The sequence below is a fragment of the Bacteroidales bacterium genome (assembly GCA_014860585.1).
Taxonomy (GTDB): Bacteria; Bacteroidota; Bacteroidia; order Bacteroidales; family 4484-276; genus RZYY01.
Genome location: JACZJL010000171.1, coordinates 1 through 57,671 on the forward strand (window position 1 = coordinate 1; position 57,671 = coordinate 57,671).

Consider the following 57,671-nt stretch of genomic DNA (forward strand, 5'->3'; position numbering starts at 1 on the left):
CGCGAAAGGCTATCGGAGGAATAAAGATGTTCGCTTACCATCGTTTGAACGGCGCCCGCATTATTGATGATGAAATTTCCCCATGAGCCATCAGCTCCGGCAATTTGGATCCCCATGTCAGGCGTAAAAAGATAAGCAATAATCCTGCACGAAGTTGATGCAGCATCTGCCGGAATCAACCAATTGTAAAGGCCATCGTTTTCGGTTCCTGCTACAATAACATCAAAATTATGTCCTCCATCAGTTGAGTATAGCAAATCAACCGAACTGCCTGGTGCATAACCCGAAAGCCATGTGATTTCGGCATAATTTCCTGCGCTGTAGACTTCTCCATTGCCATTGTCGTTGTATCGTGGATCTCCAAACGGACAAGTTAACTGAATAGCCGACCCTTTTTGTCCGCCTGATGATACCCGTGTAATCATGTCAATATCCCAACGGCTTACCCAAACCAAATGATCGGGTGGATCATGGGTATAATGCGTAATGGCCATGTCGGTGCTTCCGTTATAGCCTACTCCCGCAGTAGAATGTCCCGGAATGCTTACCAGTAAAGGTTTTCCGGCATCAATATCATCTGTAAGTCTTGTCCATAATAAGGTGTATCTGTTGACACAATCAAAATTGTATCCCCGTTGGCTGTTTGCAACATGATTCATCCCGTTGTCAATGTTGTATGATTGAGTACTTCCGGTAAGTGTATCTGTTGACATAGCAAGTGCCAGGTCATACTGAAGGTTACATACGTTGTAATCGGTTTCATCTTCGACATCATCATATCTTTGAAAATGCCAACTTACAAAACCTGAATATTTTGATGAAACAAACAACGACCTGTAATCATACCAGGCAAAAATCATAGCAGCAGCAGTGGGACTGCAACCGTAACTCCAGTCATAATAAGGCATACATTCGTGGTAGTCTATATATTTGTCGCAATCGGTTAAGGCCACAAAGCCGTTTTGGTATGAATTCCAAAGTTCTTTAAAATCACCTGTTTCGCAAAAAAGTCCGGTTTTGGCCTTTTTTTTCAATAATTCTGTTTCACTGATAATTCCACCGGTTGGCGATGTGCAGACATACTTTTTTTGGCCGTTGGCGCTCCGCTCATGCCAGGTATTAAAATGGTTAAGGTAAAAAATCCTTCCCTGTTCTACTTTTTCATTTCCGAAAGCCTGATCACTTAAAGTGTTCAATTTTCCGGCCAGGGCAAACTCAGCCGATAAACACTGCGAATACTCCAGCAGCACCGGCATGTTGCTCCGGGCTGAAATCAATATCCGACCAAAATTGTCGCCGCCCCATTGGTTGGTTTGATCTCCATTTGTTCTGAAATATTCGATTTGATTAAACAATTCATCTTTTTGTGGAAATGGTTTCCCAATGGAATAGTTAAACCTCCAGGCTACTATCTCATCGTCAAAACCATAGTAAGGAATGGGTTCGGCGGGATACACTTCGCCCCACAAGGCCTGCGCATTGCGGTCGGCAATTTCTTTGATGGTTTTAAAAGGGATGAGCTCGTAGGCTTGAGCCGCTATCCACATTGGCATTGCGATCATGATGATCAGCGAGAGAAGTTTTGTTTTCATTGTAAAGCTCCTTTTATTAATTAATTATAGGCTGAATAGAATTAAATACGCGACAGTTGCTGCGGTACAAAGCCAACTCAAAAAGGCGAACATCAGATTGGTGCGCCGGCTCAGTTCACCCATCCAGTTGCTTAAGACCAATATCAGCAGTAAAATGATCACTCCGGCAATCCAGGAGAAGTTTGCCTGGAATATGGCTGCAAGGATGAAAATGATCAGCAGTCCGGAAATACAAGAGCCGTCGGTGAGTGGATTTTGCATGCGACAAAACTACTTTGCCGCAGGGCAAATGGCTTGGACGATTGCGATTATTGTTGGGAAAATTGCGACAAAAGCGCTTTTAAACCTGATTTTCCGGGTTGGTGTCGCTTTTCTCCAGGTATTCGTTTGGCGTCATTCCGGATACTATCGCTGCTAGAATCCGAAAGCATCGCTCTCAGCGATCCCATCGTTAAAAGCAATAATCTGGAATTTGCAATACTATCACTCCAAGTGATGCCATCGCATTCTAAAAATGTTGCTTATTTTTGCTAAAAATTATTTGCCATGATCAATATAACTGAAAATAGTTTTTTTAAAGACCCAACCAAAGCTATTGAGCGACTCTTAAAAGAGCATCAAATGATAAAAGTGGTTTCAGATAATAGATCTTTTATCGTGATGGACGAAGATGAGTATAACAATATTTACGAAACTTTGTACCTCAACAGCATTAAGGGCTATCCTGAGTCCGTAATTGAAGCATCGCAGGAGGATATCAAAGACGCCACTGCTTTAAAAGATATAGACTGGTGAATTACAATGTTGTATTTTCAAGGCTGGCTGCAAAGGATGCGAAAAAAATTGCACAGGCAGGACTGAAAGACAAAACAATTTTCCTGTTGGAAATTTTGCAGGAAAATCCCTTCAAAACGCCTCCACCCTTTGAAAAATTGGTTGGAAATCTTTCCGGCTTTTACTCCCGTCGCATAAACATCCGTCATCGTTTGGTTTACGAAGTATTTGAAGATATAAAAACTGTCAGGGTGCTACGCATGTGGACACATTATGATTAGTAACCTGCCCAATTTCGCCTAAAATTTTTCAATGTGGTGGACATTTAAACAATAGTTTACCGAACACTATCACTGCCAGATTCCGATAGTATCACTTGGAGTGATCCTATCTGTAAAAGCAACAATCAGGATTTAGCTATAGCATCACCTGGAGTGTTACTATCGCTTCATGGGTTTGTTGTTCTGGTCCAGGTATTCGTTTGGCGTCAATCCGAAATGTCGTTTGAAAAGTTTGGAGAAATATCCCGGATCGGAAAAACCGAACTCATAAGCTGTTTCTGAAATATTGCCTTTGCGCGATTTGAGGAAATCGGTGGCAAGATTGAGTTTTATCAGGTAAATAAAGTTGGTGGGGGTGGTTTGCAATTCCTCCTGTGTCACGCGCTGAAGTTTGCGGATGGTTACGCCAATCTCATGGGCGAGTTTTTCCGAATGGATATTTTCTGAATAATTATTGGTGATAAAATCTGCAGCTTTTTTCAGCAGGATCTCGTTTGCAGACAATCCTTGTTTGCTGTCTGCTTCCTGCTTTTCGATCAAAATGATCTTTGGTTCTGGAATTTCCTGCCTCGTGGGTAATCGTCGGATTTTTCTCAACCTGAAGATGAGTGATGCAATGATGATCAATGTCAAAACCAGAGCTGTTATGTAAAAAGTTAACCACCGCCGCATTTCAGTACCGGAAATTTTATCCAGCCAGCCAGGCGCCCCTGCAAGTTGCACTTCAAGCCAGGTTTCAGGGTAACCAAAGTCGCTGATGCCAATCCAGTTGAACGCCCAGTAACGCTTCGATTTTTCATCATAAGTAAGGGCATCGTCGAGTGGATAGTCGATATCGTTGCAGCCAATATCCAATCTCATTTTCATTCCTGTAAAAGGTTTAAGCCCAACAGCAGCAAAAGGGATGGCCACTTCAACCTGATAGCCTTTATCTTCAGAAGAATCGCTCAAAGAGCCTTTGTAAATTGCAGCATACTCGAAATAGATGTTTTGTCCTGTAGCTTTTGGGGTAACAATCGTATCCTTCTCCATCAGTTCACGGTCGCCCCGGAAAACAAGACTGTTCCCAGCGACATCTATCACAAACTGGTAATCATTAATATCCATCTTTGCATCGCTGTCAGCTTTGGCATCGAGATAAATCTCAACGCCGTCATTCATGTGGATATATGGGATTTTCCCAACAGGCTCAATCTGAGCAAACAAATGCCGGTCGTCAACCTTGAAAGCAAAATAGAGGTTCGTCAGGTTCCAACAAATCATTACTTCAACAACGTTTTTTGAAAGAGGCGGCCAAACCTTATCATAATCATAGTGTGTATCAAAAAAGGCCATCATTTGACGCCCCGGTGCATTTTGCAGATGGCTGAGGGTGTCTGAAAAAGCTGTATTGTAAGATTTATCCCAATCTTCAAATTGTCCGTCAATTGATATGACCGAGCGCGTAAAGGGAATTGGAATACCTTGTCCTGCAGCAAATGCATGAGTGACAAGTAAAATGACCATAAGAAGACTGAAACGATTGATTCCTGACATGCTGATCTTTTCATCCGGGTGTGCCGGTTCACTTTTTTGAGGTCAAAGATAAAATTATTCCATCAAATCTTAAGTCTTTGCAAATACGAAAGGACAAACAGTTCTTAGTTTTCGGTTATAGCAGCGTTTGGTTTGAAAGGCTAAAAATTTGCCCTCCTGTCCACTTCAAATCAATATTCAGTATATTTGCCGTTGAATTTTAATGAGCTAAAATTTTGTTTCATGCAACAACAAAAGATTTACAAGCCAAAGCATAAGGTGAGGATCGTTACGGCGGCTTCACTTTTTGATGGACACGATGCAGCCATCAACATCATGCGCAGGATCATCCAGGCCAGTGGCGCCGAGGTCATTCACCTGGGGCACGACCGCTCGGTGCAGGAAATTGTGGATTGCGCTATCCAGGAGGACTCGCAGGCCATTGCCATCACCTCTTACCAGGGTGGTCATATTGAGTTTTTCAAATACATGTATGACCTCCTGCACGAAAAAGGCGCCGGGCACATTCAGATTTTCGGTGGCGGCGGAGGGGTCATCCTCCCTGAAGAGGTTAAGGAGTTGCATGAATATGGCATCAATCGTATCTATTCACCTGATGACGGGAGGACAATGGGCTTGCAGGGTATGATCAATGATTTGATGGAAAAATCCGACCATCCCACCGGAAAAGATGTTCATCCTGATCTCGAGAGAGTGAAGTCAAAAGATGTGGTGCACATTGCGCAGGTGATTTCGGCCATCGAGAATTTTCCGGAGAGAGTGCAGGAATTCATGGATCAGGTGAAAAGCAGTTGCGAAAGCTACACAATTCCTGTCCTTGGAATTACCGGAACCGGAGGAAGCGGCAAATCGTCGTTGGTGGATGAGATGATCCGCCGTTTTCTCGAAGAATTTACCGACAAAACTATTGGGATTATTTCTGTAGATCCTTCCAAACGCAAGACCGGAGGTGCGCTTTTAGGAGATCGCATCAGGATGAATTCCATCAACAGTCCGCGGGTATTCATGCGTTCGCTGGCTACACGCCAGGCCAACCTCTCGCTTTCGCGCTATGTGAAAGATGCTGTGTGTTTGCTGAAGATTGCCGGCTTCGACCTGATTATCCTCGAAACCTCCGGCATAGGCCAGAGCGACACCGAGATCATTGACCACAGCGACGTTTCGATGTATGTGATGACACCGGAATACGGCGCTGCAACACAGCTCGAGAAGATTGACATGCTCGACTTCGCCGATATCATTGCCCTGAACAAGTTCGACAAACGCGGCGCCCTCGACGCCCTGCGCGATGTGAAAAAGCAATACCAGCGCAACCACCGGCTTTTTGACCAATCACCCGAGCAAATGCCGGTTTACGGTTCTGTAGCTTCGCAGTTCAACGACCCGGGAACCAACCAGCTATACCAGGCATTGATGAACAAGATCGTCGAGAAGACTGGCGCTCCGCTGAAATCCAAAATTGTGCTTTCCGAAGGAATGTCAGAGAAAATCTACATCATCCCGCCACACAGGGTCAGGTATTTGTCCGAAATTTCCGAAACAGTCAGAAGCTACAATAAATGGGTGTCGCAGCAAAGCAGCGTTGCCCAGAAACTCTTCAGCCTCCGGGAGTCAATCCAAATGGCCAAAGAACAGGAAAGTACAGAACTTGCAGGCCAATTACAGGAGATGTATGATAAAATGTTGCTCAAGCTTGATCCGAAAAACAAAAAAGTGATCGAAGAATGGGCGACTAAAAAGCAGTCATTCAAGGAGGAGATGTTTGTTTACAAGGTTCGTGGTCACGAGATTTGTGTTGAGACCACAACAGAATCACTTTCTCACCTGAAAATCCCAAAGATTTCTTTGCCGAAATATACCGCCTGGGGCGACATCCTGAAATGGAACCTCAGCGAAAATGTGCCGGGTGAATTTCCTTACGCTGCCGGGGTTTTCCCTTTCAAGCGGGAGAACGAAGACCCCACCCGCATGTTTGCCGGCGAAGGTGGACCGGAACGCACCAACAAGCGTTTCCATTATGTTTCTTACGGAATGCCTGCCAAAAGGCTTTCAACAGCATTTGATTCAGTAACGCTTTATGGGAACGACCCCGCCCGCCGTCCCGATATTTACGGGAAAATTGGCAACTCCGGCGTTTCCATCTGCTGCCTCGATGATGCCAAAAAGCTTTATTCCGGCTTCAACCTTGCCGACTCCAAAACATCAGTTTCCATGACCATCAACGGCCCGGCGCCATCGCTTGTGGGCTATTTTATGAACGCCGCCATTGACCAGCAATGCGAAATTTACATCAAAAATAATGGCCTTGAGGAAGAGGTTGAAAAAAAGATATCTGATTTTTACAAGAAAAAAGGAACCATCCGGCCATCTTACCAGGGACAACTTCCGAAGGGAAATGATGGTCTTGGACTGATGCTGCTTGGCATAACCGGAGATAAAGTCTTGCCGACAGAGGTGTATGAGAAAATTAAAAAGGATACCATCTCCAAAGTCCGCGGTACGGTACAGGCCGACATCCTGAAAGAAGACCAGGCGCAGAATACCTGCATTTTCTCCACCGATTTCTCCATCAAAGTAATGGGCGATGTGCAGGAATATTTTATCAAAAACAAAGTCCAGAACTTCTACTCTGTTTCCATATCAGGTTATCATATTGCCGAAGCAGGCGCCAACCCCATTTCACAGCTTGCCTTCACCCTGGCCAATGGTTTCACTTACGTGGAATATTACGTCAGCCGCGGGATGGACATCAACAAGTTTGCTCCTAACCTTTCCTTCTTTTTCTCCAATGGCATTGATCCGGAGTATTCAGTGATGGGACGCGTGGCCCGCCTGATCTGGTCCAAAGCGATGAAACTGAAGTATGGCGCCGACGACCGTTCACAAAAACTGAAATACCATATCCAGACTTCAGGCCGTTCGTTGCACGCGCAGGAGATTGATTTTAACGATATCCGCACTACCCTGCAGGCGCTTTATGCTATATACGACAATTGTAATTCACTTCACACCAACGCTTACGACGAAGCCATCACCACTCCCACCGAAGAATCGGTTCGCCGCGCCATTGCCATCCAGATGATCATCAACCACGAGTTGGGGCTGGCCAAAAACCAGAACCCGCTGCAAGGATCGTTCATCATCGAAGAGCTGACTGAACTGGTTGAAGAGGCCGTCTTGTCAGAGTTTGATCGGATTACTGAACGCGGCGGCGTGCTCGGCGCCATGGAAACCATGTACCAGCGCAACAAGATCCAGGAGGAGTCGCTGCACTATGAATACATGAAGCACACCGGCAAGCTTCCGATTATGGGAGTAAATACATTTCTGTCATCCAAAGGCTCGCCCACCATCATCCCGGGCGAAGTGATCCGTGCAACTCCGGAAGAAAAAGAGTACCAGATCGCCATGCTTGAGCAGTTGCATAAAACATACGGAAAGGAAGTTGCTGAGCACCTGGAAAAAATGAAACTCGACGCCGTTCACAACAAAAACATCTTCGAAAGCCTGATGGAAGTGGCGAAATACGCCTCGCTCGGCCAGATTACCGATGCGCTGTTTAAAGTGGGCGGGCAGTACCGGAGAAATATGTGATTTGAGCTTTTTTTTACTTTTGACAATTCAAAATTTTGAAATGATTTTTAAACTTGAGCCTATATGCTGACAAAAAAGATTTTAGTGATTTATCCACAGGTCAACGATACAAAGATTGCGATTTTTCAGAACACGAGCTGGGTTTTCTTCAAAACCATAAAATTCAGCAGGGATGACCAGGAACGAAAATGTATGTCAATTCTTGAACAGGAGATTCCCCGTACAGAGCAAATTTTGAAGGAGCTGAAAGAGAATGATATCGAGTTGAGTGAAATTTCAATTATAATGGGTCGTGGCGGTTTGGTAAAACCCATCAGGTCGGGTACATACGAAATCAACGAAGCCCTGAAGGATGACCTTAAGAAGTGTCATCACATGCATGAAACCAATCTCGGTGGTTTGATTGCCGACCGCATTGCAAAAATGATCCCCGGCGCCAGGGCTTTAATGGCCGATCCGGTGGCTGTGGATGAGCTGGACGACCTTGCCAGGGTAGCCGGCCATCCGATGTTCCAGCGCAGGTCCATCTTCCACGCACTCAATCATAAGTTCGCAGGAAGAAGCTATGCCAAATCCATTAACAGGAATTATGAAGATCTGAACCTGGTAATTGCTCATGTCGGCGAAGGGGGCATTTCCATCGGCGCCCATAAAAAAGGCCGCGTTGTGGATGTTAACCAGGCTTATGACGGGGATGGACCTTTTTCGATGTCGCGCTCCGGGGAATTGCCCTATGGCGATCTGATCGAAATCTGCTACAGTAATAAATACGAAAAAAATGAACTCCGCCGGATGCTGATAGAGAATGGCGGCCTAAAAGCACACCTTGGCACCAATAATGTCAACCTGGTTGAAAGCATGATTAAAGAAGGCGACTATAAATCCGAATTGGTTTTCAGGGCAATGGCTTACCAGGTCGCAAAAGCTATTGGCGCCATGTTCGTGGTGATTGATGAAGAAGTTGATGCGATAATTTTATCAGGAAATATTTTCCAATCCAAGCTGTTTACCGACGAGGTTAAAAAACGCATTATCAAGCTTGGCCACGTGGTCATCTCTCCTTTTGTTTCGGATATGGATGCCCTTGCTGACAATGCCATGATGATCCTTAAAGAAGAAGTACAAGTGTTACATTACGAATAAATCGAACAATATGGCACATTGGTTAGAAGAAGCGGAACGGGACGAAATCAGGAAAAAACAGAAAACGTCCAAAGAAAGCGCTAAAATTCAGGACAAGATTTTTAATATTGAGCAGAATTATATATCCAATAAGGAGAAATACGAGCAGTTTATCGAAATGGTAAACGATCTGTGCGAGCGGGCCAATTCGCTACCTGCCGAGAAGCGTGAACCCTGGAAAATAATCGAATTCAAGGCTAAGGAATCAAAGTTAAACAATCACCTTTATCATGCCTCTACTAGTGAGGGATTTGATAAGACAGTCGCAGTAAAATCCTTCCCTTTTATTAAAAACCAGCATTACAAGCATGTGCACAGCATCTTTTTCAGTGTTTCTAAAGAATTGGGGATGATCGAAATTGAGGTGAAGGATGATTACCTGGCCAAATCGCGGATGAGATCAGATGACAGCAAAGATACTGCTTTGCTGGTTGATGACGGACTAAAACGCGTTGACATCGTTTTCAAATACGAAATGGATAAACTGGACAAAGACCTGGCCTTCAAAATCCTCGATTTCCTGGTGTTCAAATCAGACTTCAAAGCATTGCCTTTTGGCGAGGAACATTTTAAGTATGATAAATACAGGTAGATTTCTAAAAATATACCTGCAATTAATCCCTTGACTATAAAACAAAAAGCAGTCAGCAATAAAGAGAATCTTGATTTAATAGTCTCTATTGCCCACTGCTTTTTGTTGACAGCAAACTGCCTTTTTTTTTACTTTCTTCCCGACAACTCCTTAGGTATTCTTCCTGACTTGATGGATTCAGACCTCAGCCGTCGCCCGACAATCCGCTCCAGTACGTTTCCGATTTGCAGCACCTTGTCAATGTCCAATCCTGTTTTAATTCCCATTTCATCCATCATCACCACCATGTCTTCGGTGGATACAAGGCCTGCCAGTGACGGGTCTTTGTAATAATAATCACCGGTGCCGGCAACAGGCACACCATCCACAAAGTTAGCAGGCTGACCACCAAGACCACCTAACGACGCTTCGTAGTTGGTCATTCCGGCCTGAAGTGCTGCCAGTACGTTGGCCAAGCCCCAGCCGCGTGTAGTGTGGAAATGTGCGATTTGTTTGTGTGGATTGTCCACCGAGTCGAGCAACATCGAGAAATACTGATACACACGGTCAGGGGACGCAGAGCCATCGTGATCGGCATGTTCAACATCTGTGGCGCCGATATCGAACCAGCGTTTGGTAAATTCGATGGCTTTTTTCATTTCGGTTGGACCTTCAATCGGGCAACCCCAGATCGTGCTGACCGTACCATTAACTTTCAGGCCGGCATCCACTGCTTTCTTCACCCACTCTTCGCTCATCTTCCAGTACTCTGCAAGATTTAGACCCGAGTTTTTCTTTTGATGCGACTCGCTGGTTGACACCATCAGCAAAATACGATCAGGCCCCCAGCCTTCCTGTTTTGAAATAATCGCGCGCTCCACAGCCCGTTCACGAATGGTAATGGCGGTGAGCATCACGTCATTAATCAGGTGTTTTACTACTTTGCTTTTCCTGATCAGTTTGAAAAGTTCGTCAGCATCCCTGAATTGAGGCATACCTTTCGGATTGCCGAGGTTGGTGACTTCGAGGTGCTTGAAACCCGCAAGGATCAATTGTTCCAGCATCCAAAGCTTTGCTTCGGTGGGGATAAATTTTTCCTCATGCTGGAAACCATCTCTAACTGTAATGTCGCCAATAACGACTTTTTTTGGATAATTCATAGGATTTATGTTTTTATTAGTAACTATTTCTTTATGTAAAATACAGCTATTTAATTCGTTAATCCAAAATTCCGATATACTGGTCGAGTGATTCGGGATTTTTCAGCGCATCGCGGTTGAGCACCTCCTCGCCGTGAATAATCTTTTTTACGGCCACTTCCACCTTTTTGCCATTCAATGTGTATGGGACATCATTCACCTGTTTTATGATTGCCGGCACATGGCGCGGACTGCAACTGCTTCTGATGTTGTTTTTTATCTTTCCGATCAGTAGATCGTTAAGCAAAGCGCCCGGATGAAGTTTCACAAATAATACAACCCGTTCATCGCCCTGCCAATGCTGCCCGATAATCACCGAATCGGCGATCTCCTCCAGGTTTTCGACAACACTGTAAATTTCCGCAGTTCCAATCCTAACTCCACCCGGATTGAGGGTAGCATCCGACCGGCCATACATCGTCACGCCGCCGTGCTCGCTGATCACAACGTAATCTCCGTGATGCCAGATGTTATCATAGACCTCGAAATAGGCTTTATGGTACTTCCTGCCATCCGGATCATTCCAGAAATACACCGGCATGGATGGAAATGCAGTTTTACAAACCAACTCTCCTTTTTGACCCACCAGCGATTTGCCAAAATCATCAAAACAATCTACATCCATTCCCAATCCTTTGCATTGTATTTCTCCGCGATAAACAGGTAACAAGGGATTTCCAAGGACGAAACAGGAGATGATATCCGTGCCGCCGGCAATTGACGAAAGCTGAACCTCTTTCTTCCACTCGCGGTAAACATATTCAAAACTCTCGTTAGTAAGTGGTGAGCCCGTGCTGGTTATGGCTTTTAGCTTTGGGAATGAAGAAATTTCTTTGGGTTTTACGCCGGCATCTTCAAGGGATGCAATATATTTTGCACTGGTGCCAAAAATGGAAATTCCCAGCTCATCAGCCATTCTCAGGAGCGCATCCGGTGCAGGATAAAAAGGATTGCCATCAAAAAGTACAAGTGTTGAACCAACCGCAAGGCTTGAGACGACCCAGTTCCACATCATCCAGCCGCAGGTGGTGAAATAAAAAATGGTGTCTTCGGGTTTCAGGTCGCAATGCAACCGAAGCTCTTTCAGATGCTGGATCAGCGTGCCACCGGCAGAATGCACGATGCTTTTGGGCAGTCCGGTGGTTCCCGACGAGTACATAATGTAAAGGGGATGGTCGAACGTAAGTTGTTCAAAATGCAACCCGCCATTTTCCATCGCTCCAAATTCTTCCCATTTCACCGCATTTTCGATCGCTTCAGTTTTGCGATTCCCTGTGAAATCAATAAGAACCACCTTTTCAACCGAAGGCAATTTTTCAAGGATCCCTTTCAGTTTTTCCTGAGAGTCAAACAATTTTCCGTTATAAAAATAGCCATCAGCAGCGAAAATGACTTTAGGTTCGATCTGGGTAAAACGGTCAAGCACTCCTTTGATCCCAAAATCGGGAGAAGAGGACGACCATACAGCTCCGATGGAAGCTACGGCCAGCATGGCGATGATGGTTTCAGGGATATTCGGCATAAAACCGGCTACGCGATCGCCAACACCAACGCCCAGCTTTTTTAAACCATCAGCGATTCGGGCAGCCTGGAGGTAGAGTTCCTTTTGGGAAATTTTCCGGTCGGCGCCGGCTTCCCCTCTGAAAATAATCGCTGTTTTGTCGCTGCGATACCGGAGAAGATTTTCGGCGAAATTCAATCTTGCACCTTCGAACCACCTTGCACCGGGCATTTTGTGCGGGTCATCCACCACGCTTGTGAATTTTTCAGAATAAAGAATTCCAGAAAATTCCCAGAAGGTACCCCAAAATGCTGCCGGTTGCTCCACGCTCCATTTGTGAAGGGTCGGGTAATCAGCTTTTTCCAGATCGTATTTTTTAAATACTAACTGGAGAAACTCATCCATCTGCGATTGCTTCAGGGTTTCGGGGTGAGGCTGCCAGAGGAGGTGATGGTTCATAGTAACCTAGTTTTATGAATTGAATTGGGTATTTAATCCTTCTTTTTGAAATAAAACATTTAAGAAGTCATCATGGGTAAGAAACACGTCAACTCTATTTTTTGCTGAGAGACACGATGCAAGTTGCAGTGCATCCAAAGTTCTCAAGGTTGTTAATCCATACTTAGAAAATAGATTTTGCGCCATTTCTATAAGACCTGTGTCAGTTTTAATCCAACTGAATTGCATTTTATCACTCTCGAAACATTTTATCACTTCTTTGGCAATTTGCTCGTCTAAATTCTTCATGCGTACTTTTTTCCAAACGGCTGAAACGAATTCAACTTTGGCTATTTCTGATAAAAATATTTCAGAAACATTTTCAGAGATCAACCGAGAAAGCTTTTCACTTTCAACTTCATAATGGTAAAGTTTTACAAGGGTTGAAGTATCGAGGAAAGCTACCATCGGTCAGTTCTCCTTTCATCAATCACCAATTCGCTCAAGGATCCTTTACAATTCTTAGTTAACTCAAGAGACCTTTGAAAGGAAAACTTGCGTTCGGGGTGTCTTTTTGTTTGATATTCATCATAAAACACCACCAAAACCTTCATTGGCTCGGTAAACTTAACATTGTCCGGAACCTCAATAAATCCGTTGCGATAAACTGTTTCAATCGTTAATGGTTTCATGTTCGATGATAATTAGTTTAAAAAAATCTATTTAATTAAATAACGCTGTTAAATTCCAATAATTGGAAACCACTGATAGGGTTTGAAACCCTGTCAGGGTGATTTTTATTCTTTCCAGCCAACGGTTCGGTGCGAGCCATCACAGTAAGGCTTATTCCTGGAATGGCCACAACGGCAAAGGAAAGTAGGATCTGTGACGCTCAACTCTTTGCCATTTGCATCAAGCAGTTTGAATTTTCCTTTCACCATGTAAGACCCGTTTGGGGAAAGCTTTACTTCAACATTACTTTTGTCTTCCATCGTTCAATTTTTTAAAAGATTATTTTAAAGTGATAAAAACCAATTATTTATGAGGTTTACTGACTTAATTATTTTTCCACAATGCTCTTGCAGGAATTTTTCGGAAATGGGTTTATCCGCCGGATACTCCATTGCAGCTTTCATTACTGCTCTTCCATCGAAGTCAACGTAGGCAATCCTCACCGTAAGTTCATCGGGTTGACGGCCAAAATCCTTTCCCGAAAGCATCGCTACTCCGGTAGCTTTCAGAATAGCATCACACATCTCAACCGAGGTATAAATGTCGTTTTTGATAAGTTTCTCGCGGTAATATTCAAAATTAGGAAAAAGGTAAAAACCCCCTTCCGGTTCGGGAAGTGTGATGTTGTTTTTTTTGAGCAAATGTGCCAGGTGTCTGCCAAGGGCGCCTAAAATTTTGCGGGCATAAACAAGATAATGCTCTATCTCCGGCCCCATCTGAAAAGCTGTGATGGCGGCATATTGGATGGGCGCCGAGGTGGCGGTGTAGGTTTCGCTGGCTACCGAACTCATTGCGTTGAGCAGCCACCGCAGCGATGTTGGGAAGGTGAACGTTCCGAGCCTCCAGCCGCCTGCGCCGCACCACTTGCTCAATCCGCTGCTGATGATTGTGCCTTCCGGGTAAAACCTTGAAATTGAAACATGTTGACCGCGATGATGCAGCAATCCGTAAATCTCGTCGGAAATCAGGATAACTTTGTGTTTACGGGCAACGTGTGCAATTTCCCTGAGCTCTGCAAGGGTATAAGTTGCACCGGTAGGGTTGTTTGGATAATTAAGAATGACAACTCTCGGACGGTCGGGGTCGGCACGACAAATAATCTCCAGTTTCTCGGGAGTGAGCATCCATTTGTCTTTTTCAAGCGTAGGGACCCACGAAACGGGTCTTCCGATGATTTGTGCCTGTGGCGAATAAGAAACCCAGCTTGGTGTTGGAATCACGAGATCGCCATAGTAAACCAGTTGCAGCAGAAAGATCAGCTCTTTTGACCCCGGTCCAATAATCACATCATCAGCCGTACATTCCAAACCATGAGCTTTCCAGTTAAATTTAGCGATCGTTTCGCGAAGCGGGTAAAGTCCCTGAACAGGCAAATAGTCTTTTTGAAAAGCGTTATCCTGCAAAGATTTAACAACCGAATCCGGCACCGGAAAAGGGGATTGACCCAATCCCAGTTTGAAAACCTCTTTCCCTTCGCTGATCAGTTGCCGGCTCAGTTCATTAATCGCCAGAGTAGCTGACGTTTTCAAACCCCTGACGTTCAGGTTTAAACTTGTTGGTAAGATACCGTTGTTATTGCTCTTTGACATGAAAGTTATTTTTAGCTACAATCCCAGGTGTCGCGAAATGACCAAACGCTGGATTTCTGAAGTTCCCTCACCGATTTGCAACAGTCGCTGATCACGGTAGATCCTTTCGACATCGTAATCCTTCATCAGGCCGTAACCACCGTGGATTTGAACGGCTTCGTCAGCCACTTCTTTCGCAATTTCGGAGCAGTAAAGTTTGGCCATTGCAGCTTCTTTTCCGAAAGGCTTGTTATTGTCCTTGAGCCAGCAGGTGCGATAAAGGAACCATCGGGCATGTTCGGTTTTCATGGCCATGTCGGCCAGTTTGAAAGCATTGATTTGAAATTTGGAGATTGCTTTTCCAAACTGTTTTCTTTCCTGGGCATATTGCATGGCCAGTTCGAAAGCGCCTTGTGCAGCTCCAAGCCCCAATGCAGCAATAGAAAGCCTTCCATTGTCGAGAGTTGAGAGCATGATCTTTGAGCCCTCTCCTACTTTTCCGAGCAGATTTTCCTTAGGTACGCGGCAATCGTCGAAAAACAACTGGGCGGTGTCCGAAGCGCGCCACATCATCTTTCCATGCATTGGTGTGCGGGTGAACCCGGGAGTTCCTTTTTCGACAATAATGGTAGAGTATTCTTTTTTCCCATCCTCGAACACTTTGGTAACGGCCTGAACGGCAGAGCCAACAGAAATATCTGCTGAACCATTGGTAATAAATATTTTTGAACCGTTGATTACCCAATCATCACCATCCAACACAGCAGTAGTTTTTGTTCCGCGTGAATCGGAGCCGGCATCGGGCTCGGTAAGACCAAAACCCCATAGCGCTTCACCTGTGCACAATTGCGGAAGGTATTTCATTTTCTGTTCTTCGGTGCCATAGTAATAAAGTGGCCCTATCCCAAGTGAATTATGTGCTGCAAGGGTAGCGCCCTGGCTGCCGTCAACCCGCGCTATTTCTTCAACGGCAATGATGTAGGACAACGTATCCAGCCCTTGTCCGCCGTACTTTTCGGGCAAATACATACCAAACAGGCCGAGGTCGCCCATTTTTTTGGTTAGATCAACCGAAAACTGGGCTTTCTCGTCCAGCTCTTTTGCCACCGGCCTGATCTCGCGCTCTGCAAAATCATGCACGGTTTCGCGGATCATCTTGTGTTCGTCTGATAATTCAAAATTCATTTTCCCTAATTTTTTGTTTAAAACTGAAAACTATTCCATTTCAACCAATGTGGTGGAGGAGTCAACCATATCGTGAACTGCTACCAGCACTTTTTTGACTTTGGCATCTTTTTTAGCAACGATGTTGTTTTCCATTTTCATGGCTTCAACCACTACAACAATATCCCCTTTAGCAATCATGTCGCCTTCTTTAACATTGATTTTGAATACCCTGCCAGGCAACGGTGAAAACAATTTATTTCCGGCGCCTGCAACGTTATCATCTTCGCTGGCAATTTCCAGTTTTGAATCCAGCAGGTCGTTGCGAACCATCAGGAAATCCTGCTTGTTGATGGTAACTTTAGCCATCCCGTGCTCGCCTCCCGAAATTGAGGCTGCGTAGGTTTCATTGCCGATTTTGAAGTCCACTTCCGTTTTGTCAAGTTGCAACAATTTGGTTGTAGCCTCAAATCCATTGACTCCGAAACGATAATCGCCATTGAAAGCTTTATTGACTGTTACCGGGTAATTCTTGTTGTCATAGTTAATGCTGACCGTTTTCATCGCTCTCCAGTAACCAATTGTTGACCAGATGTTGTTTTTCTCCTGTTTTTCTGTCTGCTCTGTAATGGATTGATCGTTTAAGCTGAAAAGCAGGTAGGCAATCATGGCAACAGGGTAATCCACCTGGTCTTTGCTATAGGAGGTTCTGTTGATACTTGGTTTTTCGTTCACGGCAATGGTTGTTTTTGTTGATGCTTTGGATTTTGCTTTTTCAATTTCATCCTCAAACCTTTTTTTGGCAAGGCCGGATTTGTAGTCCCGGTATTGGGTTTCGTGCATGGCAAACTCAAAAAGCTCCTCGTCATTTTCGCCAAATTCCCATCCGTTTTCGATCATTTCCCTGCGGTATTTATCCAGCACGTCCGGATATAAATCCTGTGGAACGCCGGTGTAGAACTCCCGTTTCTGTTGCCTGGCCATCTCGATGATTTCGGGCGCCAGGGGGCCGGGCAATTTTCCAGCCCGCCCGAGAATCATAGCCCAGGTATTGTCGTCCATCATCGAATACCGTTCCTCGCCTTTGGTCAATTGAACAATATTGAGCAACGCCACATTTTTTACATACTGGCTGAATGGCGTGACCAAAGGCGGGTAACCCAGCATTGGCCATACATAAGCTACCTCGTCAAAAAGCTTAACGAGCAGTTCATCTTCGGTGAGTTCGGATTGCCCTTCAGCTTTCAGCGACATGTTGATCCCCTGGTGAACGCCTTTCAGGTCGGCCATCAAACTACCCATCATCCCGCCGGGGAGGCCTGACTGAACAAGCAATGAAGATAAGTACCTGTTTTTTGGGTCAATGAAAAACCCCAGGAAATCATCCATAAAACTTTGTGTCAGCGCCCTGGCTTCCATGTAGGCTTTCATGTTAATTTCGGGTACATCAAAGCCGGCGTCCTGCAGCATGGCCTGGATGGTAATCACATCCGGATGTACCATTCCCCATGACAGGGGTTCCATGGCAACATCCACATAATCGGCGCCGGCTCTGGCTACTTCAAGCATGGAAGCCGTTGAAAACCCCGGACCTGAATGTCCGTGGTACTGTACAACAATGTGAGGGTATTTTCCTTTAATGGATTTGACAAGTTTTCCCAATTCTGCCGGACGACCGATACCCGCCATGTCCTTCAGACATATTTCATCTGCGCCGAACTCAACCGCCTTATCCACTACACCCATGTAATATTCAGCTGTATGTAAAGCTGAGTGGGTAATCGAAAGGGCTGCCTGCGAAATCATACCGGCTTCCCTGGCATATTTGATCGAAAGCTCGAGGTTGCGGGGATCGTTGAGACCACAAAATGATCTTGCAATGTCGGTGCCCTGCGCCTTCTTCACTTTGTACATCAACCTTCGCACGTCGGCCGGAACGGGAAACATCCGAATCCCGTTTAGTGCCCGTTCAAGCATGTGAGTTTGTATTCCGGCTTCGTTGAAGGGTTTGGTCCATTCGCGAACTGCAGTGTTTGGATTTTCACCGTAGAGCAGATTCACCTGTTCAAAGGCGCCGCCGTTGGTCTCGATCCGGGAAAAACAACCCATGTCAATCAATACCGGAGCTATCTTTTTTAGCTGGTCAACCCGTGGAACATATTTTCCAGAGGATTGCCACATATCGCGGTAAACGAGGCTGAATTTTATTTTTCGTCTGGCCATAGTTGCTATTTTAGTAATATTAAATCGTTTGCGTCCAGTTGGGAGGACGTTTTTCGAGAAATGAAGCCATCCCTTCCTGCCCTTCTGTTGAAGCACGAAGTGAGGCAATCAGTCGGGCTGAGTAATCAATGGATTCGTCAAAAGTGAGTTTGTTATATAAATCGAAAATCAATTGTTTGCAGGCTTTCATGGCTTCAGGTCCGCTGGTCAGCAATTGCTTTATTGTTGAGGTAACCTGCTCTTCAATTTCTTCGGCGGGAAGTGATTTATTAACCAAACGCTGCCATTCGGCTTCTTTTCCGGTAAATCTTCTACCGGAAATCATCAGGTCTCTGGCAGCAAACTCGCCAATTCGTTTCACAACATAAGGAGAAATGGTTGCCGGAGCAATTCCGAGTTTCACTTCGGCAAATGCAAATTTGGTGTCGTCGGTGCAAAACACGTAGTCGCAGGCAGCGAGTAGTCCGTTGGCGCCACCAATGGCAGCACCCTGAACCACAGCTATTGTAGGCTTTTGGCAGGTGTAAATCACGTTGAAACATCTGGCCAGTTTCAGGCTGTCCTGGTAATTTTCTTCAAAACCAAAACCGGCAATTCCTTTCATGTAATTCAGGTCGGCGCCGGCGCAAAAGGATTTGCCACGTCCCCTGAGCACCACAACACGGACATTTTCATCATCATTCAACGCCTCAAAGCACTCGATGATCTCAAGGATCATTTCAGCATTCATGGCGTTGTGCTTGTCGGGCCGGTTCATCCATACCGTTCCAACCGAATTAACCAGTTCAAATTCAATGTTGTCAAATGATTTCATCACATTTTTTTTTGAAAATTTCTATCAAAGTCCGTTCCTGTTACATCCTGAAAACGCCAAATTTCTGATCGGCAAATCTCTTGTTCAACGACATTGAAATACCCATTGCTATCACTTTACGCGTATCAACAGGGTCAATAATTCCGTCATCCCACATGCGGGCGGTGCTGAAATAAGCTGAGCCTTCATGGTCGTATTTGTCAATAATGCTTTTGCGCAGCGCATCAATTTCTTCCTGTGGCATCTCCTTGCCTTTGGCAGCGTATTGTTCCTGTTTAACGGTGACCAATACACCGGCAGCCTGCATTCCGCCCATAACCGAAATTTTGGCATTCGGCCACATAAACAGTAATTTTGGATTGTAAGCCCTGCCGGCCATCCCATAATTTCCGGCGCCAAAAGAACCACCGAAAATGACCGTGAACTTGGGAACATTGGCATTGGCCACTGCATGAACCAATTTGGCGCCGTCCTTGGCTATCCCTTTTCGCTCAAACTCTTTACCTACAATAAACCCAGTGATATTCTGAAGGAAAAGCAATGGGATTTTCCTTGAAGTACACAATTCGATGAAATGGGTTCCTTTTAGCGCAGATTCTGAGAAAAGAATTCCGTTGTTGGCCAGAATCCCCACAGGAAAACCCATGATTTTTGCAAAGCCCGTGATCAGCGTTTTACCGTATTTTTCCTTGAACTCGTGGAACTTACTGCCATCCACGATACGCATGATCACTTCTTTGGGATCAACCATCTTTTTCAGGTCAACCGGAGCGATGCCATACAATTCTTCAGGATCATAGAGAGGCTCCTCAATGGGAGACATGTCGAGAACCTGGCGGGGGTTCTTGTCAAGATTTTCGAAAATATTTCGACAAATCTGAATGGCGTGAATATCGTTTTCGGCCATGTGGTCGGCAACACCGGAGATGGAGGTATGCACCTCAGCGCCGCCCAATTCTTCGGGTGTCACCACTTCGCCGGTAGCAGCTTTCACGAGTGGAGGGCCGCCAAGGAAAATGGTTCCCTGCTTTTTAACAATGATGGTTTCGTCGCTCATGGCCGGAACATACGCCCCGCCTGCTGTGCATGAACCCATCACGATGGCAATCTGGGGAATGCCCATTGCTGATAGCTGTGCCTGGTTATAAAAAAACCTGCCGAAATGGTCTCTGTCAGCGAAAACATTGGATTGTTCAGGGAGAAACACCCCGCCGGAATCCACCATGTAAACGCACGGCAGGTGGTTTTCCATAGCAATTTCCTGTGCCCGCAAATGCTTTTTGATGGTTTCTTTAATGTAGGTTCCGCCTTTCACCGTGGCATCGTTGGCAATGATGATGGCTTCCCTGCCATGTATGACTCCTATTCCGGTGACGATTCCTGCCGAAGGATGCTCATTGTCCATGATGTTCAGAGCGGCCAGCGGCGACAATTCAAGGAACGGCGTATTTGGATCAATCAGCTTGTCAATCCTTTCGCGGGCCAACAATTTACCTCGCTCCTTGTGCCTTTGCACTGCTTTATCGGCTTCCCGGTTAATGGTTGCATCGCTAACCCGCTTAAATTCTGATAAAAGTTTTGTAAACTCTTCTTTATTCTTCCTGAACTCCTCGGAATTCACATCAATTTTCGATTCTAATATAAACACGGTGAAATGGTTTAGTTTGAGTACTATAATTTAGTTCAATTGCTGTAAAGCTTCGAATTGTCCACAAAAATAAGGTATTCTTTGATTTTTCCGTCTTTCATTTTAAATGTATTTGCAAACCAGCACGGATAAGTTGAACCATCGTGCCGGGTATAGGTTACCTGGCCATTCATGGCATAACCGCCCGGAATTTCCCAGGCTTCGATCTGGTCGTGACGGGTTCCTCTGATGCTCTGAAAAAACCCATCAAGGAACGGAATAATGTTTGCTTTTCCTATCACTTCCGGGTTGTTTGAAAATCTGAATACGGCATCTTCGGTCATAAAATCTGCGAGCCCTTTTGCATCGCTGTTATCTACTGCTTTAAATACTGATTGAATGAACTGTTTGTATTGCATAAAATGAATCAATTTTTAATGATGTTAAATTTTCCGAAATCTAAAATTTTTTGATTTTCGGAGACCTTGTAATGGTAAGTCCCCGACGAATATTTAACAGTATTTAAGATAATTGGTTCACCTCTCCAAATCAATTCATCCATGACCTGGCCTGTGGTTGAATAGATATTAACAACAACTGGATCAAGACTTTCAGCCCTTTTTATTGTGATCGTAATCTGGCTTGCGGCAGGGTTGGGATAAAAGGTTGCCTTGTTGGGTTGTACATATGGTTCATCATTTAACTTAGTCCAAACCAGCCATTCATCAAACAATTCCTGTAACACATCAATTGGTTCCACACCATAAGGCGTTGATGGCACAACCAGGTGACACCAGAAGTCTCCCGGCAAATCCCCGGGTTTAGCCACACTGATGAAAGCTGATAGCGATGATGTTCCCTCGTTCATACAGCGTGTATCAGCTCCCGGGACTTTAGCCCCTTGTAATGCAGCCATTAATTTCTCGGGTAAAGTCCCCTCCGTATTCAGAAACCCGGATTCAATGCTATCCAGAATCTGCTGACCGAGGAGAATATTCCCCTGTATGGCATAGTTCGGCCCGACGATGTGATTTTTGTAGTTGAGGCAATTTGTTCCGGTAAAAGCAGCACTTCTCGGACTACCATTTTCATCTACATCTACAATCCCATACTGCCTGATTTGTGGATTATTCTGGACATCGTTGGCCACGAGCCAGGCAATGATTTCTTCAGGCGACATTCCTTCTACCATCCGGTTGTGGGCATTTTGCTGATTCGTGGCATTCCAGTAAGATTGGGTATGGATGGAACCTCTTCCCGGGATAACATCGCTGATGATCAAGACCCCGCCGGGAATGGCAGATTCGTCGATGCACGATGCACCGGCGCCTCCTATTTCACCTGTGACGGTGTCGACAGCAACAATCGAAAAAGTGTCCTGAGACTTGGCTGCAAAAAGAAACATGCAAAAAGAAATCAGAATTAACAATCGCATTTTTAAATTCATAGTGATAGGATTATTTTTGGTAAAAATAAACAGTAAGTTCACTCAAAAAGCATCTTGAGGATCTTTTTAACAAAATTTAATCGGGAAAGAAGAATTGGAAGCCAACCTATGAAAGCAGTTTGAAAGTTTACAAAAAAGAAAATTGCACATGCTTGCCATTGAACTATCAATGGATTATTGCATGTGGTTGAATCAATACATCAACAAACAGGTGGCAATTTTCAAAAGAACAGGTGTTGTTCCCTGAGCAGGTCATTTACCGTTTTTACCGGGTTAAAGGTAATGATCGGGACTTCCACAAAAACGGTGATCCATTTAGCCATTGCACCGTTCCATAAGCCTGGCAGCTCCTGGGCTTTCAGGTCACGGCCATCTTTAGATTTGATGGAGATAAAACCGGTTGAAGGATCAACATAGTTTCGAAGATCAAACGGATTGCCTTTGTAGTCTCTGACAGCACACACCAGGTCAACAGGGTTGAAATGCGTGGCCTCAGATGCAATCTTCACCTGTTTCGGATCCTTGATGTTGACCTGCGACGACTCAACAACCTGTAGTGAAACTTCGCCATTTTCATGCTTAACCCAGAAAGGTCCACCACCCGGTTCACCCTCATTTTTTACCATACCACACACCCGTATCGGGCGATTCAGCCGATCAAAAAGATAGTCGCATTTTTCAGCAACACTCATCCTGTCGAAATGCTCATTAAGTTCAATCATCAATTCTTTTACAGCAAAGGCAATGATTTCGTTCAGTTCGACAGCGTTCACCTTCTTTGTTTCAAGGATTCTGAGCCAGGCATGTGTTTTTTCCTGTAAAGTCATCAAAAGCCCTCCAATTACCCTTTTATACAGGTAAGTGGGTTCCTTAAGACGATCAGGAACAACGTTATCAATGTTTTTAATGAAAATAATATCCCCCTTCAGATCATTCAGATTTTCGATTAAAGCGCCATGTCCCCCGGGACGGAAGAGCAATTTACCATCGCTTTCGCGGAAAGGGTTGTTTTCCAGGTCAACAGCTATCGTATCAGTTGAGGGCTTTTGCTCCGAAAAAGTAATGTTGTACCGCACATTGTAGGATGATTCATAACCCGATTGTCTCCGCTCGATAAACCCCAGAAATTTTTCCCGGTGTTCGGGTGATACGGTAAAATGTATCTTCACATTTCCATTTTCATTGCGTGCGTAATGTGCTCCCTCAACAAGATGTTCGCCAATGGCCATCCGTGAAAATCCATCGTATTGGTGAAACATCAGCAAACCCTTTGGCAGATCGGCATAACCAAGTCCTTTCTCTGTCAGCAGATAGGTCACTATCACATCATATCTCTTTTCTTCCATCAGGTTCGAAAATTGCAGTCCGTCTTTTTCCAGTGCAGCTTTTAAATCCCGGATAAATGCAAATTTTTTGAGATGTGTAAGGAAGAAATATACCGAGTTAAAGCTTCTATCTGCCTCGAGACGGGCAATTGCCGCTTCACTCCCATCATACCACTCGAGGAACTCAAAAAGGTGCTTGAACATCCGGCTGGCCGCTCCTGAAGCGGGAACGAACTTGAGAATATCACGTTGTGGTGAGTTTGCAATAAAATGGTCTTTATACTCATCCAGTGATGGCTCGTTAAAAACATGAATACCGCGTCCTTTGCTTGCCGCAGCAACAAGGTTGATAAATGGAAATCCGTTGATAAAGTTTTCGATCTGCTTTTCGATCTGTTTAACGGTCATTCCCCTTTGCCTGATTTGTTCTGTATCTTTTTGTGTGAGCATGATTGAATGTCTTGATGTTTGAAAATTGCCATTGCAAAACTAAACGATTTTTTTTGGTAAAAAGTAATGTACTTAAAAATTAAATTTTACTTTTGCAGCCCAAAAATGAGCCCAGGTGGTGGAATTGGTAGACACACCAGCTTGAGGGGCTGGCGCCTTCACGGGTGTGCAAGTTCGAATCTTGTCCTGGGCACTTATAGAGCCTCGCAGATGATGCGGGGCTTTTTTTTCAAAATTCACCCATTAGTTGCTAACCCGCCCTAACTGATCGCATTTTCGTTATCACCTATTAGTGCCTTTTGCCTGCTTACTTTTGCCAATTGCCTTTTGTCTGTTGACTATTGCCAGCAAAGTTTTCTTTCTAATCCTCAAAACCCTCATTCATGGCCCTTGTGTTTTCATTGCTGAAAAGCTGATAATGCAATACCTTCAATGCATTAACAACCCTGAAGCCCCAATGCGCTTTAAACAGTTGCCTGATTTCCCAAACAGCAGCAACTTTTGCATCCCGCATCGGCTTTTGATAAAGAATCACGAAATCTTTCATGTCCTGGTAAAGATCAGAAAGGTTATCAGAAAGACTTCCTTTGACCAAATCATTGTGCGGATTGTCATTCTCCACAAACCAATATTCATCATTGTTTCCAAACTTCTCACGCAATTCGTTGAATACAATCTGCCACTGTTCCTCAGTAACAAACTTCTCATTCATTTCATATTCTTCTTCCGGAAGTTCGGGCAATACCGACCCGCGAACATAGAGCAGCGGTAATGCTTTATGGAGATAATCCCTGACTTCATCAAGGGTATATTTATGAATATCCTCAATGAAAACACAATATTTGTGTGCCACCGCCAGAAACTCAAGCACAAACGGGGAGTAAACCGGTTCCTGTAAAACTTCTTCCTTTTCCATATTTCTTAGTCTGATTTCTATTGATTCAAATTTGCAAAGCAGATTACTTATGTGTTAATGATTCTTCTATTATTTCTTTCAGAACATTCAAATCTATTTCCTCCAACTTTCTGATGTAGAGACAACCCACACCGGTCTTATGCTTTCCTAATTTATGAAGCTTTGAATCATGTTCTTTGATATTCATGGTAAGATATAAAGACAAATTTGCTTTTCGGGGAGAGAAACCGATAATGAGCCAATCAACTTCTCTACCAGTGGCTGGGCTTTTGTATCTCTTATTTCCGAAACCGATGATTGAACTGCCCCACATTTTTGGCTTTTCTCCAGTTGCTTTTTTCATCATTTCCAAAATTGCAAAGCTATCTTTGCGTTTTTGTTCATCCACCAAAGTATTTATAAAATCCTCAACGTTTGCAGAGGTTTCCTTTGTTTTAATATCAGCCAGTTTTGATTTTTTTTCAGCCATTTTTTATCAATTTTAATTTGATTTGCATAACTTGCATGAGCTGGAGTGTTCAAACAATTTGTTTAAATGTTAGTTGGACACTCCGCTCATCGCAACAATTGTTTTATCTCTATGTCTCAAAAAGTGATCAGCAAATTTTCTCCTGTGACTTAGTAATGTAAATGTACAATGACGCTTAACTCAACATTCCAACTTCATTGAGCACTTTTAACCTCCTGCCATTTTCGCCTTGTAACCCTCTTTAGTCAGGATTTCCATTACTTTATTTCTGACTTCACCCTGAATAATTATTTCTCCATCTTTGGCTGAACCTCCAACGCCACATTTGGTTTTTAATAACTTGGCGAGATCATTCAAATCATCCTCATTTCCGGCAAAACCGGTAATCAGTGTAACAACTTTTCCTTTTCGCTGCTTCCGGTCGAGCCACACCCGAAGGTTTTGACTATGAGGGGGCAAGGTTTCTACCTGGTCATCTGCTTCATTTTGCCTGATCAAATCCGGATTGGTGGAATACACAAGATCTCCGGCGAGTTTTTTGCTTTTTGACATGTTATTTTCTTGCAAAAGTAAGTAAGTTTAAACTGCTGAAACAATTTGAATGGCGCTTAAAATTTAATAGTGCTGACCTGAACTGCCCGCCTCACATCAAAATCAAGCATGGCGTTGATCAGCATAAAATTACGAAACTTGCGTAAATCATTTATTGTGATTTCCCTGGAAGTGACATGATGATTATCCAGTAGCCGCTGCCGGCAAGTGCCTGGAAGCAAAGGATGATCCGGAGTAACCCAGATACTACCGTCATAAAGTAGAATATTGCTGTAAGAAGTGTCGGTAACAAGGCCATTTTTCACAATCAGAATATCATCACAAGCTCCTTTATGTGAAAGAAGCTGGTTCAGTTTACTGCGGTTGGCAAATTTAAAGGAATAATCCACTTCATCATCTTTGACAATTTTAAGGGTGTTAATCCGGCGGGGAAAGTATTTCTCAAATTCGATCTTTTCAATAGCCTCACTAAAAATTACCCGGCATTTGTATGTTCCTTTTTCAATCCAGTCAGGAATGGCGACCAAGTCTGTTAAAACAGGGGTTTCCGATAAAGGGAAAAATTCCTTCACCGTCCGTTCCATCCGCTGTTGGTGGTATTCCAGGTGTTGCAATACACGGTTTTCAACCCTGATTGTTTCGAGAAATTGGCACATAAATTTTCTGAATTAATTCTTCGTACTCTTTTTCAACAACGCTCATCGATGTGATTCCTCCGCCGCTTTTAAACCAAAGTTGACCATTTTCATTTTCGATAAAACGGATCATAACAGCACTGTCAAGGTTCTCACCATCAAACACACCGAAAATTCCTGTATAAAATCCACGTTGGTAGTTCTCCACATTCCTGATAATCTCTACTGTTTTTTTCTTTGGCGCCCCCGTTATGCTGCCGGCAGGTAATATTTTAAGCAGGATTTCGCCCAATTGAGTTTTATAATTCTTCGGAAGAGTTCCACAAATCCTTGAGCTTAGCTGGTACAAATCACCTTTATGGGTCTGTAAAAGGTCTAAGTATCGGAATTTCTCGACAAAAACATCCTCCGAAATCATCGCCAGGTCGTTGCGGATCAAATCAACGATCGTGTTGTGCTCTGCTGTTTCTTTCACATCACCGAGCAATATCTCATCTGCAAAAGGGATTGAAGCGTCAATTGTTCCTTTCATCGGACAGGAAGATATCACCCCATCCTTAATTTCAACAAAGGTTTCCGGAGAAAACACGACAAAATGATGATCAAGGAGAAGTTTGTATTTTGCGTTGCTTAAAAGAAAAATATCCCTCAGGTTCAGTGATGTCTCAAGCAAACTTCTGAATGTAAGATTAATCAGGTAAGTGTTACCTTTTCTAATCTCTTTCTGCACAGCATCAAAAGCAGAGCAATAAATGGCAAATTCAGGTGGAAAGAAATTAAAATAGAAATCCTTTTCAAATACCGGATAAGTTCCTTTTAAGGGATAGGCAGGAGTCTGGAAGCAAATCCCTTCAGGCAATTCATCTAAAGGAAATACTTCCGGCATTTGCAAATCATAGTCGGTGATAAATAAAAAAGGAGTGCCGGTTGTGGCCAGTTTATTTACTTTTGAAACGAAATTAATAAGCGATTTTCCCACTGATGAAACTATTGCTGGTTGACAATTACGACTCCTTCACCTACAACCTGGTGAATATTCTGCGCAAAAGTAAACATCTCAGCATTGATGTGCAGCAAAGCAGGGATGTTCGGCTGGAAAAAGTAAAAGATTTTGATAAAGTCCTGTTTTCTCCCGGGCCAGACGTACCTCATGAATTTGACATCATGGCACAGATTCTTGCAGCCTACCAAAACAAAAAAAGTATTCTCGGAATTTGTCTGGGTTTTCAGGCCATCGGGCTGTATTATGGAGCAAAGTTGACAAACCTGAATACGGTACATCATGGGATCAGTGTCAGCATTTCACCCTGTGTACCTGTGGACAAATTATTTAAAGGGATCGAATCACCATTCAGCGCGGGATTGTATCACTCCTGGGGAATTACAGAGGAAGCATTCCCAGCAGCAGTAAGGATCACAGCCAAATCAACCGATGGACGCATCATGGCATTAACGCACAGGGATTTTGATGTAAGAGGGGTACAGTTTCATCCCGAATCTGTAATGACACCTGAAGGCAGTAAGCTGCTCAGGAATTGGATCGATTTGTAAACCTGCCTGTTTCCAAAACCCAAAATAAAAAAATCAGTCCCGCTAGTTTAGCAGGACTGATCGTTTTGAATGTTATGACTTAATTGTTATCCGGTGCTTTTTCGCTGTTCTACAGGCTAGCAGGCGTTGCGATTTTTATTCCGATATCAGGAATTCGTACAATCCTTTCTTGTACCAATTACTCACCGCAAGTGTTACAGGTATGCTTTGAACCCTTCACCCATGACAAACAATGAAAAGCGCCGGCAGGAAATTCCACATATAAACGTGCAGACTGTTGATGTTTCCATTTGAAGCCTGCACGTTTAACGGATGATTTCTATTCGGCCAGTTTTCTACGCATACTGTAAACCTTCCTGCCGCCATAAGCTGCGCCAAGAGCAATTAAAAGTACAATCCCCTCGCCAACAGGTGCAGAACCACCAGGAACGGTTGGGTCAGTCATTCCATGCCTGGGAGGTGGCGGTGCTTGCGTTTGGGCAATACTGACAGTAGCTATGCAAAAGAATGCCAGTACCAGAAAAATGCCGATGATGTTATTTTTTATTCTTTTCATATTACGATAAAGTTTATTGTTTCAATTTCAATCCTGTACAAAACATCAGGACAGTTGAAAACAGTGTTAACGAATCAGTAATTTGTGCGACTCAATACCCTCTGTGGTTCTAACTTTTACAATATAAACCACATTATGTCCGGGAACGGTAATCGTGGCATCTGTTGCATGAACAGGTGTACGTGTAACCAGTTGCCCGAGTGTATTGATCACCTCAACATCTAAAATCTCACTGCTTCCTAAATGCTGTATGATGATTTGGTTTTGCAAAGCATAAACCTTTGTAAGTTTTTGATCAATCACCGGCACTGATGTAGCTCCATTGAAATGCAGGAAGAACCTGTTTCTGATCTCTCCCGGTTCAGCAATTTGTGCTACATACTGTGAAGTGGTTCTCAGATTTGTAAATTTATTGGCCAGGCGGTCTTCCAGTGTAATGACGGCAGCCGGGTCAAAATTTTCAATCAGTTGAACATCGAATGTATAATTTCCGGCAAAACCGGCGTCAACACCTAACGCAATTTCATAGGTATCGGTTTGGTTGAGCACCGGAAGTCCCTGAATTACAAAATCACCACCCTCAAGCTCACTATAAAATGCGAGTCTGGAGCTGATTTTATATTTTTCAGCATCGGTTCTGTCCATTCCCACTTCAGCTCCTTCCATAAAAGCTACAAGGATTTCGTTGTAATCTTCCTGAGGTCCTGTAACACTTAACCAAATTCTGTCACGGTCTTCCTGCTCTTTATAGAAGTATGAATCATCTGTTACGCGCATATCATTCTCAAAAGCAATTGGTATAACAGCATTTTGATTGAACGGAGTTGATTTCACCTGTAAAATAAATCCTTGTGAAGGTGCAATAATACCTGTTGGTGCATTAGGATTGGTACCACCAACTCCTGGAGCAACTCCAACGCCGCCGGCCAGAGAATAAGTAGCGTAGTCATCACGATCGCCCTGATAATCTGCGGCTTCGTCCCAGAAATATAAACCAAACACTTCCGGATGCGCATTTAAGAAAGCATCACCATCCAGTGCTGCAGGATAAGGATTTCCGACAAAGTTAAAACCTCTCTGGTTCCAGAATGGTGAAACAGGGCCCGGTGTGTAGGTAGCTTCAAAAGGCACAGTACCAACATTCAACTCACCAACAAATTCCTTGGTGTAATCGGCATCGCTGTATGCCACTGCATAGCCTTGACCCGGAGCCAATACTCCAACCGGAGCATTGTAATTCAGATTTATCCATTCACGTGTGGTTTCCACCCACTCGTAAAAATCGGCAAATGCCGGGTATGGTGGTGCAGGCCAAACCTGGAACAAGGAATATGGCGCCATCTCAACAGGTGAAGATACATAGTGGTATTTTCCCTGTGAAAGGAAACGCTCAACTGTTGCAGGAACATTGGCATTGTTGTGAATCAGGTAACCTGTACCGGAAGCATCTGATTTAATTCGCAATGAACCAGATGATTTGATATAAAGGTTATTAATTACAACTTTGGTAGCTGTGGCAATTTCAGCAGCAACACCAACCAGTGCATTGTTAGCTGCTCCTGGAAGCTGATGGTAAGCCGGGTGAGTATTTGCAACAGTATTGTTCCAGTTAGCTGCAGTAGCCCAATCAGTTCCAACACCAATGTAATATCCTGCCAGTTCAAAAAGAGGGTCTACAGCATTAGTCAATGTTCTGGAGTTAATGACACTTGAATTTGCATTTAACCTGTAGTAAAGACCACCATCTTCATAATATGGACATTCGATTACATAAACCTGATCTGCTACAAATTCCAAGTTCAGTGGAACATCTGCAAAATTATTCAGAACAGTACTATTATCTGCAATGCTTAGTCGAAGACGGAAAGTACCAATTCTCTTCCAGGTGTTATCATCAAACAAAGTAGTCTCTTCATCAAGTCCAAGTGGATCAGTGACCCACTGCAGAAGCGTTTGATTTGAAGTAAAATTCGTTGAAATAGGAATTATTCTGCTACCCGATAAATCAGAAGTGCCATTAACATAAGTCAAAAAGCCATTCCTGATTCCTCCTCCGTTCAACATTGCAGTATTAAAACTGAGTTGCCATTGAATCGCCTCAATTGCAAAAGGTTCAACGGGATCAGATGTGTTTCTCAAACGCACATCAAATGTGAATTCTGTTTCATTTACTTGAACCACGTTGGTTAACTCCATTTCATAAGACTTTTGGGCAAATGACTGGAGACCCATGATAAGCAAAAGAAATAAGATAGTTATAATCTGTTTCATATCAAAAAATTTTAAATGATTACGGTGTTACTCTTATTACAAAATTCAGCAAACCAGTTTGAACCAGTGTACGATCAAGAACATTTACAGTACCATCAGCATTTGTGTCTTCAATCAGATACCCTTTTTCAAGAGCTAAAAGGGCTGATTGTACCAAAGAACGATCTGCAACATTGATAAATCCATCCTGATTTACATCGCCGGCAAAGATAGCAAAATTTCCATCAAGCAAATCTTTTTGATTATTTCCGTAAGCTTTGGATAAGGCATCAGTGAAATCATAGGTTATAGAGCCGCCAAACAGCACTGCTGTGGCACTGACTGTTTCGAGATGATTACGACTTTTTATGGTGATATAATACTGATCACTGAACATGGATGGAACCAATGCAAGTGCCGTCCCGTCAGTATTTAGTTCAATATCAGATTGCGACCACACGATCGTACCGTAGTTGGAAGCATCGTGTAACTCCACCGTAATTAAATCGGCAACTGTTCCGGAATATTTATCAAACGGGCTCACGCCATCATGATCCTGGGCTTTACGCATCAGACCTCCGCCAATGTACAACCCCTCAAGGAACACTTTAAGGTTCACTTCAGTCACGGAATTCACAAAACCATCAACCAAGCCCACGGGTACCGGGGTTGCATTGATATAATGAAGCGATGTTTCCGGAGTGAAATTAACTTCAGCAAGGCCGGTCAGAAAATCGAAATGGATCGTAATCAAATCGCCATCAAGGATAGAAAGTGCGGAGGCACTTGTCTTGATAAATGTCAATGTTCCAGCAAGCTGGTCAACACTGACAACCCATCCTGAAAACTGATTGGCTGTGTAACCTGTGTAAGTAAGCTTTTGGTTATTGAAGCTGATGCTGAGTTCAATTGAACCCACGGCAGCAGCAGACAAGCCATCGGCGACCACCGGTACATCAACCGGATCCGGAATGACCAGGTAACCTCCCGGCGGATCAGGCAATGGAATGGAATCGGCCCCGGTTGTGAAAACTTCTGAGATGGTGAGCGTACCGACCGGAGACAAATCCGGTGAAACACTACCATCTACATAATCACCCGGCACTACTAAAGAGGTTCCATTAGGTGTTGTAATTTCACAAAAGTCAGTTAAAAACTCAAGGTCGGTAGTGAAGCCACCAAGGTAATCAAACTCCAGTTCAAGGAATGTACCGTTGATGTTTACCCCGCTGACACTTGTCCACACTAAAGCAAGCACTGAACTTCCGCCATAATTAGGGTTAATGGCGATATTTGACCCATTAAATGCAACTTCAAGAGGGCCGGAATAGGTCAAAACATCTCCATCATAATCAATGCGAATAGTAACAGCGCCCACATTATTCAAACCGATCAAATCCAGATTTACGGTAACCGGACCAGGTCCGGAAACAACGTCTTCAAGAGATACAATCGGTTGGGACATTAAAGGAATGGCAAACATGATTGCCATGAATATCTGTATTATTTTCTTCATCATATTGTTATGTTTTTACGTTTACTAATCTTGTTTCATACATATCATCTTGTTGTTGGTTATTTTATCAACACCTTAATCGTCTCAACAGTTCGGTTCTCACTGATCATTTGCAAAAAATAAATTCCGGTATCCAGGCTTCCAGTACTTATCATTCCAGTGCTATGCAAGGGATGCTCTGAATAAACAACTTCTCCAACAAGATTCACCAGTTGCAAGTCAAAACCTGGTTCCGGTAAATTTACATCAAAATTCAACACCTCTTCGCAAGGATTTGGAAAAACCCTGATCGCATTTGTATTCAGTGATCCGTTGTTTACAACTGTCAGGGGAGAAACTGTGAGTGTAACAGAATTGCTGTTCACTGCGCAATCCTCATAACTTACATTGCATCGGAAAGTATAATTGTTGAATGCCAGTGGAACCTCTTCAATAGTCAATTCGTGTGTGTTTACTCCAGTGTAATTAGCAGTGTTCTGGAGATCAATCCATACACCATTCGCATAATGTTGCCATTGAAAATCAGGTCCGCCGTAAAGCATATTTATTACAAACTGCGCCTGTTCACCTTCGGTTACGGTTACCGAAACCGGTTGTTCCGAAATCTGAAGTACAGAAACCAGCAGGCCATTCTGATAAACAACATTCGCGATTACAGAACCTGATGAGTTGGCTACTTCGCATTGATCAGTAAAAACAAGCGATGCATTGCCTTCATAATAATCCAACTTAAGGTCGAATAATTTGCCTTCAGCTATATTCAATGCCGAAAGGCTCGACCATGTAATGGCAATTCTTGATGTTTGATCAATAAAGTTGGATAAAGGTGCTCCTCCCAGCTGAACATGAGGATTTTCTATTGAAACGAATTCCACAAGTAATGTATCGATAGAAATGAAAAATGTAAAAGCAGCAACATCATTAAAATTGGATACATTCACAGGCAACAGGACACTACTGTTTTCACAACGGGGTTGGGCGCCGATGGAGACAGTGTGCTGGCCAAAAACTGACCAACAACCGAACATCAGCAGCAGACCCAGTATAAAAACCGGATGGCCATTTACCTGTATGTGAAATCCTTTTCTCATCAATTATTTGTGATTTAAACCAAAAACAAAAGTTCAAATAGAATAAGGTGTGCCGTAATCCGGCACACCTTAATTATATTTGTCTTATCTGATCAAGATCATGCTGTTGTTGGATGAGTAGTCGTTACTTTCACCCTTAACTTCCAGCTTGTAGTAGTAAACGCCTGGGCCGTTGAGGTCGCTGCTTTGTACAGTTACCTTGTGTGTGCCTGCGCTTTGGTATTCGGTGACAAGTGTCTTCACAACCTGACCCATCTTGTTGTAGATCACCACACTTACTGCTCCGGATTCGGGCAGGTCATAAGTAATGGTAGTTGCATCCCTGAATGGGTTGGGGTTGTTAGTTACTGCAAATGTATTGATTACAGGAGCTTCAGTGCTGAGGCTGCTGGCCTTTAGGTTAACACCTTCAACAACCTGTGCACTCCTGTCAGCCAGTTCGGTGAAGCCGGTGAGTTCGAACAGACGGGCATCTGCAGAAATATCACCAATTACACGAACGGTAATCATAGCAATTGCATCTCCTTCGTTGAAGTTGATCCCTTCAAGTGCTGACCATGCGATATTGACAATGCCCTGTTCGTGATTGAAATAAGCATTGTCTTCACCATAGTTGGTTGCTATCACCTCGATCAGGTCGTTGCGATAGGTCATACCGATACTAATAGCGCCAAGGTCTGCAAAATGATCAACAACGATCGGGATGGTTACTTCCTCACCCTTGCTTACCGCAGTTACACCTTCGTAAATGAGATCCAGTTTTGGTTCAGCTTTGAAACCGCCATACACCGGAACATATGAACTGTTGATATCACTAACAGCATCATAGTAGATGTTCAGATAGCGGTAACCCAAATCAGGATAGTTTGCCAAAGCATCCAGATCATTGAAATAATAATGCTGTCCGGCAAATGAAGAAGCTATATATGAATACATATTAAGTTTATCGAGAGCAGTCGGGATTTGAACACCAAAAGTAGTGTTAGTGTTGAAATCGTCCTCATCCACGAAAATACCGGCCACCTCAAAGTTGGGTTTGTCGTTCGGATAAACCTGGATCAGGCCAATTGCACGGCGCTTTGCAAGCAATGCATCGAGACCTGTTAAGGTTCCATTGTAATTGGCATCGGCTACATTTTCGTTGTATGGAGCGTAAGGATAATCAATGTGTGCCAGTCCGGGGAATCCGCTGATGTCGTTGCCAATGACCATGTGTTCAACCAACATTGCATCCGTAGCATTAACTCCATCCCAGTTGTTGTAAGTCCAGTTATTGGTCAAAAATCCATCTGAATAAATTCCACCACCATTATTCCATTCTTCATAATACCCACCATCCCAAACAAGTACTCTGTAATCAGCATTAGGATCAAGGTTATAATCGAAAGCAAAGGCTGCTTCATAATACTCATCGGTAAGCAGGGGATGTAGGTCTTCACCATAATACTCCTCTACCTTTTTCACCTCTACGGCACCATAATAAGGATCATCAGATTCTAAATCAAAGTCCGCACCAACCAGCGAAACGTAGAAGAAATCAGGAACATTCAATCCATAGTAATTAGTCATAAACGGCGAAGGCATCGGTGTTTCACCGGCATTGTAGTATTTCACCTGGCCTACGAGGAGGTTGGGGAGAATTTCAATTGTGATTGTATAAGTATCGGAGCACAAACCATTGTCAACAGTTACGCTCAATTCAACTTCATCGTAAGGCAGCGGATCGTCCCAGATAAAGGTGAGGCTGACAATTTGTGCTGACGGATCGCTGATTGATACTGCCATAGGATCAACAGCACTCCAGGAATAGGTTGGGAAACCAGGCTCACTAAGATTAGGTGCAGCCACCGAATAGGTTTCAACAGCTCCGCTGAACACACTGGTAACGCCGCCAATTCCTTCAACTATTGTGTAGAAGGTAATTGTAACTTCATCAACGTCTTCACAGATGCCATTGGTTTCTGTCCAATAGAATGTATAAACACCACCAACATCCACTGTGACTTTTGTTTTGGGATCAGTGTCATCTTCGAAAACAACATTACCGGGAGCGGGTGTTTTAGTTGTCCATTTCCCTGTACTTCCAACTACAGAATATGTTGCATCCAGATTGTATTCAAGGATATTGAAGCATACATAATCATCTAAACCTGCATCAGCATTTGGATCGTCGAGGAAAGTGATCACTACCGATACATCAGAAAGACATCCCTCAGTTGATTCAACTGTGCCGGTAAATGTGTAAGTCCCCGGAGGATAATCACCATTAATCATGAGATATTCCGGATATTGTAAACCATCATAGAGGAAATAATCTGATCCGGTTTTCTCCAGGAAGAAGATTGGTTCATCACCATTGATGATATCCCACATCGCCAATTCCCATCCTTGAGCATTATTTACACCATCAACCCCTTTTGCAAGCCACCATGCCCAATAAGCTGGGTCGGTAACTTCTTCGATAAAGAATGGATTGGGGTAATTTGGTTCAAGGTCAACAGCAACAGTCAATGAAGCAACACCTATATAATAATAATCAACATTGTCATTAATACATGCGGTGTAACCATTGGCTAAATCGCCATCAATTGGCATAGGATCGCTCAGGTCATCATATTCGGAATAGAACAATTCGATTGCTGAAACAACTGGCTCGGGATGAACTATAATTGAAAAATTATAATCCTCCAGAGATGTTGAATGACATCCTTTATCATCATATAAATCAAGGATGCTGAACAAATAGGTGCCGGTTGGGAAATTAATCAAATCATAGGTCCACGTACCTGAAACACCTGACATTATATCTGTCTGTGTTCCGAAAGGTGAAGGCCCTTCAATTTGCCATTCAACAGTCCAGGGAGCCGTACCTATAACGCCTTCAATCGAAATAGTAACTTCATCATCATAGCAAAATTCAATGACAGGGTTACCCGTAACCGGTTCGTCATTCACCTCCACCAGAGCTGTTGGTTCAGGATTTATCGTAATAGTAAAGGTGTAACTGTCCAGTGAGGTTTGTGAGGCTGCACACATGTTATTATCCACAAGGCTGGTTACTGTGAAAGTATACAGACCAACGGGGAAATCCAAAAGGTTGTAAGTAAAGGTTTCGGAGACACCGGTCATATAATCGTTTTGGGTCGGAAAACCAGAAGGTCCTTCAATCTGCCATCCTAACGTCCAGTCGGGTTCACCAACTACACCGGCTACATAAATATCAATAACTTCATTGTAACAGAATTCGAAGTCTTGTCCGGATGCAGAAGTTCCGTTTACTTCGATTTCAGCGGTAGGTTCGGGGTGAACAATCAGACTCATCCAGTAATCGGCCAAAGTTGTAGCGGATGTTACACAATTATTTCCATCTGTTATAGAGGTAATTGTCAGGCTATAGGTTCCAACGCCCAGCGGGAACATATCCGCCTCGAAATATTCTATATCACCATCACCATCCACAGAGCCTGTACCATAGAAAGGATAGCCAACTCCGCCACCAATTTTATCAATAGTGAAAGTGAAATCCCAGTTAGGTGCACCAACTGTGCCTTCGTAGCTGAGCTCTATTGTTTCATCATAGCAAAATTCAAATGATTGTCCAAAAGCCAAGGCTCCGTTAACAAAGAAGTCCATTTCCGGTTCCGGATGAATGGTCAGAAATGCCAGCCAGGGATCAAGGGTGGTTGGAGAGCAACCGTTATTATCAACCAATGAATTAAGGGTTATGGTATAGGTTCCTACGGCAAAAGTACCTGGCCCAAAAATAACATCACCAAGGTCACCCGTAAAGGTGCCAGTGACAGGAGTTACCCCATCGTCATACTGATATTCCAGTGTAAACGGAGGCTCTCCGGCCCAAACATGCGATAGTGTAACATCAAATACATAATCGTAGCAATATTCAAATGAAGACCCGGTTTCGGCAAGAACACCATCAAATGAGAAACCAATAGCAGGCTCAGGATTTACAATAACTTGAAATGAATCGCCTGCGTAAGCATATTCTGTACCTTCAAGATAGGCAAAATTGGTTACCTCAACATTATAAGTCCCTGGTTGCACATCATCAATCTCAAATCTCCAGGTATCAGTAGCCACATGGCCCTGCAAAGTAGTCTGAACACCAGTGTTGGGGTTAGTAGGGTTTAGGTCATTTGCAAGCATTGCAGAGAGATAGAGTGTGCTGTATTCGGCAGACAATGTATAGCTTCCAGCAGGATTGTTATTGTAGAAAATATCAACCACTGTACCAGCATTAAGAGGCACATCAACTTCAATAACAGCATCATTTTTTACCCGACTATCCACGTTGTAAATAGTAGGATAACCAATTTCATATTCGAAGGAGTAAGGAACATTCCAGCATGTTTCAAAATCTGTTATGTCAACAACAGTAGCATCAGCGAATGTTAGTGTGTATGTTCCAACTTCAAAATCCGTGTAGCAAACATCAAAATCAACATATCCAAGGACAGTGATCGTAAAAGGGATGGTAACAGGATTATCAATTCCTGCAAAAGTAAATTCAAAACTATCTGTCAACCCTTCTTTTGTGATAAGGTTGGGTGGTGCTATTGAAAGTAAGTCATAGAGAAAGATTTCAGTTGCCCCACCAATATCTGTCGGAGCACTGTTGAGAAGGTTCGTTGTTCCGCCATCAAGAGAAACTTTAATAAGTTCAGCACCTGCAGGAAATCCGCCGGGGATATCCATTCTCAGATCAGCCACCACCGGTCCGATAACCGGATCGTTAAAAATGCTGTAATTAACATTGTCTGGAATATCATAAGTCACATCAAAAGGTAAGATAACTGGGGTTTTGGTGACTGATTCGATTTCGTAATCAGTAATGGTGATATTAGGATCACGTACTTCGAATAAGGCAACAACAGAAATCGCAGTACCGTTAGCACCCATAACCAGATCAATAAAGTCATTGGTTGATTGGTGAATGAAAAGAGGATCTCCCGGGGGAATTGGTGGTCCAAAATATGGATTGGAATAATCCCACAATGTTACCTGGTGACTCGTGATCTGACTGGGAATTACTGTTCTCAGTCTCATCAACTGACCTGCAGCAAGTGTTAAAGTTGAATTTTCAACAGGTCCCTGAATGGTTGTAACTGTTGTTCCGGAACCACGGTCAAAAACTTCTACACGCCCATGACACTCAATTGTCAGTCTGAGCTGTGTTTGGGCAAAAGCCGAACTCAGCCCTACAAGCAGCATTACCATCAGCAACGCCACTTTTTTGAAATGATTTTCGTAAAATCTGCTCATAATCGTAAATTTTTAAGTTAGTAATTAAATAAATAAATTGAATTGTTTGCTCAATTGTTTGGAAAACTGTTAATGAATTGAAATTTGAGATGTTTTAAAATCTATGTGGGTTAAATGGTGATTTAACAGAATCTCCCGGCCAATGGCAGGATTATCCAGCCGGCTGTGAGTGAGAGGCAATTCCTTGCGTTGTGTTGAAGCAATGGGCAAGTTGCAAATGGCATCAGCAGGAAACAGGTTCCCTGCTGCAAAAATCGGCAGTGTTGCCGCATGGCGCAAGCGCAAAGAATTACGCATTGGAGAGAGGGATGTTGACGTACCGGCGGCCGACAAACCACTGAATAATACCAGCGAATCGTTCATGACGCCTGAAAAGTGATGACTTTTGCTGAAAGCGGCATGGCCAGACAGCAAGGTCAAAGCAGTGACAATCAATAAGTAGGTGTAAATACTGATCATTTATTAGGTAAAATTTGTCAAAGCAAAAGTAAATAAAATTTGAAGCGAAGCAAATCTAAATTGTTAAAAACCTGTTAAATTGATAATTTTTAACAAAAAAAATATTTGTTCTATTAAGCCAAAAACAGCAATTGATCAAAATTCGTGTTGTCAAATTTACACCAATCCGTTGGTTTTGTTGGACAATTTCGTTTAATTTAACGTAATTTAACGGGATCGATCCTGCCGGTTAAGCAGTCATTCATGACAAAAAGCAGGCTAACTTGTTGTTTTGCAGCCAGGTTCAGGGATGCTTGACGAATCACGGCAAAAAAAAGGAAATTGACGGGTTGGGTCATGAAGATCGGACTTTTATTACTTGAAGGTGAGAAATTAGAAAAGAACCAGGTCATTTTCTACCGGTGGTGGTAAATCTTATGAGTAAATTCAGCAGATTGGAACTCCTGAGGTTACTTTACAACGACAACCCCATTCCCAAACCGAAACGGAATAACAAAGTGATTATGATAGCAAGCAGGATGGGAATCTTTTTTAGCCTGAAACTGTCGCGGTGGCGGGTGAACTGAATGGACTGGAGTTTCTCCATCCGGAAAAATACCGAGATTACGATGATTACCAAGCTCAACAACACAAGGGTATCGATGTATTCAAATTTGGCCTGGTAAGGTATCTTGAGGATAAAAATGAGGATGTTTCCGATAACGAACGGAATAATCAATTGAGCATAAAAGAAAGGCTCGACCTGCGACATGCTCGCTCTTCGCAGGTAGATATTCAAGGAGATCAGGATGTTTTTGGCTGAAAACTGGCCGATCACAAACAGCATGATCAGGCCAAAGATACCGATGATTACCCTGAACACCATGGGGATATTCATGTAATTGAAAAAAGCGCCGGGCATGTAGTTGATAAAAGCCCCAAATACGATGTCACCAAAAAAGAGGGTGTAGGCAATCAGGTAAGCCCACAGCAGGAAAAGTTTGCCATGGCCGGAGCCTTTCCTCACGTTCTGGTACATCACCTGGAACAACACGCCGAAAAGCAAAGCGAGCAGTACACCTATAAAGAAAATGAGTACAACCGGTTCGAGGGTCCAGGTAAAATCTTTACGGTCGAGATCAAATCCGTAATGGTACAACGTTCCGTTAAGTCCATAGAAAACCTTGGCCATGACCATCGAAGTAAAATTGATCACCGTAATCACAAAAATATAGGCCAGCATGAAGTAGGCCGTTGAATTGATGGTGATAATCAGGTTTTTGTTTGGTGTAAGTTGTGAAGATTCAGACATTGGGTATTGGGTTTTTAATGAAAAATCTGAGGACAAATGTAGGAGATATTTTTTAAACCCCTCAATTTGGACATTTATTTATTTTCGCCACCGATTTAATCATTTGGATTTTCATTAAAAATACACCTATTATAATATGTTAAGATTTTCAGCACTTGAGAAGGTTTCGGAACGGAAACCGATAAAAACAGAGATTCCCCGCGGGAAGATCTCCGATTATTTTGGCGAACTGACTTTCAACGATGCAGCGATGCGGGAGTACCTGACATCGGAGGCTTACAGGAAAGTAAGAAATGCCATCGAAAAAGGGGAAAAAATTGACCGTCGTGTAGCCGACCAGGTAGCAGCCTCGATGAAAGCCTGGGCCATTGGTAAAGGGGCAACCCACTACACCCACTGGTTTCATCCTTTGAGTGGCGCTACGGCCGAAAAGCATGATGCCTTCATCAACCCGGTGGACGGCGGCAAAGCGATGGAAAATTTCAGGGGCAACGAGTTGATTCAACAGGAACCGGATGCTTCGAGTTTCCCGAGCGGTGGCATCCGAAATACATTTGAGGCACGCGGCTATACAGCCTGGGACCCAACCTCGCCTGCCTTTATCCTCGACAATACCCTTTGCATCCCCACCATCTTTGTTTCCTACACCGGTGAATCGCTGGACTATAAAACACCGTTGCTGAAAACACTGGCTGTGCTGGATGGCGCTGCTACCGAAGTTTGTCATTATTTCGACAAAGATGTGAAACGTGTAGTAGCCACATTGGGATGGGAACAGGAGTATTTCCTGGTGGATTCGGCGCTTTTTAATGCCCGTCCCGACATGATCCTTACCGGAAGGACGGTGTTTGGCCATTCGTCTGCCAAAGATCAGCAACTCTCCGATCACTATTTTGGCACCATTCCGTCGAGGGTGATGGAGTTCATGAAAGACTTTGAATATGAATCACACCGTCTCGGGATTCCTGTCAAGACAAGACATAACGAAGTGGCGCCCGGCCAGTTCGAATGCGCCCCGGTATATGAAGAGGTGAACCTTGCCGTTGATCACAACCAACTGCTGATGCACCTGCTGAAAAGGGTTGGAAGCAAGCATAATTTCAACGTCCTGCTGCACGAAAAGCCCTATGCAAGAGTCAACGGATCGGGTAAGCACAACAACTGGTCGTTGCAGACCGACACCGGGATCAACCTATTGTCGCCGGGCAGCGACAGCCGGTCGAACCTCAGGTTTCTCACTTTTCTGGTTAATATTCTGAAGGCGTTGCACGAACATTCCGATCTTATCCGTTCAGCCATTGCCACTGCCAGCAACGATCACCGGCTTGGCGCCCATGAAGCACCGCCGGCTATCATTTCAGCCTTCATCGGCACGCAGCTCACCGAAGCCCTCAACCAGCTTGAATTGCAAGGTAAAGTAAACAAAGGAGGCAGCCAGGGCTTGAACCTGAACATCCCAAAAATCCCTGAGATTCTTCTTGATAATACCGACCGTAACCGTACCTCGCCTTTCGCATTTACCGGCAATAAATTCGAGTTCCGGGCAGTGGGATCATCCACCATCTGCTCAAAAGCCATGACCCCGCTTAACCTGATCCTTGCAAACCAGTTAAAAAAATTCAAAAAGGATGTTGACCATCTGATCGGACAAAAAATCCGCAAAGAAGACGCCATCCTCAGGGTGCTCAGGGATTACATCGCTACAGCCAAAAACATTCTTTTTGAGGGAAACTCATACAGCGAAGAATGGGCAGAAGAAGCTGCCCGCAGAGGACTGTCGAACATCACTGCCACTCCTCAGGCGCTGATCAAAGCGTTCAACGATAAAACAGTCGGTCTTTATGAAGAGGAGGGTGTCCTGAACAGGCGCGAACTTCATGCCCGCCATGTGATCAAAATGGAAAAGTATGTCAAGCAGATCCAGATCGAATCGCGGGTAATCGGCGACCTGGCTACAAACCACATCATTCCGGTAGCGATTGATTACCAGAACGTCCTCATCAAAAATGTACGTGGTTTACAGGAGGTTCTTGACAACAAAACCTTTGTAAAACTCTCGAAAAATCAATTGCAGGCACTTAAAGACATTTCGCTTCATATCGCTGAGATCAAAGAAAACGTTTTCAAAATGATTGAAGAACGCAAGATTGCAAACAAGATCGAAGACGCTCAGGAACAGGCGATTTATTACAATGAAAAGATTTTCCCGTTCTTTGCGATCATCCGTTACCATGTGGATAAACTCGAACTGCTTGTAGATGACAAACTATGGCCATTGCCAAAATACCGGGAGCTATTGTTTTTAAAATAATAAAAGAGATCGAAGGAGCTCAGAGCATCCTGAAGAGAAATTAAATATTGAGTGTTGAATGTAATCAATTCAATAGTTTAGTTCGTATTGATTTTTTGATTTAATACAGGTTAAAATGAAGAAAAAAGTCGCTGCTTTCATTTTGATGATGCTGCTTCCGGGTATAGTTACCTTTGGGCAGGTTAATGTAATTCATGTGAATAACCCCGCATCGATGCCTGTCGGAAGCGGCTTTTACTACACTTTGCCCCTCACGGTGCTGCAGGTTGATGTGGTGCTGAGAGTTGAAAAACAGGCGAAAGGTCCGATGGTGAATTATGCTGAACGCTACCTCGGGATTACCGATGCCATTCAGTCTGACAATACCTTGTTCGAAATCAGCCGGGTAATCATCACACCCACGGCAAAACCCGATCCTGAGGAAGTTTACTATGTCGAAATGGGTCAACGTGATTCAAAAGACCCGCGAATGCTGCTTTTCGAAGTCAATGAATCAGGTTATTTGGTTTCAGCGAATAATATCGATGCGCAAAACCGCAAATTACCAAAGAGTGGCCGACAGATCATGATTGATGGAACCGAATTTACTTCGGGTGATGACAGTGATTTTATGTACTCAGGAAAGGTCAACATTTCCACAGATACTATTGTTCGAAGGGTAGCCGTGGATACAACGATTGTTGAACAATTAAGTTTTCGCAGCCGGGCACTGGACAAACCCGATCAGGATTTTGCCGTCGAAATCATGGCTAAAATTGAAGAGGTCAGGGAGTCGCGTTACAAATTGTTAACCGGTTTCCAGGAAACAGCCTATGAAACAGGCACCCTTCAGTTTATGGATGAGCAACTTCAAAAATTGGAAGAAGAGTACATTGCATTATTTCGTGGAAAGTCGTTTACTTATTTCGAAAACCACACTTTTTACTTCACCCCTCCAAAAAAACAGGAAAAAACCACGGCGCCGCTTTTCATGTTCTCAGCCAACTCAGGGATCAGCCCGGCAAAAGGTGGTATTGGCGAAACGGTTGAGTTGACCCTTGAACCTGCAGGAACAGGTCAAATGATTGATGGTTTTGCAGGCAAAAAAGGCCAGGATGCATCACAGAATGGAATTGCTTACCGGGTTCCGGGACAAGCTTTTGCCAGTTTGAAAATTGGCAAAGAAGAAATTCACACGGAACAATTAACAGTGACCCAGTTGGGAACTGTCCGCCGTTTACCTTTCAATAAGTTCAAAGTTGAATTTTCGCCGGAAACCGGAGGGATAATGATGCTTATGCTGGAGTAGTTGGGGATTGGGGAGATGCTTGCCAGGCACTGACGCAGGAAGTGGCGGGGAGTAATGGGGTATTGGGTGATGATTGACCACCTCTGAAAAAGAAGGGGGCAGGGAGTGTTGAACGCTGGATTGTTGGACGTTGTGCGTTGGACTTTGGGGCGATGGGGCGTTGGGATGATGGGGCGATATTTACCATGAGTTTCGATTCAGCCAAAAGGTTGTAAAACGGAAGTTATCTGCATCCCCCTTAGTGCCGGCAGGAAAACCCACAATAATTGATTTTCAACATGCTGGGTTAAAAATAGACTTTTATGACGGCCTCTTCGCAAAATCAAACTAAAATTCGATCGTATAACCGTAAGTCTGACCGCCGGATTTTGGAGGTGGAGTTGGTGATTTTTCAGCAGGTTTTGGTTTGGTTACATAATCAATCTGAATCGGGGCGGCTTCCGGCAACTTGAAATTGATCCTGGTTTTCATCGAGGCAGTAACTCTGAGGCCGCGGTTTTTGGCTTTTTCGTACTTCAGCAGCCAGACAACCCGCATGGCCTCTTCATCGCAGCCATAACCGATTCCATGGGTCACCTCAACATCAAGCACCCTGCCCAAGCCATCCACCCGGTAACGCACATGAACAGCCCCCTCTATCTTATTCTCCAAAGCCTCTTTCGGATATCGCAGGTTTTTACGGACAAATTCCTGGAAAGCTGCCTTACCACCCGGGTATTTTGGCAGGTTAATAAACTTTTTATCTTTCTTATTTTCACTCATAGCGTGATTTTCAAACCGATTTTCAGCAAACATAAGTTAATTTCTGTAACTAAAAATTGAGCCTGCTCAACTTTTTAATTATTTTTGCTCACCTTTTGTTTTGAATGCTTCGACTGTAACCAAATTTTAATCACCAAATAACAAAACAATGATCGACTTTTCTTTAACTCCCGAACAGCACGGCATCATTGAGAAATACCGTGACTTCACCAACCGGTGGATTATTCCGAACAGACTAAAGTACGACGAGCTGGCCGAATTTCCCTGGGAAATCGTCAAGGCTGCTTACAAAGAAGGTATTATGAATGGCCCGATGCCTAAAATATATGGCGGACACGATCACTCGCTGCTTGATGGGGCACTGGCCTCCGAAGAGTTAGGCGCCGGCTGCATTGGAATCGGCATTTGCATTGATGCCAATACCCTGGCGCTCACCCCTCTCTATGTTGCCGCTTCAGATGCACTAAAGAAAAAATATTTTGGCCTGATCAACGAGGTGCAGGGTGTTGCCGCCTATTGCCTCACCGAACCCAATGCAGGCTCAGACGTGCAGGGAATCAAAACAACCGCCATAAAAAAGGGAGATAAATACATCATCAACGGGCACAAGCGCTATATCACGAATGCCGAAGCTTCAACGTTTCTGACAGTGTTTGCGATTACTGATCCGGAGAAAGGATCAAGAAGCCTGACAGCATTCCTGGTTCCTTCTGATAGCCCGGGCATTGAAATGAAGCCCAGATTAAAGAAAATGGGGCAAAAGGCCAGCGTTCAAAACGAAATTCTATTCACCGATGTGGAGGTTCCTGCTGAAAACATGATTGGCGAAGAAGGCCATGGTTTTATCATTGCCATGAAAACATTCGACCGCACACGCACAGGTGTCGGTGCGCTAAGTGTGGGCAATGCCCGCCATGCCTACGAAACAGCAAAAAACTGGACCAAAAACCGCCGTCAGTTCGGGGCCCCCATCTCATCCAATCAGGCAATTGCTTTTATGCTGGCTGACATGGCGACGAAGGTGGAAACCGCCAGAATCCTGGTTTGGTATGCTGCATGGGCTTATGACCACGACAAGAAAAAACTCAACAAGCTTTCAGCGATGTCGAAACTTTATGCTTCAGATATAGGCATGGAAGTTACCACGGATGCGGTACAGGCCATGGGTGGTGAGGGCTATACCTGGGATTTTGGCGTGGAAAAAATGATGCGTGACGCCAAACTCTGCCAGATTTATGAAGGAACCAATCAAATCCAAAGGCTGGTGATATCGAAGAGTATTTTGAAGGAGTAGGAAGGGGGATGGAGTAATGGGGTAATGCTTGCCCGACTTTGAAGAATGAAAAGGCGGGCTTGTCCGACTCCGACGAAGGAGGAGGCGGAGTGTCTTGTCCTGAACTAAGTTTACACAAAAACTAAACAAAAATCAGGACGAGTCAGATTGCGAACTGCCATAGCCAAAACCTGTCAGTCAAGCACGTGGGCACAACCATCCGGTTCATCGAATTGATTGCTGCACTAGACTCGATTTTGAACCACATAGGTGCATAGGAATCATAGTTTCTATTTTAATTCAGTTCCTTAATGAAGGGGTTTTTCTATGTTCTGCTATGTGTTTATGGAGTTCATTTTAAATTACTTTAGTTCAAATACAAAAAACCATCCTTGTTTTTTGTGAAACTTCATAAAAAGACATGGATACTTCACCTGACGGCTTGGACCAAGTGTGAGGTTCAAACCTGAGAGTGTTTAGATTTTCCCAATCAAATGTTAATTAAAGATTTTTCATGATTTCAATCATTGTTGCTGTAGCTGAAAACATGGCAATTGGAAAAGACAACCAATTGCTGTGGCATATTTCGGAGGATTTGAAAAGATTTAAAATACTAACCTCCGGACATACGGTTGTCATGGGAAGGAACACCTGGCTATCACTACCAAAGCGCCCCCTACCCCATCGGATTAACATCGTCATTACGGATAATCCAACCGAGTGTTTTGAAGGGTGTTTGATGGTGAACTCCATCGAAGCAGCCATCGCCAAATGCCCCAAAGATGAAGAGTCCTTTGTGATGGGTGGCGCCTCCATTTACCGCCAGTTTATGCCACTTGCCGACAGGCTCTACGTTACACGGGTTGATCAACCATTTGAAGGAGACACTTTTTTCCCTGAAATAAAACCTGAAGATTGGAAAATTTTGGAACAATCAACATGGTTTGATATACCCGACGGGAGCTTCAGGTACCGGTTCGAAAATTATTCGCGAATCGAATCAAAAGAAAATCGCTAATTGTTATTGGTTATTGAAGTGGAACCTGGTTTTGAAAATGTTTATAGTTTGATGAACCTCCGGTAGATTACGCCATCCAGAGATTCAATTTTCACGAAATAGATCCCTTTTTCCAAGCTGATCAGAGGAATCTGAATTTTTTGTCCCTCCACCTCCAGATTTCTGATTACTTTACCATCTGCAGAAAGTAACCGGAGTAAAAATTTTCCATCTTCAAACGGACAATCAATCATGATGTGATCCTTAGCCGGATTTGGGTAAATCTTTATTAAGTTTGTATGGCTTTCAGGATCAGAAGTTGACAGCCCATTCATAAAACCTTTGATACGCGACATTCCTTTTGGGTAAAAAGTACCCTCAGCATTTGGAAATAATGAATCGTACAATGCAATAAGGGACTCTTCATTGTTATTCAACGAATTGTAAAACCTAAAGTTTACGGGTTCACCTTCCTCTGCCCCGTCCTTTCCCACGGTCATTTCATCATCCCCAAAAACAGTCAGCAGCAAATTTTCAGATTCCTGTTCATCGACCTGAACCGCGCCAACACATTGCCCAAACTGATCAAATGCCCCGATAAAACCAGGTCCAGGTGTATTTAATGCTTGGCTGTCCAGGCTAAACAAATGAAATTCTCCGGTTGGTTTGAACCTCCAGGGTATTTCCGGATCCATCGCCAATATTTTCTGGCCGGAAAAAAAGAATCCTTCATACGCGGGAAAGCTAATTGTCAATGGATTCAGAAAATATCCCTGGTAACCAAAGCCAGGGTTCAGTATGGTTAATGTGTAGATTCCTCCCATCGGCCAAAAGATTTTCCCTTCGCTTAAATCAAAAAGATACAACAGGTCCTGAAGAGGATTATCGAAAAGATCCGTGATAGCAGCATTCCGGTTACTCAGGTAGGGGATAATATGGTATCCTGATGAGAATGATACCGAGTTACTTTCGGGCAAGTCACCACAAAAAGACAGTTGGTCGTCGGCCAGCATTTTAATTTTGTAGCCTGACAGGCTGTTCCAGTTACCAAGTGTGTTGGAGTTGATCGGAGGCGGGGCGTACATACCGTTCATGTTCTGGATCACCACAAGATTATCGGCAATATCTGTAAGAAGCAACTCCACATCTGGTTCGTCTGGAATTAAAAAACCCGAAATAACTGACCAGCCTTCAGGCAGGAAAATGGTTTGAACGCTGCAAATCACTTCAATTTCTTCTGATTCCGTTGTCAGATTTGCTACATCAGTGGCCCTGGCTTTAATCGTGTTCATCCCCGGGTTGAGTGAGATCGTTGACGACCAGTTACCCATCCCTTCAGCGATAAGCCAATCACCATTATTTACTGATATTTCGACCACAAAAAGATCGTTATCCGGATCGGAGGCAACTCCTGAGGTTAAAAGCGCGCAATCACAAATTTTTTCCTGGTGATATGGATAAAGAATTTCAATGGTCGGATAGCGACGGATGGTAAGGTTCAGCGTATCGGTTACCATCATGTTCAATGGAGGCAAACCAGTAACAAAAAAGATGAGATTTACACTTCCATTTGCAATATCCAACTGGCCGGGGAAATAGGTCGGATTAAAAGTGGTTTCATCAACCAAAGTGCCATCCCCGTCTGACATCCATAGTAGTGAAGTAAAATTTAGAGCGGCAGCGCCGGCAACAGCAAAGTTTTCACCTTCTGTCAAAGTTGCATTTTCACCGGCATCTGCAAAAGGTGGAGGAGGCATGGGCATTTGCTTTGCATAAGTTTTTATGCAAAGGTCATAGTTCAATCCTGTTCCATGACCTGCCTGGTACCAGGCTGCAGGCCAAATTTCGGGGTTGGGGGCTACCCAGTATTTCCCGGTTTCAATTTGCGGCATTGAGTAGGTAGGGATCGTATCCTCAATGGGAATTGGCCATTTGTTGTCAGCATTTTTTGAATCATATTTAATCTGAACGTAAAATGATTTGCCTTCAGGGATGCAAATGGTGGAATCCAGATCGAAGGTATAATATCCGGGTAAATCGCAAATCACTTCATCCATTGAAAAGAGCAGTCCGGATAGTTGATCGTTAAATTCTTCATAGATGTTAATTCCGACACCTGAACCGGCATAAAGCACAAAAGTCCCGACTTTGGTAATTTCTGTCAATCCCTCTGCACCTTCGAATTTCACCAGTCCGTATCCGGTTTCGTTTCCAAAACCTACTCCCCAGTAGCCTCCAATTTCATCGTACTGATAAAGGTACACATCCGGTTCGTGCTCCATCACATCAGGCCAGTAGCCGTTATATTGCAAGAATTGAGCATCAAAAAAAGAAACATAGTAATAGCCGGCCTCCCCCCAGTTGGGGCCATAAGTGTTTCTCACGATCCATGCGCCTGTTCCGCCGGCCGTTTGCAGGGTATCGTTCCACCCTACGATCACCCCGGCATGATTGACTGCATGTGTTCCGCCATAGAAATAAGTATTCGTTACTGTGTTAAAGTAAGTGGCGTTGTAGTACATCAACGTCCAGACCGGGCCAAATTCCAATAGGGTTTGCTTTGTGAAATCCCTGTCAAGAGGCGGAGTATAGCGCGATTGATTGATATAATAAAGCGGCGTGAGGTCATCCGGGCAGTTATCAGGGCCTGTGGTTCCACCCGGGAAGGGGTCCTGACTTTCAGCATAAGGTCCTGAGCGTCGGGCAAAATAGGAGGTGGCCATCCAGTGGTTACCATTCGTACTGCGTTCGGGTAAGTATTTATGGCAGTATTTCAGGTTGTTATCCGAAAGATCGTAAGTACCCATGCCCAGCATCAGCCAGCGGGATTCCACCGCACCCATCACCGAATAGGCCCAGCACCCGCCGGAAGATTGCGTCTTCACCGATGTGAGCCAGGGTGTCTGTCGCATGTCATACACCAATGGCAAATCGCGCGATGGTTGAGTTTTGATATTAATCCATGGGTGATGTGCCGGTTTGACGGGAGGTAAAAGCACCCCGTTTCGCTGCATTTCCTCCAACTCTTCATCAGCGATTTTGTAATCTACATCCACAGGTGCTTTTTCAGGCCTAGGTTGACCTGAAAGAAATAGGTTGAGAAAAAACAGTACGGAAACAAGGATATATTTTTTCATAGCTTAACGAATTTGAGAACCTGCTGAAAAACCTGATTCGCATTTTTATCAAACTGGATTTGAAGAAAGTAAATGCCTGCAGGTATAGTACTTGCATCAATAGTAGGGGCTTTATCGGATGAATGCTGAAGGCTTGATATTGCCCTTCCGGTCAAATCAAATATGGTCAGCCTGATCGGTTGCAGTGTAAAACCGGGCTTTTCCACCATCTCAACCATAAAAGTTTCAGTTACCGGATTCGGGAAAATCCTGATGTCAAACCCTGCAGTTTCCGGTTTCAAAATGCCAGCCGGTGGCGGTAAAGTTCCCTGGAAAAAAGATAAGCCACCGGAATAATTTCCAACAATCATGTCAAGATAATCATCAGAATTCAAATTTGCAACAGCAACCGTACTTCGCAACCCTTCATCAATCCAGAGGTAGTTCTTCATCACCAGATCAAACTGGCCATCAAGATTGTTGTCAATCCCGGTGTAGTAATGGATCTCGCCAAACTCTGATCCGGCAAAGAGGCGGGTGTTTCCGTCCTTATCCCTGAAGAAGTGAGGAATGCAATGACCGTAAATGGAAAGATCCGGGTTACGGACATCCACTCTGCCAAGGCTGTCGGTTATAAAAGTAAAAACCGGATTTTCAGCCGTTCCGGTATTTTGAAAAAAAGTTATGGTTCCGTTACGCTTTCCAACAACCAAATCGGGCAAGCCATTACCCGTCAGATCAAAAAGTTGGGGAGCACTGTAGGAGTCAACATAAATGGATTGGTAATTTTCCTCTGCAAGGACAAAATCAGCAGGCTGTCCGGAAGAGGCAATGTTTTCGAAAAAAAGGAGGTTACCCCAGGCATTGCCGACCAGCAGGTCTTCATCGCCATCACCATCAAGGTCAGCTATTGCGGGAACCAACGCAAAGGGGGACTCTCCTTTTGGAAAATAGCCGGGTAAGTTGGCAAAATTTTTATCGATCAGTTTAAATTTGGGTGATCCGGCAGTGCCAACATTTTGCAGTAAGGCCAATTGACCCCGGTACAGGCAATTCAGATTCAGACCGGCGCCGTAAAAACAGCTATCGAGGTAACCAAAATTTCCAACCAAAATATCCGCCAACCCATCCCTGTTGTAATCAAAGAAAACAGGTGCAGCGCCAGCTCCGAAATCAAGCATTTCATCCTGAAGAAAACACTTAGTCCGCAACCGGAACTCCGGTGCATTGGTTTGGCTTACATTTTCATAATACCAAATATTATCAAGGTTTTCGGATTTTATCAAACTGGGATCGAATACCGAAGCGATAAGATCCTTTTTGCCATTGTTGTTTACATCTATGAAAGCCATCAACGGGAATGACATCAGGTCAACGGGCACATCATAAGCCGGCCAGTTGAATGTATATACTCCAATTAAAGCCTCATCGGGAGTTCCCCAGTTGGTAAGCAAAGCAGGCGCCGAAAAGTCCACATCGCCTAGCAGAAGGTCATCCAGTCCGTCACCGTTTTCATCAAAAACCAGAAAGGTTGATCCGGTATGCCGGAACTCATTTCTTTGCAACCCGCTGCCAGAAATTATGGCCTGCATGTCTTTTCCTTTTACCTCCCGCCGAAATGCAAAACACGTATCAAGATACAACTGGTTGGATTCATCACTTTCGGCAAATCGTCCCCAGCAATTTTCTGTCTTGCGGTAAATCAATGAATCAGGCACTCCGAAGTGTTCCATGGATTCGTTGGTGTGCAGCTCAACAAAAGAACCCAGTCCCCAGAAAGTTAAAATATCCAGGTCGCCGTCGTCATCAATATCAACAATTGCAGGGTAATCCACATAGGTGGTCAGGATATTCACATAACCTGATCCCTGAAAGGAAGTGAGATAAGGCGATACAACAAGTTCAAACTGGTCTGTTGCTTCCGGGCCATTGTTCCTGTAAACCTTAATGCCGGCAAACCCTTTTGAATAGGTAAAGATGTCATTCAGACCGTCCATGTTATAATCGGTAAAAATTACCCAATCGTCAAAATGAGGTAAATTTCCGCTTAGTCCCGGGTTGAACTGATAGCTGATTTGGCCGGCAACTCCGAGGTTCTTGTAGGTTAAAATGCGATTGCCATATCTATCGAAAACCACAAGGTCATTGATTCCGTCATAGTCAAGATCGGCTTCTCCAAACTGAACTGCATACAAACCTCCATTCCAGGCATTTGGGATAATATTCCCTTGCTCGTCGAATACCTGGGTCAAAAAACTCTTTTCAAAACCAAACGGAAGAGTGAATTGAGAAAATAGGTTATGAACAATCGAAAACGAGCAAATAAAAAGGAGTAACAGTTTGGTTTTCATCCGCTATAGGATTAAGAAGTAATTCAAATGGTTTAAAAGCGTTACTTTTGAGCAAATTTACACGAAAAATCATTACCATGATATTTTTAAAAAATACGGTATTGACAAGCATATCCATTAGAAATCTGCTTTTATTGCTGATTTTTTGCACCGGTTCCCTGTTTGCCCGGCAATTTGACCCGCAAACGGGATATATACCAGTGGATCAGCGCAATGGCAAGTTTGTGAAGGACTCCACCTACTTTTACAACTGGGATGTCCTGTCACTTGGCTGGGCTAATGTAGAGCGCTACAAAGTGACCGAGCGTGACCAGTTTGGCAATTACATCAGGGCTTTAACCACTGCTTTTGACCAGGAAAGTGCGACCTGGGTCAACCAGAAACGCCGGGAAAATAATTACTACGACAGTATCAATCCCCACTATATTCTTGGTTTTATCTGGGATTCAAAAGCTGAAAACTGGAAGATGTCGGATTCCATTTATTACAATACACAACGAAACCCTGTCATCTCCTGGTATAAAATTTGGGATGCCAATAAGTTCAGGTTTTCTCAGGGGAGAAGGGTTTTCTATCAATACACCGAAAATAACCTGCCGTTCCAATACGATACTGACAATTTTGATACGTTGAGCGGAAGCTGGAAGAAATACCAGCAGGTTCATTTTACCCACAACGAAAATGATCTTTTACACCAACAACTCCTGAAACTCTGGAAAGATAACTTTTTTTGGGAAGACAGCCTTCGGACAACCTACATGTACAACAATGAAAACCATGTTGGTGAGGTATTACAGGAATCATGGACTGATGAAGGTGCGTGGGAAAATACCCGAAAGACCATTCAGTTTTACACTGGTTTTGGAAGTCCGGAAGAAGTCATTCAGCTGAAATGGAACGGTCAAACCCAGGGTTGGGACAGCCTTTCCTACAGCTATTACACTTACGACGGGCAGGAGAGACCGGAGACCATCATACAGCAAAAATGGGACGACTATGTCAATGGATGGCTAAACCATTCAAAAACAATGAACTTCTATGATGAATCTGGAAACAGGGTTTCAATCCTGCAACAATACTGGGATGCGTTTGGCAACTTTTGGGTCAATCTTTCCAATAGCGCCTACAGCTTTGATGAGGATGGAAACGCCATTGGATTCACCTATCAGTTTTGGGATGAAGATTCAGAACAATGGTTCAACATTTATAAAGATGAAAGCTGGTGGTCCTTTTTCGAACCGGCCTCGGTTCAGGATGCCAGCCTTCCGCAGATTTCGGTTTTTCCCATTCCGGCTTTACAGTTTATTCAGATTGACATTCAGGAATTTTACACTGATTGTCAACTGACAATCTACAACAGCAATGGGATTCCTGTCATCAGACAATCGATTGTCAATCCTGATCAGAGGATTGATGTTTCAGCCTTACCGGCAGGAATGTACTTTGTAGAATTGGTTGTTGACGGACGCTTCGCCGTAAGAAAAGTGATGGTCAACTAACCAGCCGATCGATTTGAAAACCGCGATATTCAGCATGTTCCAAAATGAATTTGAAATTCTGGTTGCTTTGATTTAAAGTTCAGGACATCATGCAGGATTTACTCATAAAAATATTTTCTACCCATAATTTCTTGCCTCAATCAAATTTCGCTTATTTTTGGATGATGAAAAAATAAGTCATCAGCCAATCCATAGCGTATGAAAAAAATTCTATCCACTCTTTTTTTATGCCTGATTTTTGCGGGTGCAGGTTTTTCTCAACAACGAACAATTACAGGAATCGTCACATCAGAAGAGGACGGGTCGTCACTTCCGGGTGTTACGGTGTTGGTTAAAGGAACGCTTACGGGCACTGCTACTCGTATTGACGGCAAATTCACGCTACCGGGTGTTTCATCCGATGCGGTCCTTGTTTTCAGCTTTATTGGTTTTGAGAACGTGGAGGTGCCGGTTGGAGAAAACACTACATTTAACATCAAACTTCTCCCAAAGCTGGCCGAAATGGAGGAAGTGGTGGTTACTGCATTGGGTATAACCCGGCAGAAACGTGAAATAGGCTATTCAACAGAACAAATCGGGGATGAAGTGTTGCTGGAATCCAAAGCGCCAAACGTGCTGAATGCCATTGCCGGAAGGGCTGCCGGGGTTCAGATTTCTCAGCCTGACGGCGTTGAAGGCGGTTCCACCAGGATTGTAATCAGGGGAAACAACAACATTGGGGCCGACAACCAGCCACTGATTGTGGTGGACAATGTGCCGATGGAAAACGTTCCCGGTCTGACCAACATTGGTCGTGGGGTGGACTGGGGCAGTGCCATCAATGACCTGAACGTGTTCGACATCGAGACCATGACTGTAATGAAAGGAGGAGCAGCGTCGGCATTGTATGGCTCACGGGGCGCCAATGGAGTGGTCTTTATTACTACTAAACGTGGTACAAAGCAAAAGGGGATCGGAGTGACTTACAATATGGATTACAGGATCACCCAACCCTACCGCTACAGGGAAGTCCAGAATACATATGGTCACGGCGGCCCAATTTCGTTTACTCAACCCACCTTCCCCATGTCAGGTGATACCCTGCTTTACCCCGGAATTTACGGCAACGAAAACCTGATCATCAACCAGGATGGCGAAACATCAAGTACTTCGGCTGAATTTGGTTACTACGGTTCTTCGGTTTCATGGGGGCCAAAGATGGAAGGGCAAATGGTAAAATGGTGGGATGGCCAAATGAGGCCTTACTCCCCACAACCCGACAACCTGAAGATCCCCTTCGAAAGTGGCTATACCATCACCCATAATATTGCAGCCACAGGCGGAGGAGACAAAGGAACCATGAGGGTTTCGATCACCCGCCAGGACAACAAGCCCATTGTGGATAACAGCAACTTCGACCGCACGACAATCAATCTTGGCGCAAACCTGAACATCAGCAGCAAACTCAGGACTGATCTTACGATCTCCTTTGTCAATTACAACCGTCTGAACAGCCCCATGCTCGGCGAAGACGGGAATTCATTCAGCAAGGGGCTGCTCTATTCATGGCCAAGGAGTTACCAGGGCATTGACAAGGAAAACTATATCAACCCTGACGGATCACAAAATCCACAGGAAGGATATCCTTTTTATTATATCAACAAAACAATCTGGTGGGATTATTATAATAACAACACCACACTTGCCCGTGACAAATACACAGCTGCATTAACGCTGATCTATGACATCACCCCCTGGTTGCAGGCGCTGGGGCGCGTTGGCAGAGATTTCACCATCGAGCAGTTTGAAACCCGCAATAAACCCATCGATGCCATCGGCCTGATGAATGGGTATTACAGCAACAGCTTGTCAAGAAATATTGGCGACAATTACGATTTTACGCTCACTGCACAAAAAGAGAAATTCCTGGGAACGAAAATGGATGTTACAATGACCGCCGGAGCGAGCCGGTGGAATAATGACTATTATTACATTGGCGGCCATTCAGGCACATGGTACTATCCCAACATGTACACCTTTTTTAATTTCACCGAAAACACCTATACCACAGATCCCAACAACAATACGATTGTTGAGCAGTTTGGAAATTCAGCCGGATCGATGATCCCCAATGAAGGAATTATCCGGAAGAGGCATAATTCCGTTTATTCTTTTCTCAATCTGTCCTATGACAATTATCTCTTCCTCGAACTCACAGGGCGAAACGACTGGTCGTCAACGCTCCCTCCGGAAAGTAACTCGTACTTTTACCCATCCGTTTCCCTGAGTTTTATTGCAACCGAAGTAGTTGATTTTCAATCGTCAATGCCTTGGTTCAACTTTATGAAAATCAGGGGAGGGTTAGCTCAGACCGCAACAGATGCTGATCCGTATTTGCGGACTTTTTATTACAACACCTCCCTCTTCGGAGGTCAGCAATCATCAGAATTTCCCTCTACCATCCCGCCACTCAACCTGAAGCCTCAGCGGGTAAATTCTTTTGAGGCCGGTATCAATCTCGGTTTCCTGGATAATGTGATCGATGTTGATTTTACCTATTATTACCTGTACTCTTTCGATCAGATTATTCCCAATCTCCCTGTACCCAGTTCGTCCGGCGCTACAACAATTATGACCAACGAAGGTGTGCTCACGAATGAAGGGTTTGAAATTATCCTCAATACTGTCCCGGTGAAAAATAAGGACTGGATAGTAAGAACAGGGATCAACCTGGCGCGGAACCGCAATAAGGTGGTCAGCCTTGGCGGCGACGCCGATACTTATTTACTGGCCGACATCTGGGGGTTGAACGGCCCGGCGATGATCCTGAACGAGGGAGATGAGTTCGGAACCATCAGCGGATACGATTATATTTATGATGACAACGGTAACCGGGTGGTAAATGACGAAGGCACCAAATACCTGATCACCGACACCCGTGTTCCGATTGGCAATGCATCGCCGGATTTCATCGCCGGATGGAATGCCTCTGCTGAGTTCAAAGGATTCCGGTTGACCGCGCTGATTGACACCAAATGGGGTGGCGATATTTATGCCGGTTCTTATGTGATTGGGCTGCAGACCGGGCAGAGTCCCGAAACACTTGTCGAACGCGAAGGGGGCGGACTGCCCTATACCGATCCCGACGGGAATACAAGCAACATTGGAATCATCCTCGACGGTGTTCATGAAGATGGAACTCCCAACACTACAGTTGTTCACTACTATTACAAATACCTGCCCAATGCCGGTGGCTGGGGGAAATTCGTTTCCACACCCGGGATCATCGAAAATACCTGGGTGAAAATGAGAGAAATCTCACTTTCTTACACCATTCCCCAGAAGTTTTTAGGTAAAACGAAGGTGTTTCAAAACCTGACCTTATCGATAACTGGCCGGGATTTGTTTTACATCTACACTACCCTTCCAGATCAAATCAACCCGGAAGGCATTATGGGATCGGGCAATGCGCAGGGCTTCGAATGGGCTTCATTCCCGGGAACCAGATCCT

43 protein-coding genes and 1 tRNA gene (1 of these 44 running past the window's edge) are annotated in these 57,671 nt (G+C 44.0%); 14 read left to right on the plus strand and 30 right to left on the minus strand.

Going from position 1 to position 57,671, the window contains the following annotated elements; translation table 11 throughout:
* On the minus strand, nt 1-1,592 hold a 1,592-nt coding region (locus IH598_16330), incomplete at its 3' end, for a hypothetical protein (protein ID MBE0640082.1).
* Nucleotides 1,593-1,689: 97 nt separating this feature from the next.
* Here IH598_16330 and IH598_16335 point away from each other — a divergent pair.
* From IH598_16335 to IH598_16345, 3 genes are all read left to right on the plus strand, one after another.
* Complete coding sequence (locus tag IH598_16335; GenBank protein ID MBE0640083.1) at nt 1,690-2,010, plus strand: hypothetical protein; 321 nt, start codon at nt 1,690-1,692, stop codon at nt 2,008-2,010.
* 203 nt (nt 2,011-2,213) lie between these two features.
* Nucleotides 2,214-2,387 (plus strand): hypothetical protein, encoded by a 174-nt coding sequence (locus IH598_16340; protein MBE0640084.1) that lies wholly within the window; start codon nt 2,214-2,216, stop codon nt 2,385-2,387.
* Entirely contained in the window at nt 2,384-2,647 is a 264-nt protein-coding gene (locus IH598_16345; GenBank protein MBE0640085.1) for a Txe/YoeB family addiction module toxin, read from the plus strand. The genes IH598_16340 and IH598_16345 overlap by 4 nt, the downstream gene beginning before the upstream one ends.
* A 159-nt stretch (nt 2,648-2,806) precedes the next feature.
* Here the strand turns inward: IH598_16345 and IH598_16350 are convergent, their stop codons facing one another.
* Complete coding sequence (locus IH598_16350; protein ID MBE0640086.1) at nt 2,807-4,183, minus strand: helix-turn-helix domain-containing protein; 1,377 nt, start codon at nt 4,181-4,183, stop codon at nt 2,807-2,809.
* 222 nt (nt 4,184-4,405) lie between these two features.
* On the opposite strand from IH598_16350, the gene IH598_16355 reads away from it, so the two are divergent.
* From IH598_16355 to IH598_16365, 3 genes are all read left to right on the plus strand, one after another.
* The gene (locus IH598_16355) at nt 4,406-7,777 is read left to right on the plus strand and encodes a cobalamin B12-binding domain-containing protein (protein MBE0640087.1); all 3,372 of its coding nucleotides are present in this window, start codon (nt 4,406-4,408) and stop codon (nt 7,775-7,777) included.
* A 63-nt stretch (nt 7,778-7,840) separates the two neighbouring features.
* On the plus strand, nt 7,841-8,920 hold the full coding sequence (gene buk / locus IH598_16360) for a butyrate kinase (protein ID MBE0640088.1): 1,080 nt from the start codon (nt 7,841-7,843) through the stop codon (nt 8,918-8,920).
* Nucleotides 8,921-8,930: 10 nt separating this feature from the next.
* The gene (locus IH598_16365; protein ID MBE0640089.1) at nt 8,931-9,551 is read left to right on the plus strand and encodes a hypothetical protein; all 621 of its coding nucleotides are present in this window, start codon (nt 8,931-8,933) and stop codon (nt 9,549-9,551) included.
* Between the two features lie 128 nt (nt 9,552-9,679).
* Here IH598_16365 and IH598_16370 read toward each other — a convergent pair whose 3' ends face one another.
* The 12 genes from IH598_16370 to IH598_16425 form a co-directional block, all read right to left on the minus strand.
* On the minus strand, nt 9,680-10,690 hold the full coding sequence (locus IH598_16370; GenBank protein ID MBE0640090.1) for a pyruvate carboxyltransferase: 1,011 nt from the start codon (nt 10,688-10,690) through the stop codon (nt 9,680-9,682).
* Nucleotides 10,691-10,748: 58 nt separating this feature from the next.
* The gene (locus IH598_16375) at nt 10,749-12,689 is read right to left on the minus strand and encodes an acetoacetate--CoA ligase (GenBank protein MBE0640091.1); all 1,941 of its coding nucleotides are present in this window, start codon (nt 12,687-12,689) and stop codon (nt 10,749-10,751) included.
* Between the two features lie 12 nt (nt 12,690-12,701).
* Nucleotides 12,702-13,136 (minus strand): type II toxin-antitoxin system VapC family toxin, encoded by a 435-nt coding sequence (locus tag IH598_16380; protein ID MBE0640092.1) that lies wholly within the window; start codon nt 13,134-13,136, stop codon nt 12,702-12,704.
* A 329-nt stretch (nt 13,137-13,465) separates the two neighbouring features.
* Nucleotides 13,466-13,660 carry a CDGSH iron-sulfur domain-containing protein gene (locus IH598_16385; protein ID MBE0640093.1) on the minus strand — a complete coding sequence of 65 codons (195 nt, stop codon included), beginning with the start codon at nt 13,658-13,660 and terminating at the stop codon, nt 13,466-13,468.
* Between the two features lie 24 nt (nt 13,661-13,684).
* Nucleotides 13,685-14,989, minus strand: coding sequence for an aminotransferase class I/II-fold pyridoxal phosphate-dependent enzyme (locus IH598_16390; protein MBE0640094.1), 1,305 nt, complete (start codon nt 14,987-14,989; stop codon nt 13,685-13,687).
* 15 nt (nt 14,990-15,004) lie between these two features.
* Nucleotides 15,005-16,153 carry an acyl-CoA dehydrogenase family protein gene (locus tag IH598_16395; protein ID MBE0640095.1) on the minus strand — a complete coding sequence of 383 codons (1,149 nt, stop codon included), beginning with the start codon at nt 16,151-16,153 and terminating at the stop codon, nt 15,005-15,007.
* Nucleotides 16,154-16,183: 30 nt separating this feature from the next.
* Nucleotides 16,184-18,355, minus strand: coding sequence for an oxaloacetate decarboxylase (locus IH598_16400; GenBank protein MBE0640096.1), 2,172 nt, complete (start codon nt 18,353-18,355; stop codon nt 16,184-16,186).
* A gap of 19 nt (nt 18,356-18,374) precedes the next feature.
* Nucleotides 18,375-19,169, minus strand: coding sequence for an enoyl-CoA hydratase/isomerase family protein (locus IH598_16405; GenBank protein ID MBE0640097.1), 795 nt, complete (start codon nt 19,167-19,169; stop codon nt 18,375-18,377).
* Nucleotides 19,170-19,209: 40 nt separating this feature from the next.
* A complete protein-coding gene (locus IH598_16410) occupies nt 19,210-20,817 on the minus strand; it encodes a methylcrotonoyl-CoA carboxylase (protein ID MBE0640098.1) in 1,608 nt (535 codons plus the stop codon).
* A gap of 35 nt (nt 20,818-20,852) precedes the next feature.
* The gene (locus IH598_16415) at nt 20,853-21,215 is read right to left on the minus strand and encodes a nuclear transport factor 2 family protein (GenBank protein ID MBE0640099.1); all 363 of its coding nucleotides are present in this window, start codon (nt 21,213-21,215) and stop codon (nt 20,853-20,855) included.
* An 8-nt stretch (nt 21,216-21,223) separates the two neighbouring features.
* A complete protein-coding gene (locus IH598_16420; protein MBE0640100.1) occupies nt 21,224-22,231 on the minus strand; it encodes a DUF1028 domain-containing protein in 1,008 nt (335 codons plus the stop codon).
* A 233-nt stretch (nt 22,232-22,464) separates the two neighbouring features.
* Nucleotides 22,465-24,018 carry a DUF4301 family protein gene (locus IH598_16425; protein MBE0640101.1) on the minus strand — a complete coding sequence of 518 codons (1,554 nt, stop codon included), beginning with the start codon at nt 24,016-24,018 and terminating at the stop codon, nt 22,465-22,467.
* 109 nt (nt 24,019-24,127) lie between these two features.
* Between IH598_16425 and IH598_16430 the strand changes: the two genes are divergently transcribed.
* Nucleotides 24,128-24,211, plus strand: a tRNA-Leu gene (locus IH598_16430).
* Nucleotides 24,212-24,379: 168 nt separating this feature from the next.
* On the opposite strand, the gene IH598_16435 is transcribed toward IH598_16430, so the two are convergent.
* The 5 genes from IH598_16435 to IH598_16455 all read right to left on the minus strand — a co-directional run bounded on the left by IH598_16435 (nt 24,380) and on the right by IH598_16455 (nt 27,554).
* Entirely contained in the window at nt 24,380-24,934 is a 555-nt protein-coding gene (locus IH598_16435; protein MBE0640102.1) for a DUF5063 domain-containing protein, read from the minus strand.
* Between the two features lie 43 nt (nt 24,935-24,977).
* Nucleotides 24,978-25,382 (minus strand): DUF1801 domain-containing protein, encoded by a 405-nt coding sequence (locus IH598_16440; GenBank protein ID MBE0640103.1) that lies wholly within the window; start codon nt 25,380-25,382, stop codon nt 24,978-24,980.
* A gap of 228 nt (nt 25,383-25,610) precedes the next feature.
* Nucleotides 25,611-25,955, minus strand: a complete 345-nt coding sequence (locus IH598_16445; GenBank protein ID MBE0640104.1) for a translation initiation factor — start codon at nt 25,953-25,955, stop codon at nt 25,611-25,613.
* 56 nt (nt 25,956-26,011) lie between these two features.
* Nucleotides 26,012-26,611, minus strand: a complete 600-nt coding sequence (locus tag IH598_16450; protein ID MBE0640105.1) for an aminotransferase class IV — start codon at nt 26,609-26,611, stop codon at nt 26,012-26,014.
* The gene (locus IH598_16455; protein MBE0640106.1) at nt 26,580-27,554 is read right to left on the minus strand and encodes an aminodeoxychorismate synthase component I; all 975 of its coding nucleotides are present in this window, start codon (nt 27,552-27,554) and stop codon (nt 26,580-26,582) included. Before IH598_16455 ends, IH598_16450 begins: the two co-directional genes overlap by 32 nt.
* A gap of 17 nt (nt 27,555-27,571) precedes the next feature.
* On the opposite strand from IH598_16455, the gene IH598_16460 reads away from it, so the two are divergent.
* Nucleotides 27,572-28,141 carry an aminodeoxychorismate/anthranilate synthase component II gene (locus tag IH598_16460; GenBank protein ID MBE0640107.1) on the plus strand — a complete coding sequence of 190 codons (570 nt, stop codon included), beginning with the start codon at nt 27,572-27,574 and terminating at the stop codon, nt 28,139-28,141.
* Nucleotides 28,142-28,460: 319 nt separating this feature from the next.
* On the opposite strand, the gene IH598_16465 is transcribed toward IH598_16460, so the two are convergent.
* The 7 genes from IH598_16465 to IH598_16495 form a co-directional block, all read right to left on the minus strand.
* Nucleotides 28,461-28,697: a hypothetical protein gene (locus IH598_16465; protein ID MBE0640108.1), complete on the minus strand. Its 237-nt coding sequence runs from the start codon at nt 28,695-28,697 to the stop codon at nt 28,461-28,463.
* A gap of 66 nt (nt 28,698-28,763) precedes the next feature.
* Nucleotides 28,764-30,968: a T9SS type A sorting domain-containing protein gene (locus IH598_16470; protein ID MBE0640109.1), complete on the minus strand. Its 2,205-nt coding sequence runs from the start codon at nt 30,966-30,968 to the stop codon at nt 28,764-28,766.
* Nucleotides 30,969-30,987: 19 nt separating this feature from the next.
* A complete protein-coding gene (locus tag IH598_16475; GenBank protein ID MBE0640110.1) occupies nt 30,988-32,466 on the minus strand; it encodes a hypothetical protein in 1,479 nt (492 codons plus the stop codon).
* 56 nt (nt 32,467-32,522) lie between these two features.
* The gene (locus IH598_16480; protein MBE0640111.1) at nt 32,523-33,554 is read right to left on the minus strand and encodes a T9SS type A sorting domain-containing protein; all 1,032 of its coding nucleotides are present in this window, start codon (nt 33,552-33,554) and stop codon (nt 32,523-32,525) included.
* 84 nt (nt 33,555-33,638) lie between these two features.
* Entirely contained in the window at nt 33,639-38,834 is a 5,196-nt protein-coding gene (locus tag IH598_16485; protein MBE0640112.1) for a T9SS type A sorting domain-containing protein, read from the minus strand.
* Nucleotides 38,835-38,903: 69 nt separating this feature from the next.
* Nucleotides 38,904-39,293 (minus strand): hypothetical protein, encoded by a 390-nt coding sequence (locus tag IH598_16490; protein MBE0640113.1) that lies wholly within the window; start codon nt 39,291-39,293, stop codon nt 38,904-38,906.
* A gap of 454 nt (nt 39,294-39,747) precedes the next feature.
* The gene (locus tag IH598_16495) at nt 39,748-40,584 is read right to left on the minus strand and encodes a hypothetical protein (protein MBE0640114.1); all 837 of its coding nucleotides are present in this window, start codon (nt 40,582-40,584) and stop codon (nt 39,748-39,750) included.
* A 136-nt stretch (nt 40,585-40,720) separates the two neighbouring features.
* On the opposite strand from IH598_16495, the gene IH598_16500 reads away from it, so the two are divergent.
* On the plus strand, nt 40,721-42,895 hold the full coding sequence (locus tag IH598_16500; protein MBE0640115.1) for a glutamine synthetase III: 2,175 nt from the start codon (nt 40,721-40,723) through the stop codon (nt 42,893-42,895).
* A gap of 115 nt (nt 42,896-43,010) precedes the next feature.
* Complete coding sequence (locus tag IH598_16505) at nt 43,011-44,183, plus strand: DUF4831 family protein (GenBank protein ID MBE0640116.1); 1,173 nt, start codon at nt 43,011-43,013, stop codon at nt 44,181-44,183.
* Here IH598_16505 and IH598_16510 read toward each other — a convergent pair.
* Nucleotides 44,170-44,370, minus strand: coding sequence for a hypothetical protein (locus IH598_16510; GenBank protein MBE0640117.1), 201 nt, complete (start codon nt 44,368-44,370; stop codon nt 44,170-44,172). The genes IH598_16505 and IH598_16510 overlap by 14 nt on opposite strands.
* Nucleotides 44,371-44,510: 140 nt before the next feature.
* The gene (locus tag IH598_16515; protein ID MBE0640118.1) at nt 44,511-44,945 is read right to left on the minus strand and encodes an energy transducer TonB; all 435 of its coding nucleotides are present in this window, start codon (nt 44,943-44,945) and stop codon (nt 44,511-44,513) included.
* A 148-nt stretch (nt 44,946-45,093) separates the two neighbouring features.
* On the opposite strand from IH598_16515, the gene IH598_16520 reads away from it, so the two are divergent.
* Both IH598_16520 and IH598_16525 read left to right on the plus strand, forming a co-directional pair.
* Complete coding sequence (locus IH598_16520) at nt 45,094-46,239, plus strand: acyl-CoA dehydrogenase family protein (protein MBE0640119.1); 1,146 nt, start codon at nt 45,094-45,096, stop codon at nt 46,237-46,239.
* Between the two features lie 493 nt (nt 46,240-46,732).
* Nucleotides 46,733-47,236: a dihydrofolate reductase gene (locus IH598_16525; protein MBE0640120.1), complete on the plus strand. Its 504-nt coding sequence runs from the start codon at nt 46,733-46,735 to the stop codon at nt 47,234-47,236.
* Between the two features lie 41 nt (nt 47,237-47,277).
* Here IH598_16525 and IH598_16530 read toward each other — a convergent pair whose 3' ends face one another.
* Together IH598_16530 and IH598_16535 are read right to left on the minus strand one after the other, a co-directional pair.
* Nucleotides 47,278-50,352, minus strand: coding sequence for a T9SS type A sorting domain-containing protein (locus IH598_16530; GenBank protein MBE0640121.1), 3,075 nt, complete (start codon nt 50,350-50,352; stop codon nt 47,278-47,280).
* On the minus strand, nt 50,349-52,682 hold the full coding sequence (locus IH598_16535) for a T9SS type A sorting domain-containing protein (GenBank protein ID MBE0640122.1): 2,334 nt from the start codon (nt 52,680-52,682) through the stop codon (nt 50,349-50,351). The genes IH598_16530 and IH598_16535 overlap by 4 nt, the downstream gene beginning before the upstream one ends.
* Nucleotides 52,683-52,759: 77 nt before the next feature.
* On the opposite strand from IH598_16535, the gene IH598_16540 reads away from it, so the two are divergent.
* Both IH598_16540 and IH598_16545 read left to right on the plus strand, forming a co-directional pair.
* Complete coding sequence (locus IH598_16540; GenBank protein ID MBE0640123.1) at nt 52,760-54,181, plus strand: T9SS type A sorting domain-containing protein; 1,422 nt, start codon at nt 52,760-52,762, stop codon at nt 54,179-54,181.
* A gap of 198 nt (nt 54,182-54,379) precedes the next feature.
* Nucleotides 54,380-57,671, plus strand: the 5' portion of a protein-coding gene (locus tag IH598_16545; GenBank protein ID MBE0640124.1) for a SusC/RagA family TonB-linked outer membrane protein. 29 nt of this gene lie beyond the right edge of the window; only the first 3,292 of its 3,321 coding nucleotides appear in the window; the start codon lies at nt 54,380-54,382; its stop codon lies beyond the right edge, outside the window.

Coding starts and splice junctions, on each gene's coding strand:
- IH598_16340 (MBE0640084.1), top strand. CDS start 2,214: ATGATAAAAGTGGTTTCAGATAATAGATCTTTTATCGTGATGGACGAA.
- IH598_16350 (MBE0640086.1), bottom strand. CDS start 4,183: ATGTCAGGAATCAATCGTTTCAGTCTTCTTATGGTCATTTTACTTGTC.
- IH598_16355 (MBE0640087.1), top strand. CDS start 4,406: ATGCAACAACAAAAGATTTACAAGCCAAAGCATAAGGTGAGGATCGTT.
- buk (MBE0640088.1), top strand. CDS start 7,841: ATGCTGACAAAAAAGATTTTAGTGATTTATCCACAGGTCAACGATACA.
- IH598_16365 (MBE0640089.1), top strand. CDS start 8,931: ATGGCACATTGGTTAGAAGAAGCGGAACGGGACGAAATCAGGAAAAAA.
- IH598_16370 (MBE0640090.1), bottom strand. CDS start 10,690: ATGAATTATCCAAAAAAAGTCGTTATTGGCGACATTACAGTTAGAGAT.
- IH598_16375 (MBE0640091.1), bottom strand. CDS start 12,689: ATGAACCATCACCTCCTCTGGCAGCCTCACCCCGAAACCCTGAAGCAA.
- IH598_16380 (MBE0640092.1), bottom strand. CDS start 13,136: ATGGTAGCTTTCCTCGATACTTCAACCCTTGTAAAACTTTACCATTAT.
- IH598_16385 (MBE0640093.1), bottom strand. CDS start 13,660: ATGGAAGACAAAAGTAATGTTGAAGTAAAGCTTTCCCCAAACGGGTCT.
- IH598_16390 (MBE0640094.1), bottom strand. CDS start 14,989: ATGTCAAAGAGCAATAACAACGGTATCTTACCAACAAGTTTAAACCTG.
- IH598_16395 (MBE0640095.1), bottom strand. CDS start 16,153: ATGAATTTTGAATTATCAGACGAACACAAGATGATCCGCGAAACCGTG.
- IH598_16400 (MBE0640096.1), bottom strand. CDS start 18,355: ATGGCCAGACGAAAAATAAAATTCAGCCTCGTTTACCGCGATATGTGG.
- IH598_16405 (MBE0640097.1), bottom strand. CDS start 19,169: ATGAAATCATTTGACAACATTGAATTTGAACTGGTTAATTCGGTTGGA.
- IH598_16415 (MBE0640099.1), bottom strand. CDS start 21,215: ATGCAATACAAACAGTTCATTCAATCAGTATTTAAAGCAGTAGATAAC.
- IH598_16420 (MBE0640100.1), bottom strand. CDS start 22,231: ATGCGATTGTTAATTCTGATTTCTTTTTGCATGTTTCTTTTTGCAGCC.
- IH598_16425 (MBE0640101.1), bottom strand. CDS start 24,018: ATGCTCACACAAAAAGATACAGAACAAATCAGGCAAAGGGGAATGACC.
- IH598_16435 (MBE0640102.1), bottom strand. CDS start 24,934: ATGGAAAAGGAAGAAGTTTTACAGGAACCGGTTTACTCCCCGTTTGTG.
- IH598_16445 (MBE0640104.1), bottom strand. CDS start 25,955: ATGTCAAAAAGCAAAAAACTCGCCGGAGATCTTGTGTATTCCACCAAT.
- IH598_16450 (MBE0640105.1), bottom strand. CDS start 26,611: ATGTGCCAATTTCTCGAAACAATCAGGGTTGAAAACCGTGTATTGCAA.
- IH598_16460 (MBE0640107.1), top strand. CDS start 27,572: ATGAAACTATTGCTGGTTGACAATTACGACTCCTTCACCTACAACCTG.
- IH598_16465 (MBE0640108.1), bottom strand. CDS start 28,697: ATGAAAAGAATAAAAAATAACATCATCGGCATTTTTCTGGTACTGGCA.
- IH598_16470 (MBE0640109.1), bottom strand. CDS start 30,968: ATGAAACAGATTATAACTATCTTATTTCTTTTGCTTATCATGGGTCTC.
- IH598_16475 (MBE0640110.1), bottom strand. CDS start 32,466: ATGATGAAGAAAATAATACAGATATTCATGGCAATCATGTTTGCCATT.
- IH598_16480 (MBE0640111.1), bottom strand. CDS start 33,554: ATGAGAAAAGGATTTCACATACAGGTAAATGGCCATCCGGTTTTTATA.
- IH598_16485 (MBE0640112.1), bottom strand. CDS start 38,834: ATGAGCAGATTTTACGAAAATCATTTCAAAAAAGTGGCGTTGCTGATG.
- IH598_16490 (MBE0640113.1), bottom strand. CDS start 39,293: ATGATCAGTATTTACACCTACTTATTGATTGTCACTGCTTTGACCTTG.
- IH598_16495 (MBE0640114.1), bottom strand. CDS start 40,584: ATGTCTGAATCTTCACAACTTACACCAAACAAAAACCTGATTATCACC.
- IH598_16500 (MBE0640115.1), top strand. CDS start 40,721: ATGTTAAGATTTTCAGCACTTGAGAAGGTTTCGGAACGGAAACCGATA.
- IH598_16505 (MBE0640116.1), top strand. CDS start 43,011: ATGAAGAAAAAAGTCGCTGCTTTCATTTTGATGATGCTGCTTCCGGGT.
- IH598_16510 (MBE0640117.1), bottom strand. CDS start 44,370: ATGGTAAATATCGCCCCATCATCCCAACGCCCCATCGCCCCAAAGTCC.
- IH598_16515 (MBE0640118.1), bottom strand. CDS start 44,945: ATGAGTGAAAATAAGAAAGATAAAAAGTTTATTAACCTGCCAAAATAC.
- IH598_16520 (MBE0640119.1), top strand. CDS start 45,094: ATGATCGACTTTTCTTTAACTCCCGAACAGCACGGCATCATTGAGAAA.
- IH598_16525 (MBE0640120.1), top strand. CDS start 46,733: ATGATTTCAATCATTGTTGCTGTAGCTGAAAACATGGCAATTGGAAAA.
- IH598_16530 (MBE0640121.1), bottom strand. CDS start 50,352: ATGAAAAAATATATCCTTGTTTCCGTACTGTTTTTTCTCAACCTATTT.
- IH598_16535 (MBE0640122.1), bottom strand. CDS start 52,682: ATGAAAACCAAACTGTTACTCCTTTTTATTTGCTCGTTTTCGATTGTT.
- IH598_16540 (MBE0640123.1), top strand. CDS start 52,760: ATGATATTTTTAAAAAATACGGTATTGACAAGCATATCCATTAGAAAT.